Source organism: Amycolatopsis sp. NPDC051128, from assembly GCF_040682715.1.
In the GTDB taxonomy this organism is placed as follows: Bacteria; Actinomycetota; Actinomycetes; order Mycobacteriales; family Pseudonocardiaceae; genus Amycolatopsis.
Map to the genome: position 1 here is coordinate 113,316 of NZ_JBFBBN010000016.1, position 41,542 is coordinate 154,857.

Sequence of the window (41,542 nt, forward strand, 5' to 3'; positions counted from 1 at the left end):
GCCGGCTGCCCCGGCCGCGGCGGCGAGCGCGGCGAGTGTGAAGAATCCCACGGTCGTTTCCGACGCCCAGCTCGAGTCCATTCCGCGCGACAAACTCACCGGAATTCCGGACGGTCCCCAGCTGATTCCGTCGGATTCGCAGCGCATTTCCCCCAATTGGGCGGTCTGCGACCAGGTCCAGCTCGACCTGACGCAGCCGAACCCCGATCTGGGCAGGACCAACACCTACGTCTTCGGCGGCGTCGCGCCGAGCGGCCTCGGCGCCGAGCTGGGCGACAACGAGGCGTTGCTGGCGTCCGCCGACAACGGCAAGACCTACCTCATCTACCGGCTGCCGAGCTCGCGGAACCGGCCGAACGCCAACACCGTGCGCGCCGAGATCGACGACAGCGACGCCAACCACGCCGTCCGGACGGCCCTGCAGCTGCAGACGAAGCCGCGGAAGATCACCCAGGGCCTGCTGAACGCGATCCCCGAGGTCGCGCGCCTGACGCCGCCGCCGATCGCGAGCGGCTCGGCTCCGGCGGACTTCGACCGGCTGACCGCGGGCGACGTCTTCGCCACGCAGCCCGCCGGTGAGCAGCCGAACTACTGGGCGATCACGACGACCGGCATCCAGCGGGTTTCCAACGCGGTCGCCGACATCATCCGCGTCGCGAAGAACGGCAGCTCCAGCCAGATCAAGACGCTGGGGCTCGACAAGCTCGCCGGGGTGCGCGTCCTGCAGGCAGGCGATCCCGACTACATCCCGGTCGACGACTTCCCGCGGTCGGTCCCGACGGTCCTCGACGCGACGAAGAACTCGTCGGTCGCGTGCCTGGGCTGGTCGCTGGTCGGGGACGGCGCGGACCGTGACGCGCACACCTCGGTGTACGTCGACAACCTGCTGCCCGGGCAGAAGGGCACCGGGGACAAGTTCACCCCGATGACGGTGACCACGCTCGGCCCGAACAACGTGCCGGTCAACGGCTTCTACCTGAAGCCGGGGTTCGCCGCGGTCGTCCAGTCCGCCACCGGCAAGGCCAGCTTCGGCAAGGGCGCGATCCAGCTGATCTCCGACCGGGGCATCCGCTACAGCGTGCCGGACGCCGCGACCGCGGACGCGATCGGACTGAGCAACCGGCAGCCCGCGCCCGAGTCGATCATCGGGCTGCTGCCGACCGGGGCCTCGCTGAACACGCAGGACGTGCTGCGGCAGTTCGACTCCGTGCCGATCGACCCGAACGCCGGCACGTTCGCGGCGCCGAGCCGGCCGGCGGGGAACTGACCGGAACCGCCGGGCCGCCGTGGGCGTCACACGCCCGAAGAGTCCTTGGTGAGCGGAGGTGCCGTGGCCGGCTTGAGGATGGACGGCGCCGTCGTCGTCGAATACGCCAAGACGGCCGAGGAGGCCGCGGCCGAACTGGACTCGGCGGCGGCCGAAGTGGGCGGTGAGGGCGTTTCCGCCGAGTCCTACGGCGCGCTGGGGGCGCAGATCGGGCTCGGGGAGTCGTACGGCCGCGCGGCGGGCGCGTTGCGGCGTCAGCTGACCGACGGCGCGGAGGCGCTGCGCTCGGCCGGCGAGGCGCTGCGGCGGGTGACGGTGCGGCACGGCGGTCAGGACGACGAGGCCGCGGAGCTGATCAAGCGGGCTGGGAGGCTCGAGGGATGACCGCCGAAGCGGAAAGCTCCACCAAGTCCCGCACAGCCGGTCCCGGCGCGGAAGGCGACGAGATCGCCGCGGCGGCCGAGCCGTACCTGGCCTACCTGTCGGACGTCGCGCGGCAGCTCGGGTTGATCGACCCCGTCGAGACGTACTTCCGGCCGCTGGTCGGCCGCTGGGGCGACCTGGGCGCCGAAGCCGACCGGCTGCGGCAGGCGGCCGCCGCGGCGGCCGAGGTGTCCGCGCGGCTCGACGACGGGCTGGGCCGCTTGGACGCGGGCTGGGAGGGCCGCGACGCGGACGCGTTCGTCGCGTACGTGCGGGAGATCGGCGCCGCGGGCGGTGACCTCCAGGAGGCACTCACCGTCCTGGCCGGCGCGCTCGACGAGATGGTGACGACGCTGCGCGGCATCACCGTCGACCTCGTCGAAGTACTGGTGGACGCGGCGGACCTGATGTCCGAAACCCTGTCGCTGCCGAGCGGCGGCACCCGGCGGGCGCGCGCTCAGCTGCAGGAAACGCAGGAATCGGCGAAGGCCCTCTACGAGACCGCCCGCGACGTCATGGAGGCCTTCGACCGGCTTTGCGACGGCGTCGACGACCCGGACGGTGCCACGCGGACCATCGATATCAAGCACCGGTACCCGCAGGAGCGGTTCAAGCTCCACGACGCGGCCCTGAACGAAGAAGGAACGCCGGCCACGACGTCGGCCACAACGCCGTCCTCCGCTGACGAAGTGATGACGCCGTCCTCGGCCTCCGCCTCGGGCGACCCGGCGGAGCCGCGGCACACGGGCGCCGGCACCCCGGAGAACGGGCCGTCCGCCGAAGGGGCCGCCCAGCAGGCGCCCGCGCCGGAGAACTCCGCGAACCACGGCGTTTCCGGCGTCCCGATGATGCCGATGATGGGGTTCGGCGCCTTCGGCACGGGTGGCCAGGGACGGCGTCCGTCGAAGACGCGGCCGGTCACGAAGACGTCGGAACTGCTGGGGGAGCCGGGTCTGGTGGCTCCGCCGGTGATCGGCGAGGACGAGAACGCGCCGCAGCCGAAGAAGCCGCCCGCGAAGTGAGCCCCCGGCGGGACCCGGTCAGCGGCGGTTGGCGCCGGTCTCGGCCGGGCGGTTGCGGCGGATCGTGCGCACCACGAACAGCGTGATCAGCAGGGCCACCAGGCCGCCCACCGTGCCGGCCAGCGCCACGATCACCGGCGTCGAGCTGTGGTCGTTCGCCGGCGGGAGCTGGGCCAGTTGCGGGGCGGGCTTCGGCGCCGCGTTCCCCAGCTCCGACGGCAGGCTCTGCGTCAGCGCCGCCACCGGGTCGATGACGCCGTAGCCGACGAAGTTGTCGCGCCCGCCAGGAGCGGCCGGGTGCTGGGCCGTCTCCTTGATCCGGTTGATGATGCCCTTCGCGTCGAGGTTCCGGTACTTCGCCTTGACCAGCGCCGCCAGCCCCGCGACGTACGGCGCGGCGAAGCTCGTGCCCTGGATTTCGCTGGGCTTGTCACCGCTTTCGAACGTCAGGTTGGCCAAGCTTTTCGAACCTTCGGCGGGGTCGAGCGAAATGATCTTCGTGCCGGGTGCCGCGACGCCGACCCAGGGGCCGTGCACGCTGAACTGGGCCACGCCGCCGGTTTCGTCGATCGCCCCGACCGACAGCACGTCGTCGGCGAACCACGGGGGCGTCACGATCGTCTTCGGCTTCTTCGCGTCCGGCTGGTCGTTCTGCGGGCACGTGTCCGTCGCGTTGCCCGCGGCGGCGATGATCACGATGCCCGCCTGCGCCGCGAAGTGCACGGCGGCCTGGACCTGTTGCTCGCCTTCGGTGATGTTGCCGTCGGCGGTGCGGCAGTTGTCGACCGACATGTTGATGACGTCGGCTTCCCGCCGCTCGGCGATGCCACGGATGATCTCGGCCAGCGTCTTCAGCGTGCCCGCGGTGCCGGCCTTCTCCAGCTGGCGCCCGCCGTTGGACTGCCCGGGCGACGTCTGGTCGCCTTCGCTGCCCCCACCGCCGCCGCTCGGCGGCAGCGCCGTGTTCGACCCCGTCGGCGGGTTGGTGCTCGACGACGGCGTGCCCGAGTTGCCCGACGGCGACGAGGTCTTGGTGTCGGGCTGGTAGTTCTCGCTCAGCTGGCGGTAGGACACGATCGTCGCGTCCGGGGCGACGCCCACGAACCCGACCTCCGGCTTGTCCGGCTTGGCCGCGATGATCCCGGCGACCTCGGTCCCGTGGCCGTCGCAGTCTTCGAGCCCCGGCCGCTGGCCGTGCGTCGGCGTCGCGACGTAGTCGCCGCCGGACTGCACCCGGTTCTGGAACCACGGGTGCTGCGTGACGCCGGTGTCGATCACCGCGACCCGGACGCCACCGCCGGCGCTTCCCGTGGCGGCCTTGACGATCTCCTGCGCCTTCGAGATCTGCAGGTACTCCTGGCCCCACGGCCGGTTCTTGATCTCGATGTTCTCGCCGAGGCTGCGCTGCACGCACGCCTTCGACTGCTGGTACGTCTTGTCCGGCCCGCGCGAGTCCGGGATCAGCTTGCTCATGTCGACCGGCGGCGGGGTCGCGAAGTAGCCGTTCGCCGGCGCGGTCTGCGCCGACGCCGGCGCGCCGCCGGTCAGCGGCGACAGGACGCCGATGGTGCCGGCCAGCAGGGCGGTCGTGGTCCGCCGGGCGGCGCCGGGACGTCGTGCTACTGCCATCCGAGATTCACCCGCTCCGGTCACTTGAAGTTCAGGTGCCGCAGGGTGGTGTACAGGTCCATCACACCCAGGGCGAGCGGGAGCACGGAGGCGATGCAGATCGCCTCGATGATCTCCACGGTGCGCCGCAGCGGCGGCGAGAACCGCTGGTTCGGGAAGATCACGCCGACCACGAGCGCCCCGGCGGCGAGCAGGATCAGCACGCCGAACACGTAGAGCAGGCGGTTCTGGGCGCTCGCCGAGACCAGCCAGCCGATGGCGATCCCGGTCGCCGAGACCAGGCCCGTGGTGAGCAGGGCGATCGCCTGGCTGCCGTTCGCGTAGGCGCGGGCGCGCAGGAGCAGGACCAGCGTCGCGACGACGCCGAGGATGATCCCGAACGCGCCGGGCGAGGAGGCGGCGATGATCGCGGACACCGCGACCGTGCTGCCGCAGCCGACCATCAGGCCGGTCATGTAGTTGTGCGCGACCGCCGTGCGGTGCTCGATCGCCCGGTAGTCGGGGAAGCCGGAGTCTTCCTTGAGTTCTTCCGCGCTGCCCGGGACGTGCGGCAGCGGCAGCTTCGCGAGCCAGATCGTGGCGCGCGGCAGGATCGAGATGCAGGCCAGGGCGATCGCGACGGTGCCGGCCGCGATCCCGGCCGCGGGGTGGGCGACGAGCGTGCCGAACAGGAAGGCCAGCCCGCCGAAGGTGCCCGCGGTCGCGGCCGCGATGAACGTGGTGATGCCGGCGCCGATCACCATGATGCAGACCGAGGCGACGATGATCACGAGGACCGCGCCGAGCAGCAGGTTCGCCCGCAGGGACAGGCCGGGCACGATGTAGAAGCCGCTCACGAACGCCAGTGGCAGGCCGCCGGCCGCGGCGATCAGCACGCCGGTCGCCTCGGCCTGGTAGGCCTTCGCGAGCGTCGCGCCGACCGCGACGCACGCGATCGCGCCGATGCCGCCGGCGATGGCCGCGCCGAGCGCGCTGCCGCCGTAGAACGAGCCGCTCATGAACAGCGCGATGGCGGCGGCGACCAGCGCCAGCCCGCCCGCGACGTGCCCGAAGCGGTTCGCCGTCTCCTTGGTCCAGGGGCGGAAGCTGTCCGGGGAGGACTCCGCGATCGCGTCGACGACGTCGTCGTACAGCGGCGGCGGCGGGTTCTCGTTGCGCTTGCGCAACTGCAGCAGCTCGCCGTCGACGACGCCGAGCGAGGCCAGGGTGCGGCTCGGGTCGAGCGGGGCGTCGCCGAGCTTCGCCAGCGCCCAGCCGCCGTGGCGGGCGCCGCCGTCCGGTGCCGTCTCCTTGGCCATGTCCAGCAGCATCGGCAGAAGATCGGCCACGGCGACATCGGCGGGCAGCGCCACGTCGATCCGCGTGGAGGGCGCGACGACCGTCACCCTGCTGAAAACTGTCGTGCCCGTAGCCACCGCACTGCTCCCCGCTCTGATGAGACTGCTCCCCGGGGAACTTATACCGAACCTCGGTGCCGACATCATCGAACGTCCGAAATTCACCGGCCGCCGCAGGTCAGGTTCCCGAACCGCGGATTACTGTCGGTGCCGGGCCGTACACTCGCCGGGCTAGGGAGAACAGGCTCACGAGGCGGTTCCGGCGTCCGCCGGAATTCCCCCGCGGCGTTCGATAGGTTGTTCCGCGCACCTTGCGCACTAAACGGTGGCCGCCATCGTCGAGTTTGAAGAGGGGTCCTTCGATGAGCACGCTGCAGTTCAAGAAGTCGCCGCGGCTGGCGGCACCGCGCCCGCCGGGCGGCGAGGTGCACCTCGAGCCGCCGCCGGAGGTGCCCCGCGTCATCCCCGGCAACATCGTGATGAAGGCGCTTCCGGTCGTCATGATCGTCGCGTCGCTCGGGATGATGGTCTTCATGTTCCAGGCCAGCAACCGGAACCCGATGATGATGGCCATGGGCGGCATGATGGTCGTCGGCACGCTCGGGATGATGGCCGGTGGCGGCGGCAAGGGCGGCGGCGCCAAGCGCGCCGAGATGGACGAAGACCGCAAGGACTACCTCCGTTACCTCGGCCAGATGCGCGACCGCGCCCGCGAGGCGATGGTCGACCAGCGCGCCGCGCTCGAGTGGGTGCACCCCGACCCCCAGTCCCTGTGGTCGCTGGCCGCCAGCCGCCGCATGTGGGAGCGCCGCCAGAACGACCAGGACTTCCTGCACCTGCGCGTCGGGCGCAGCTCCCACCGCCTCGCGACGCGGCTGGTCCCGCCCCAGACCGGGCCCGTCGACGAGCTGGAGCCGATCGCCACCCTCGCGCTGCGCCGGTTCGTGCGCGCGCACTCGATCGTGCCGGACCTGCCGACCCAGATCACGCTGCGCGGGTTCGCCGCGGTGAGCATGCAGGGCGACCGCACGCTGACCCGCGGCCTCACCCGCGCGATGCTCGCGCAGCTCGTTTCCTTCCACAGCCCGGACGACGTGCTGATCGCGGTCGCCACCGCGGGGCGCGCGAAGGAGGAGTGGGAGTGGGCGAAGTGGCTGCCGCACGCCCAGCACCCGACGCTGTCGGACGGCATCGGCCAGCTGCGCATGATGGCCGGTTCGCTGGCCCAGATCGAAGACTGGCTCGACGAAGAGCTGCGTGACCGCCAGCGCTTCTCCCGCAACGCCACCCCGGCGCCGGACCAGCCGCACGTCGTGATCATCATCGACGACGCCGAGGTCACCCGGGAAGAGCAGATCGTCCTGGAGGAGGGCCTGGTCGGCGTCACGCTGATCGACCTGTCCGACTCCCTCGGCAACCTCGCCGCCCGCCGCGGCCTCCGCCTGGTCGTGGAGGCCGACCGGCTCGGCGCGCGCAGTGCCGGCGGCGTCGAGTGGTTCGGCCGTCCGGACACCCTCAGCCTGGTCGAGACCGAGTCGCTGGCCCGGCTCATCTCGCCGTACCGCGTCGGCGGTGGCGGCGGCCAGGACACCAGCGACGAAGAGCCGCTGCTGTCCAACCCTTCCCTGCTGGAGCTGCTCGGCATCCCGGGCGACCCGATGACCTTCGACGTCCAGCAGGCGTGGCGGCCGCGCCCGATCCGCGACCGCTACCGCGTGCCGTTCGGGGTCGGCGAGTACGGCCAGCCGGTCGAGCTGGACATCAAGGAAGCCGCCGCCGAGGGCATGGGCCCGCACGGTCTGTGCATCGGCGCGACCGGTTCCGGCAAGTCGGAGTTCCTCCGCACCCTGGTGCTGGGCATGCTGGCGACGCACTCGTCGAGCACGCTCAACTTCGTCCTCGTCGACTTCAAGGGTGGCGCGACGTTCCTCGGCCTGGACAAGGCGCCGCACGTCTCCGCGGTCATCACGAACCTCGCGGACGAGGTCACGCTGGTCGACCGCATGAAGGACGCGCTCGCCGGCGAGATGAACCGCCGGCAGGAAGCGCTGAAGAACGGCGGCAACTTCAAGAACGTCTGGGAGTACGAGAAGGCCCGCGAGAACGGCGCCGATCTCGACCCGCTGCCGGCGCTGTTCATCGTCTGTGACGAGTTTTCCGAGCTGCTGGCGGCGAAGCCGGACTTCATCGACCTGTTCGTCGCCATCGGCCGGCTGGGCCGGTCGCTGCAGATGCACATGCTGCTCGCGTCGCAGCGACTGGAAGAAGGCAAGCTGCGCGGGCTCGACTCGCACCTGTCGTACCGGATCGGCCTCAAGACGTTCTCGGCGGCGGAGTCGCGCGCCGCGATCGGCGTGCCGGACGCGTTCGAGCTGCCGTCGGTCCCCGGTGGCGGCTACCTGAAGTTCGACACCTCGACGCTGGTGCGGTTCAAGGCGTCCTACGTCTCGGGCCCGTACCGGCCGGCCGGCATCAAGGCGGCGGGCCCGGCGGCGACCGTGGTCCGCGCGGACAAGCGGCCGCAGCTGTTCGTCCCGGACTTCGTCGAACTGCCGAAGGAGCCGGAGCCGCAGCTGATCGAGGCGGCGCCGCAGCAGGAGCAGCGGCAGTCCGAAGAGGCGGTCGAGCCCAGCGAGCTGGACGTGATCGTCTCGCGGCTGATCGGCCAGGGCCCGCCCGCGCACGAGGTGTGGCTGCCGCCGCTGAAGGACCCCAACTCGCTCGACACCCTGCTGCCGAACCTGAACCCGACCGACGACCGCGGCCTGTCCCCGGTCGGCTTCTTCGGCAACGGGCGGCTGCAGGTGCCGCTGGGCATCATCGACCGGCCGTACGAGCAGCGGCGTGATCCGCTGTGGGCGGACTTCTCCGGCGCGGCCGGGCACGGCGTGATCGTCGGCGGCCCGCAGTCGGGCAAGTCGACGATGCTGCGGACGCTGATCATGTCGATGGCGCTGACGCACACCCCGGAGGAGGCGCAGTTCTACTGCCTCGACCTCGGTGGTGGCGCGCTGGCGGGGCTCGCGGACCTGCCGCACGTCGGCGGGGTCGCGGTCGCGCGGCGCGAGCCGGACAAGGCCCGCCGGATCGTGGCCGAGCTGACCACCCTGCTCACCGAGCGGGAAGGCCGGTTCGGCGCGATGGGCATCGACTCGATGACCGAATTCCGGAACCGGAAGCGCCGCGGTGAGATCCGGCCGGACCAGGACCCGTTCGGCGACGCGTTCCTGATCGTCGACAACTGGCGCGCCCTGCGTGACGACTTCGAAGAGCTGGAAACCACGATCACCCGGCTCGCCACCCAGGGTCTGTCCTACGGCGTGCACGTCGTCATCGCCGCCAACCGATGGGCGGACATCCGCCCGGCCATCAAGGACATGATCGGCACCCGGTTCGAGCTGCGCCTCGGTGACCCGACCGAGTCGGACATCGACCGCCGTGTCGCGGTCAACATCCCGGCCGGGCGGCCGGGCCGCGGCCTGACCCGCGAGAAGCTGCACATGCTCGGCGGCCTGCCCCGGATCGACGGCTCCAGCGACCCGGAGACGATCGCCTCCGGCGTCGCCGACGCGGTGGCGAAGATCAAGGGCGCGTGGCGCGGCCGGATCGCGCCGCAGGTCCGCCTGCTGCCGGAGATGATCACCTACGAGGACGTGCTCAAGCTCGACCAGGCCCGCGACTCCAAGCTGGTCCCGATCGGGGTCAACGAGGAGGACCTGCAGCCGATCTACCTGGACTTCAACGCGGAGCCGCACTTCTACGCCTTCGCCGACGGCGAGTCGGGCAAGACGAACCTGCTGCGGCAGATCGCCCGGGGCATCTCCGAGCGCTACACCGCCAAGGAAGCGCTCATCCTGCTGGTCGATTACCGGCGCACGATGCTCGGCTTCATCCAGGGCGACTCGCTGCTGGGCTACGCCGTGTCGGCGGCGCAACTGGAGAGCATGATCAGCGACGTCTTCAACTCGATGACGCGGCGCCTGCCGGGCCCGGACGTCACGCAGGAGCAGCTGAAGACCCGCTCGTGGTGGAAGGGGCCGGAGCTGTTCATCCTGGTCGACGACTACGACCTGGTGGCCACCTCGACGAACAACCCGCTGCGGAAGATCTCCGACTTCCTGGCCCAGGCCAAGGACGTCGGCCTGCACCTGGTGGTCGTGCGGCGCACCGGTGGCGCGAGCAAGGCGATGTACGACCCGATCATCGGCAAGCTCAAGGAGATCGCGGCGCCGGGCATGGTCATGAACGGCTCCCGCGACGAGGGCGCGCTGGTCGGCAACATCAAGGCGAGCGCGATGCCGCCGGGCCGGGGCAACCTGCTCACCCGGAAGAACGGCAAGCAGCTCATCCAGGTGTCGTGGATCCAGCCGGACTAGTTGTGCCGCAGGTTCCCGATCCGGCCACAGTCACGGCCGAATGGTTTCGTGGCAACGGTTACGTCCCTCGGCGGGGCGGTCTGCCCTGGGCCGGATCGGGAACAGGCAGTGGGGTGCGAGCGGGCGGAGGGTAGGTTCCTCCCCGAGGGCGCGCCCCGTTCGCCGGGCGCGGGGGAACGCGACGAAAACTGCGGGAGCTGCTGGTGACGGTCCGGGTTGCGGTGGACTTCGGGACGTCGAGCACCTGTGTCGTCGCCTCGGTGAACGGCCGCGATCCACAGGTCGTGGTGATCGACGGCCAGCCCCTGATGTCCTCGGCGGTGTACGCGGCGGCGGACGGCACGCTGTTCGTCGGCCAGGAGGCCGAGCGGCAGGCGGCGGTCGACCCGTCCCGGTACGAGCCGAACCCGAAGCGGCGGATCGACGAGGGCGAGCTGCTGCTCGGCGAGAACGTCCTGCGGGTGACCGACGTCGTGCACGCCGTGCTCGGCCGCGCGGTCGCCGAGGCCCGCCGCCTGGCGGGTGAGGCCGAAATCGACCTGCTGGTGCTGACCCACCCGGCGGACTGGGGCGCGATCCGCACCCGGCTGCTGCGGCAGGCCGCCGGCGGGCTGGCGCGCGAGGTCGCCCTGGTGCCGGAGCCGGTCGCGGCGGCGGTGTACCACGCGGCGACGTTCGCCCCGGCGGACGTGGCAGGCGATCGCACCGTCGAGTTCAGCGGACGCCCCGGCGAAGCGCTGGCGGTGCTGGACCTCGGTGGCGGCACGGTCGACGTCAGCGTGGTGCGGCGGCTGCCGCCGGACACCGCGCGGGACCGCGCCGGCCGCCCGCAGCGCGGCGGGTTCCAGGTGCTCGCCACCCGGGGCGACCCGGGGTTCGGCGGCGCGGACATCGACCAGGCGCTGCTGGAACACGTCGGCTCCCTGGTGTCCGCGGTGGACCCGGACGCGTGGCGCCAGCTCGTCGAAGGGCGCGAGCTGGTCGACCGGCGCCGGCGCCGGGTGCTGCGTCAGGACGTCCGCGGCGCGAAGGAAACGCTGTCGCGGCACGCCTACACCGACGTGCCGATGCCGCCGCCGTTCGCCGACGCACACGTCACGCGCGAGGACCTGGAACGGCTGATCGCGGCGCCGCTGGGCCGCGCGGTGGAACTGACGGTCGCGGCGATCGGCGACGCCGGCCTGCGGCCGAAGCAGCTCACGGCGATCTTCCTGGTCGGCGGGTCGAGCCGGATCCCGATGATCTCGCGGCTGGTGCACGAGCGCACCGGCGTCGTGCCGACGAGCCTCGACCAGCCCGAGACGGTCGTCGCGCGCGGCGCGTTGCGCGCGGTGCTGGTGGACCCGGACCGCACCGGCGCGCTCCCCGGCGAAGCGATGGCGCGGCTGGGCGCGGTGCCGGGCGCCCTCAACCCGGCGGCGCGGCGCACCGAGGTCGTCCGCCCTGGCGACGTCGCCCCGCGCCCGGCTCCGCCGCGCGGCCAGCCCGCCCCGAGCGGGTTCCCGCCGCACGCGAACCGCACGGCGCCACCGCCTTCTCCGCCTCACGGCCAGCCGGCGGGCCGTCCGTGGACTCCGCCCGCCGGGCAGCCCGTCCCGCCCCGGCCCGGCGGGACGAACGCGCCTGCCGAGGCAGCCGGGAAGAGCCGGAGGAAGCTCTGGGGAGTTGTCGCCGGCGCCGTGGTCGTCGTGGCCGCGCTCGTCATCGGCGGGGTGCTCCTGTTCGGCAACCCCGGTGGCCAAGCCGAGAGCGGCCGTACGCTCTCGCAGTACGACTTCAAGTTCGTCGCGCCGGAAGACTGGGTCCAGACCGACGACCGGGTCGCCGAGCGGCAGGTCGTCATCCACCCGCAGGAGTCCCGCGACGGCAACGACCTCCTGGTCGCGCAGGAGTACGTCATGGACTACGACGCGACGGCGGACCCGCAGAAGCTCGCGGACGAGCTCCGGAAGAAGGCGGAGAACGACGCAGAGCAGCAGTACAGTGCGTACAACCCGAGCGCCTCGTACGCCGGCCGGACGGTGATCTTCTACCACCAGGTCAAGCCGGACCGCCCCGATATCCAGGTCGATTGGTACGTCGTGGCGAAGGGCCGGATCCGGGTCCACGTCGGCTGCCAGTACGCGAAGGCCGAGTTGCGGGATCGGGTCGCCGCCGCGTGCGTCCAGGCCGTGCGCACGGTCGACATCGTCAACTGAGAGGGGGCACCCGGTGCCGTCCGAAGAGTTCGAAAGCGCCGCGGCGTCCTTCAAGCGGGTCGGGCAGGACGCGGTGACGCACGCGCGGCGCGTCGCCGGCAACGCGGTGGCGCGCAGCCGTCGCCACCACAGCGAAAACGCCGAGCTCCTGAAGCGCGGCGGGCGCGGCGCGAAGCCCGGTGATCCGACGCCCGGCACGCTGCGCGCGGCCGCCGAACGGTTCCGCCGTGCCCGCGGCCTGTCGGTCCCCGTGGTTCCCGATCCCGCCGATTCGGTTCCTTCGCGTTCGCAATCTCCCGCGCGCACCCCCCGATCGGATGACGAAGAGGAGGACTTTTCCCAGATGCGAATCATGAAGCGCGATCAGTGAAGCCGCGACGGCGTTCGCTGTGCGTGTGCTAAGACCGCTGGTGGGGAACATTTTTCCGGGTGACGCGCCGTCGGGTCGTGGCGTTTGCCGAATACCTGCGGCAACCGGTTCCCGATGCCGGCGTTCACGCAAGCAACTACTTGCGGGCAAACCACCACATGAGGGAACCGGACGTGGCAGTGTCTGCGTCGTAGGGCCGTACAAACGAACAAGCTTGGTACGGCCACCCACACTTAAGAAGGGGGTTCCAGCATGGCTGGATTCCAGGGAACACCGCAGCAGTTCACTGACGCCGAGAGCCGCGTGACCGAGGTCCGCACCGGCATGGACCAGAACCTCGCGACGCTGCGCGACCGCATCGAGGCCACCCGCGCCGGCTGGCAGGGTCAGGCGCAGAAGGCGTTCGACAACGTCATGATGCGCTTCGACGACGACGCCCGCCAGATGAACCAGGCCCTGCAGCGCATCGCCGACCTGCTCCGCGAGGCCGGTTCGAAGTACGAGCGTTCCGAGCAGGAGCAGCAGGAGACGATCGCGGCCCTCAACAAGGGCTTCGAAGCGCTCGGCTGAGCTTCACCCCTGAACTTTTCTTTCCTCCAACCAAAACTTCTCTGCACAGAAGGAGCACATCATGCCTGATGGCGCCGGCATTGTCGTCAATTACGCCACCATCCACGAGGCCGCCGCGGACTGCACCAGCACCGGTGGCGAGCTGCAGCAGGCTTTCGACCGCCTGAAGGACGACCTCAAGCCGCTGGTCACCACCTGGACCGGTTCCGCGAAGGAGCAGTACGACCAGGCCCAGCGCACCTGGGACCAGAAGTTCGAGGACCTCAAGCAGGTTCTGGCGCAGATCGCCGCCGCCCTGCCGTCGATCGCCGATGGCTACCAGTCCACGGACAAGGCTGTCGAGGGACTGTTCTGAGCCGGTGATCCCGGAAACCACGGCGGGCCCGCACTTCGGTGCGGGGCCCGCCGTTTCTTTTCGTAGCGACAGAGCCTTTGTGCGGCAAGGGAAACTCAGTGCGGTGCGCCGACCTCGTACTCCGGCCGGTCGTTGAGCACCCGCACGGTGACTTTCTTCTCCTGGCCGGAGATCCGCACGGTGCAGTCGAAGGTCGTCCCGTTCTCGGCGGCTTCGTCCGCCGGGCACTGCGCGTTCTTCACGTCCGGCTCGCCGTAGTGCTCGTTGAGGACCTTCACCACACCGTCCTCAAGGGACGGCCGGTCCAGGACGTCGCCGCGGAACGCGCCGAGCAGCCACGCGGCGCCACCGCCGAGCGCGAGCACCAGGACCGCGGCTCCGGCGATCAGCAACGGCTTCTTCGACTTCGGCTTCTTCCCCGGTTCCGCCGCGAACGCGCCGAGGCCGCCGTACTGCGCCGGCTGGAACCCGCCGCCGAACTGCTGCCCGGCCGGCTGCGCGGGCCACCCGCCGCCGGGGGTGCCCGGCTGCTGGTGCGGGACCGGCTGGGACGGCGGCGGCTGCTGCTGCCACGGGGCGGCGGGGGTCTGCTGCCCCTGCCACGGCCCGGAGAACGACCCCGATGTGCCGGGCTGCCCCGGCGCCCACTGGCCCGTGTACGAGCCCGAGACGGCGCCCGGGTCCGCGTTCGGCTGCCACTGCCCGCCGTGCGGGCCGGTCGCCTGCTGTTCCGGCTGCCACGCGCCGGACTGCTGCGGAGCGCCCTGCGGGTCCGCCGGAGGCTGCCACCACTGCGGCTGCTGCGGGTCGGGCTGTTGCGGCGGTTGGGTCGGTTGCGTCATCGGAGCTCACCTCGGGTCGTGGCCACGCCTCAGCTGCCCTGCGCTTCGCCGAGACGGCGGTAGAAGTCGTCCATCGCCGCCCGGTCGGGCACCACGGTGATCTGCGCCGCGTCGGGCAGTTTCGGCATGTCCTGCAGGCTCGCCTTGCCGGTGAACCGAAACTCGTACTTGAGCTCGAGCTGGTGGCCGTCGCCGGCGAACTTCGCCTCCATGACGAACGAGACCAGGCTGCCGTCCGGGTTCAGCGTGATCGTGGCGGGGACCGCGGCCTTCTTGAGCTCCGGGCCGACCTGGTCGACGATGCTCTGCGGCAGGATCTCGACCTTGTTCTTGACGAAGATCTCGAACGGCACGTCGACCGTGAGCGCGGTCTTGCCGTCGCCGAGGCTCTTCGCCCCGCGGACGGCGTGCTTGTCGGCCTGGTAGGCGTCCACGGTCGAGTCCGCCATCCGGCACGGGGTCAGCACCCCGCCCCAGGCGCACGGCAGGATCAGGCCGGACTCGGTCTTCGGCATCGACACCCACGCCGTCGGCGAGACGCCCTTCTGCACGTAGACCGGGCCGAGGTAGGTGTACTCGACCGCGCCGTCGGCCGGGGTGTAGGTGTCGATGATCTCGTCGGGGTTCTTCAGCGACCGGTGCCGCACCACGCGGTTCTCCGGGCTGCCGGTCCGGGCCGACGTGACGACGCTGTGGATCCACTTGTCGTCGAACTTGAAGTAGGCGTCCAGCGAGTTGGTGACGTCGCGGGTGTCGGTGATCGACTTCCCGAGCTTGCCGATGACCTGCTCGAACTTGGCGCCGACGTACTCGGCCGCGTCGTCGCCCTTCGGCAGCGCGGTGCCCGCCTTCGCCTGGCCGCAGGCGCCGGTCAGGGCCAGGACGGCGGCCAGCACGAAGATCGCCGTCGGTCGTTTCGTCATCGCCGTCCCCCGATCGACTGTGCCCTCGGCGGTGGCCGGAGCGCGCGCCCGGATCGTCTCATCCTCGCGTGTCGTGGCGACGCGTGCAGGCACTTCGGCGGGAAAACCGGGTAGAGTCCGGCTGCGCCCGGGCCGCCCGGAGCCTAGTATGGGCGTCTCCACCCACCCCCGATGCACGGGTGCGGTGGGCGTGCGGGTATCTTCATATGTCGTTGTGCGTTGCGGCGCATCAGCGCGCTAGGCCCGCACAGAACCCACACGCAATGTTGACGACGAGGTAGACCCTTGCCCACGTACAGCCCCAAGCCCGGCGACGTCACTCGTGCCTGGCACGTGATCGACGCCGAGGATGTCGTGCTCGGCCGGCTCGCGACCGAGGTCGCCACGCTGCTGCGCGGCAAGCACAAGCCGACCTACGCCCCGCACGTGGACACCGGTGACTTCGTCATCATCGTCAACGCCGAGAAGGTCGCGCTCACCGGAAACAAGCGCGAGCAGAAGTTCGCGTACCGACACAGCGGTTACCCGGGCGGTCTGCGGAAGCGCTCGTTCGGCGAACTGCTCGACACCAAGCCCGAGCACCTTGTCGAGAAGGTCGTCAAGGGCATGCTGCCGAAGAACAAGCTCGGCCGCGCTCAGGCGAAGAAGCTGAAGGTGTACGCCGGCCCGCAGCACCCGCACGCCGCGCAGCAGCCGCAGGCGCGCGAGATCACCAAGATCGCGCAGGTCGCGCAGTGAGTGAGGAACAGTCTGTGACCAGCACCGAGACCGAGACCCCCGAGGTCGTCGAAGCGGCTGAGGCGCCGGCGGCCGAGGCTCCCGTCGCCGAAGCCCCCGTTGCCGAGGCGCCCGCCGCCGAGGTGACCGAGACCGGCGCCGTCGCCACCAGCGAGTCCCCCGCCGCGCCGCGCCCCTCGCGCGCCGCCGGCGGCAACGCCCAGACGGTCGGCCGCCGCAAGGAAGCCGTCGTCCGCGTGCGGGTCGTCCCGGGCACCGGCCAGTTCAAGCTCAACGGCCGCACCCTCGAGGAGTACTTCCCGAACAAGGTGCACCAGCAGCTCATCAAGGACCCGCTGGTCCTGGTCGAGAAGCCGGACTCGTTCGACATCTTCGCCAACCTGCACGGTGGCGGCGTCTCGGGTCAGGCCGGCGCGCTGCGCCTGGCGATCGCCCGTGCGCTCATCGAGGTCGACGCCGACGACCGCCCGGCCCTCAAGAAGGCCGGCTTCCTGACCCGTGACGCGCGCGCCACGGAGCGGAAGAAGTACGGCCTCAAGAAGGCCCGTAAGGCCCCGCAGTACAGCAAGCGCTGATCGCGCCCCTGGCGCAACCGACCGGAGCGCCCATCCGTCCATCGGATGGGCGCTCCGGCCTTTTCTGGGCACGGTGCGAATAGGGGTGTGTCGTTTCCGGCACCCCGAGCGACATCCGGGGGTGGGAGACGGCGGCTCGGGTGGGTCGCTAGGTTGTCGTGGTGGTTCACAAGGAGGTCGACTGATGGCACGCCTGTTCGGTACCGACGGGGTTCGTGGCCTGGCCAACGCCGAGCTGACGCCCGAGCTCGCGCTGTCGCTGGCGGCCAGCGCCGCCCGCGTGCTCGCCGCGCACGACCGCTCGCACCGGCCGGTCGCGGTCGTCGGCCGGGACCCGCGCGCCAGCGGTGAGATGCTCGAAGCCGCGGTCGTGGCGGGCCTGACGTCCGCCGGGGCCGACGTGCTCCGCGTCGGCGTCCTGCCCACGCCGGCCGTCGCGTACCTGGTCGGCTCGCTCGAGGCCGACCTCGGGGTGATGATCTCGGCCTCGCACAACCCGATGCCCGACAACGGCATCAAGCTCTTCGCCGCGGGCGGGCACAAGCTCCCCGACGGCATCGAGGACGAGATCGAAGCCGGCCTCGCCGCCGCCGCGCTCCGCCCGACCGGCGCCGGCGTCGGCCGCGTCACCGACGTCGACGACGCGCTCGACCGCTACGCCACCCACCTGCTCGCCGCCACGCCGCACCCGCTCGCCGGTCTCAAGGTCGTCGTCGACTGCGCCAACGGCGCATCCTCCGCCGCCGCGCCGGAGATCTACCGCCGCGCCGGAGCCGAGGTCGTCGCGCTGTACGCCGACCCGGACGGCGTCAACATCAACGAGCACTGCGGCTCGAACCACCCCGAGAAGCTGCGCGAGGCGGTCGTCGCGCACGGCGCCGACCTCGGCATCGCGCACGACGGCGACGCCGACCGCTGCGTGGCCGTCGACTCCGCCGGCGAGCTGGTCGACGGTGACCAGATCATGGCGGTCCTGGCGCTCGCGCTGGCCGAGTCCGGCGAGCTGACGAAGGACACGCTGGTCGCGACCGTGATGAGCAACCTCGGCCTGCACCTGGCCATGAAGGCCCACAGCATCAACGTCGTCACGACCTCGGTCGGCGACCGGTACGTCCTCGAGGAGCTCCGCGCCGGCGGATTCGCCCTCGGCGGCGAGCAGTCCGGCCACGTCGTCCTGCCGGCCCACGCCACCACGGGCGACGGCCTGCTCACCGCGCTGCGCCTGATGAGCCGCATGGCCGAGACCGGCAAGTCACTGGCCGACCTGGCGGCGGTGATGAACCGGCTGCCGCAGGTGCTGGTGAACGTCCGGGTCGCGGACAAGGCGGCGGTCGCCGGCTCGGCCGAGGTCCGCGACGCCGTCGGCGCGGTCGAAGCCGAGCTGGGCGAGGAAGGCCGGGTGCTGCTGCGGCCGTCCGGCACCGAGCAGCTGGTCCGCGTGATGGTCGAGGCCCCGGCGCAGTCCACCGCCCAAGCGGCGGCGGACCGCCTGGCCGGCGTCGTCTCCGCCGTCTCCTGACCCCCTTGTGAGTGAGAAACAGGGTTTCTCACTCACGACAAGGTGACCACAGCGCGACTGAGCCCGTGGAACACCGGGTGCCGTTTCCACCGGACGTCGGTCACCCGGCAGCCGCCCGCGAGGCGCTTCGCCAGCGCCGTGAGCGCGATTTCGCCCTCGGCCAGCGCCACCCCCGAGCCGGGGCACGCGTGCCGTCCCAGGCCGAACGGGAGGCCGTCGGCCAGCGAGATCGCCAGCGGGCCGGCCGGACCGTGCCGGAGCACGTACCGGGCCGGGCAGATCGACGTCACCAGTTCGCGCACGCTCCACGTCGCCGGCGAAGCAGCCAGCTCCAGCCCGGCGCAGGCCAGGAAGTTCAGCGAGTTCTCGTACGCCGCGTGCGCCAGCACCACCGAGTTCAGCACCAGCTCGTCATCGTCGAGACGTCCGTCCGCGTGGGCCGTCCGCAGCGCCGTCAGGCCACCCGGGCCCGCCGGGGCCCGGCTGAGCTGCACCGCCAGCCGGAACGCGGACGCCTGCCCCGCCCGGTCGGTGCCGCCGAAGACGTCGAGGTTCGCCGTCGTCACCTCCAGGTGGTCCAGGAAGACGTCGTCGAGGTCCACCCCCAGCGCCGCCGCCGTCACCGAGCCCGCGACCGGCCGGGCGAAGTCGCGCACCAGGTCGAACGACGAAGGCAGCCCGCCCACCACGGCCTCGATGCCGGCGCGCACCGACACCGGGAGCGGCTCCAGCCCGGCGATGACCTCCCGCAGCACCCCGCGCACCCGCGTGTGGCCGTCGCCGTCGCGCAGCAGGACGCTGGGTGAGCCGCCACCGGGATCCGACGTCAGGCCGGGGGAACGCAGGGCCCGCCCGCACGCGTCGCGGCCGGAGACCACGCCGATCCCGCGCCGCTCGAACTCGTCCATCGTCCCCACACGGTAGGGCAGGATGAGGCAGTGCCGCCCGCAGAAGTCCCGGATGAGGTCCTGACCACGCCGTTCACGGACTTCCTGCTCCGCAACGCGAGTGAAGACCGCCCCGCGTTCACCTGCCGCACCTTTCCGGGGCCCGCCGACCACACGCTGACGTGGCCCCAGGTGCTCGCGCGCGTCCGCGGCGTCGCCCGCGAGCTGCGACGCTTCACGCGGCCGGGTGATCGGGTGGCGATCGTCGCCCGCCAGGACCTCGACTACGTCGTCGCTTTCCTCGGCACGCTCTACGCGGGGCTCGTCGCGATGCCGCTGTCCGTCCCGACCGGCCGCACGCACCGCGCCCGGATCGAGTCGGCCTTCGCGGACGCCGCGCCGGCGGTGTGCCTGACCTCGAAGGACCTCGTGGACAAGGTCCCGCCGGCCGTCGTGCTCGCCGTCGAGGACATCGGGCCCGACGACACCGAGCCGCCCGCCGAGGTGGCGATGACCGACCCGGCGTACCTGCAGTACACGTCGGGCTCGACGCGTCGCCCGGCCGGCGCCGTGATCTCGCACCGCGCGCTGGTGGCCAGCTGCTGGCAAACCACGCGGTGCTACCGCGCCGACGCGTCGACCCCGCTGGCCGGCTGGGTGCCGTTCTTCCACGACATGGGCCTGGTCCTGCTGATCGGCACGCCCGTCTTCCTCGGCTCGCGGTCGGTCTTCTTCACGCCGATGGAGTTCGTGCGCGACCCACTGCGCTGGATCCGGCTGCTCGCCGACCACCCCGGCGCGATCACCGCGGCGCCCAACTTCGCCTTCGACCTGGCCGCCGAGGCGGCAGGAGGCCTCGAAGCCGTCGACCTCTCGCACGTGAACTCGGTGCTGAACGGCAGCGAGCCGGTCCGCGCGGCCACCGTCGAGGCCTTCGAACGGGCCTTCGCTCCATTCGGGTTGCCGCGGGCCGCGCACAAGCCGTGTTACGGGCTGGCCGAGGCGACGGTGTTCGTCACGAGCGCGGGCGACGAGGGCCCGACGGTCACGGCGTTCGACGGCGGCGAGCCGCGGGTGTCGGTGGGGCGGCCGTACGGCCAGCGGATCCGCATTGTCGACAAAGAGATCTGGGTGTCCGGTCCCAACGTCGCCGACGGCTACTGGGGCCGGGACGAGGTGATCGCCCCGGACGGCTGGCTGCGCACCGGCGACCTCGGGTTCGTCCACGACGGCGAACTGTACGTCACCGGGCGGCTCAAGGACCTGATCATCGTCGACGGCCGCAACCACTACCCGCAGGACATCGAGGCCACCGTGGAGGCCGCGCACCCGAGCATCCGGCGCGTCGCAGCCTTCGCCGTACGGGACGACCGCGGCGAGGGCGTCGCGGTCGTCGCCGGCTGCACGGCGCCGGACGACGGCTCGGTCGAGACGGCCGTGCGGCGGGCCGTCTCGGCGGGGCACGACCTGCCGCTGCGCGCCCTGTGGCTGGTGCGGCCGGGCGCGGTGCCGCGCACCTCCAGCGGCAAGGTGTCCCGCGCCGCGGCCCGCGACCGCTGGTGGGGTGAGAATGGGCGCCATGACTGACCCGGCCGCCGCCTACGTCGACGAGATCCGGCGGATCGTCTGCTTCGCGCTGGAACTCCCGCCGGAGCGGCTCGCCGACTCCACGCCGTTCGACGACATCGGCATGACGTCCCGTCAGCGGATCCAGCTGCTTTCGCGGGCCGAAGTCACCTACGGCGTCTCCGTCGACCTGGACGAACTCGATCGGCTGGTGGACGTCCGCGGCGTCGCCGAAGTCATCGCCGAAGCGGTCGCGGCGCAACGCCCCGCGGGGTGAGCGCACTTCGGCGAAGCCCAGGTCGGCCGTCCGGCCGAACGCTAGACTCTGCGTGCGTCTGCGACGGCACCGAACGGCGTCCGGGCGCGTCACAGTCTTGAAACCCGAGCCTGGGACTGTGGGATCGAAGGGGGCAGCGACCATGCCAAACGGCTATGAAGCGAGTTCGGAGGCGATGACGCGGGCGCAGATCCGCCTCAACGACGCCGCCGACGATCCGGCGGCCGAAGCCAAGAAGATCGCGCCGACCGAGATCGCCCAAGCGGACTTCGGGCGCGTGCACGGGGAGAGCTTCGGCAAGTACAAGACGGGGATCGACGAGATCGGCGCTGGCATGACCGGGCTGTCCAACGCCCTCATGAACCTCGGCAGCGGGATCGGCGCCGCCGGCTCCAAGTACACCGCGCAGGAATCGAACGCCGGTGCGCAGGCGAACGCCGCGGGGAGCAAGTAATGGCTGACTGGCCGGAAATCAAGAAGATCCTCGATGACCCGAACGTCTCCATGGAGACGAAGACGAAGCTCATGGAGGAGTACGACCGCAATACCTTCAACTTCGACGACGAAGAAGAAGCGTATGCGGCGAAGTACATCGAGAACTACTCCGACGGCCTCAACGACGGTTACGACCCGCTCGATTCCAACGACACCGACGACATCGTCGCCCAAGCGAAGCAGGAATCGGCGGCCAAGGGCAAGGAACACCAGGCCGAGACCGACCGCAAGAACACGGCGAAGAAGAACCTCGACGGAATCACGACGCCGACGCTGGGTGCCGGCGCGAAGACCTCCGACGAGCTGCTCGACCAGGGCAACGTCACGGTCGACTTCCTCGTGAAGTGGACCGACGAGATCTGGAACAAGATCAAGGGCGGCTCCGGGCACATCGACTCCCAGAAGGACCTCAAGGACAAGTTCCACGAGAACCGCGGGATCCAGTTCCAGAAGTTCCTCACCGAGGCCGACGACCTGACCAAGGCGCACAAGGTCGTCGAGGACGCGCTCACCAAGAGCGACACCGAGCTCCAGACCCTCTTCGGGGAGTGGAAGGGCAAGGGCGCCAACGCGGCGGAGATCAAGTACGACGAGACGGTCAAGCCGCACGCCAAGGAGCTGTCGCAGCAGATCGACGGCGCGGCGAAGCTGATCCCGCAGACCGTGACGCACGTCTACGACGCCGTCAAGAAGAAGGTCGACGAGGTCCTGCAGCTGCACCGCACCACGATCGCCCAGGCCGACATCAACATGGCCAGGGACGTCCTCAAGATCGCCAACGGCGAGACGGAGGAGTTCGACGACTTCATGAAGGTCGCCGGCTGGATCGACGCGGTCAACGCGAAGAACGGCAACCAGTCGAACCTCGCCGAGCGACTGCAGAACGACGACTGCGGCTTCAACGACGAGAACAAGGAATACGGCCGGAACGTCTGCCGCTACTGGCGCGACGGCGCGTTCACGACCGAATACCAGGGCCTGATCACCGCGTTCAACGGTTCCTGCAAGACCGCCAAGGACACGATCGACCAGCAGTTCGGCGCCCTCGCGCGGTTCATGGACGGCTACCGCAACCAGCTGACCGAGGCCAAGAACGAGGGCGGCGGCGACAAGACCGGCAACGGCAACGGGAACGGGAACGGGAACGGGAACGGCAACGGGAACGGTTCCGGCAGCACCGGTGGCGGGTCGACCGGCGGCGGCAGCACGGGTGGCGGGGGCGGCACGACGCCGTCGGCGACCGAGCCGCCCAAGGCCGAGGACCCGGCGAAGCCCGAGGAGGGCAAGAACCCGATCACCGGCAAGCCGCTGGAAATCGACCCGGCGACCGGCGAGCCGTACCCGATCGACCCGAAGACCGGCGAAGCCATCAAGGACGCGGACGACACCGACACGGTGTCGGTCAAGAAGGGCGACAACACGATCGAGATGTCCGAGCCCGACAAGCAGGGCAAGCAGGACATCTCCGTGGACGACGGCCAGGGCCACAAGAAGGACTACCACCTCGACTGGGGTGACGACGACAAGGCCAAGGCCGCGGACGGCAAGGACGGCGCCGCGGCGGACAAGGCCGGGTTCGGCCCGCAGGGCGGCCAGCCGGTGGTCAAGGAGGGGCAGCCCGCCGCCGACGGCAGCTACAAGCCGGGGCCGGACGGGAAGATCCACATCCAGGACGGCAACCTCAAGATCACGGCCGAGCGGCCGGAGGGCCCGGACGGCCCGACGATCGTGACGGTCGACGACGGCAAGGGCGAGCCGACCACCTACACCCTGGACGAGAAGGACGACCCCAAGGCGGGCGACCTCAAGGCGAGCGCGGCCACCGACCTGAAGGCGGACGCCGCGGCGGGCTCCCCGGCCGGCAGTGGCACCGGCTCGTCCGGCGCGGCCGATGGCGCCGGCGGCGCGATCCAGCACGACCCGAACGCCGAGTCGCCGCTGACGAAGGACCCGGCGCCCGCCAACCCGGACCCGGGCATGACGCCGCCTGCGGCGGCTTCCGTCGGCGGGGGCGGGTTCAGCACGCCGGGCGGCCTCGACCTCGAAGGTGACTTCGGGGGCGCCGCGGCGACGCCAGCCGTGGCGACGGCCGACGCCGGGGTCGGCGTCGGCGTCGGGGGTGGCGGCGACGCGACGGCGACGGCCGGGGTGAGCGACTTCGGCTCCGCGGTCGGCGGCGGCGGGGCGGCGGACTTCGCCGGCGCCGTGTCGCTGGACGCGGGCGCGGAGACGGGCAGCGACGCGTCGCTGCCGGCGTCCGACGGCGGCGGGCTCGGCGCGACCCCGGTCGACGCCGGCGTGCACCAGGCCGCCGCCGCGGGCGGCTCGTCGGGCATGAGCGGCATGGGGGGCATGGGCATGATGGGCGGCGGCATGGGCGGCTCGCCGGGTGGTGGCGGCGGTGACCAGCAGCGCGGGCCCAGCCAGTACCGCATCGAGGGCGGCGTCTTCGAAACGAGCGGCGCGAAGGGGCGGATCAGCGGCTCGCTGGACGACGAGGGTGACCGTTCGATCCGGTACGACCGGTGACGAGGGCTGAGGAGGGGCGATGAGCAGCGCCGAAGACCGGTATCGCGCGGCGATCTCGACGATGGACGCCGCGGCGCGGGAGCAGGACGAGCAGCGGGGACTGCGCGAACGCCGGGTCGCGGAGGCCGAGACCCAGGCCCGCGAAGGACTGCGGCAGGAACTGGGTGCCGCGCAGAAGTACGCCGAGCACATGGACGAGCTCAACAAGCGCAAGCAGAGCGCGGGCGGCTGGGCCACGGAGAAGACCCTGGCCGACAAGGGCCGCGAGTCGCTGATGCAGTTCGGGGCCGAGGACGAGGAAGCGGACACCGGCTACACGAACTACCCGACGCCGAGCTACGGGACCCCGGCACCGGCGGCGGTGGCGCCGCCTCGCCCGGAACCGGTGCCCGAACCGCCGGCTCCGGCGCCCGAGCCGCCGCGCCGGGGACGGCACGCGCGTCCGCTCGAGGACGAGGACGACTTCTCCAGCACGAGCTGGCTGGTCTGAGTTGGAGGAAGGCCCGGCTTCGGCCGGGCCTTTCCGCGTCAGTGGGCGGGTTCTTCCTCGCGCTCGATGGGGGCGCGCTTGACGTCCGCGTCGAGCAGGGGCCGGTACTTGTCGGTGCCGGTCAGGTGGGTGAGGAAGAACGCCGTGAACAGCGCGCGCGTCAGCTGCTGGGTGCCGCGGTGCGGCTTGCCGTGCATGATCAGCTGGGACCAGTGCCTGCCCTCGGTGACGCCCAGGTGGGTCGCCTTGCCGAGGGTGCGCAGCTGGACGTCGTCGCCACCCCAGGCGTCGGCGATCGCTTCGGCGTGCGCGACGGCCGGGGCGACCAGGTCTTCTTCGGCGGCCAGGTGCAGGCCGGGGACGGTGATGGCTTTGGCGGACTCGGTGGCCGGCGGGAGCGTCTGCGCGGCGGTGATGGTCGCGACCGCGCGGATCCGGGGCTTTTCGGCCTGCGCGTCCTGCGCCGCGGCGAGGACGGCGGAGCCGCCGCCGGTCGAGTGCCCGGCGAGGCCGAGCTTGGCCGGGTCGACGCTGATGCCGTCCGGGCCGAGCCGGACCGTCGTGACGACGTCGAGGGTGGTCATCAGGTCGGCGGCGAGCAACCGGTGCGAGGGCAGGGGGCCGCGCTGGGTCGCCGGCGCCGCGGCGACGATGCCCCAGCTGGCGAGGTGGTGCAGCAGCTGCCGGTACCGGTCGGGCGGCTGCAGCCAGCCGTGCCCGAAGGCGACGGCCGGCAGGCCGAGGCCGGCGCGCGGCGTGAACACCACGCCGGGCAGCCCGACCAGGGCGAGGTTGCCCCGAAGGACCTCGTGCGGACCCGGGTGCGTCAACTCCGCGAGCAGCTGCTTGGGCTTGCTGGCCATGGCCGGAACCCTACTGTGTGCGCTCCTCCCGGGCTCGCCGCCGCCCCGGCGCGGCCCCATACGCCCCAATGTGGCGTTCGGTGCGTCTGACGCACCCAATGTGGCGTTCGGTGCGTTGGACGCAACCAACGCCACATTGGGGCGCATGGCCGTACGGCGAGGCGGCTGTCCGGGTTTCCAGTATTGGTCCGGACCACAGAACCGGACGTCTGTGCAGGTCAACGCCGGTTCGCGTGCCCTGTCAACCGGCTGAATGTCCGTCGTTAGGCTGGTGCGCGTGTGTGGAATCGTGGGATACGTCGGGCACCGCCCGGCTCTGGACGTCGTTCTCGGCGGGCTCCGGCGCATGGAGTACCGCGGTTACGACTCGGCAGGTGTCGCGGTTCTCGACGGCGCCGGCACGCTGACCGTCGAGCGCAAGGCCGGCCGGCTGGCCAACCTGGAAGCCGAGCTCGACCGGGTCGGCCGGGACGCCTTCGGCGGCACCGCCGGCATGGGGCACACCCGCTGGGCCACCCACGGCGCGCCGATCGACCGCAACTCGCACCCGCACCGGGACGCCACCCAGCGGGTCGCCGTCGTGCACAACGGCATTATCGAAAACTTCGCCACCCTCCGGGCCGAGCTCGAGGCCGACGGCGTCGAGATGGCCAGCGACACCGACAGCGAGACCGCCGCGCACCTCATCGCCCGGGCGTACACCGAGGGCGACACCAAGGGTGACTTCGTGGCGAGCGTCGCCGGCGTCTGCCGCCGTCTCGAAGGCGCGTTCACCCTGGTCGTGACGCACGCCGACCACCCGGACACCATCGTGGCCGCACGCCGGTCGTCGCCGCTGGTCGTCGGTGTCGGCGACGGTGAGCACTTCGTCGCCTCCGACGTCGCCGCGTTCATCGAGCACACCCGCGAGGCCGTCGAGCTCGGCCAGGACCAGCTCGTCGTCATCACCCGCGGGGCCTACGAGGTCACCGACTTCCACGGCGACGCCGCCCAGGCGAAGCCGTTCACCGTGGACTGGGACCTGTCGGCCGCCGAGAAGGGCGGCCACGAGTACTTCATGCTCAAGGAGATCGAGGAGCAGCCCGAGGCGCTGGCCAACACGCTGCGCGGGCACTTCGAGTCCGGCCGGATCATCCTCGACGAGCAGCGCATCTCCGACCAGGACCTCCGTGACGTCGACAAGGTCTTCGTCGTCGCCTGCGGGTCGGCCTACCACTCCGGCCTGGTCGCGAAGTACGCCATCGAGCACTGGACGCGCCTGCCGGTCGAGGTCGAGCTGGCGTCCGAGTTCCGCTACCGCGACCCGGTCCTCGACCGCGACACGCTGGTCGTCGCGGTGTCGCAGTCCGGCGAGACGGCGGACACGCTCGAAGCCGTCCGGCACGCCCGCGAGCAGAAGGCGCGCGTCCTGGCCGTCTGCAACACCAACGGCGCGCAGATCCCGCGCGAGTCGGACGCGGTGCTCTACACGCACGCCGGGCCGGAGATCGGCGTCGCGTCGACCAAGGCGTTCCTCGCCCAGATCGCGGCCAACTACCTGGTCGGCCTGGCGCTGGCGCAGGCCCGCGGCACGAAGTACCCGGACGAGGTCGCGCGTGAGTTCGCCGAGCTCGAGGCCATGCCCGCGGCCGTGCGGAAAGTGCTGTCCACTGTGGACCAGGTGCGGGACCTCGGCCGCCGGATCGCCGACTCGAAGGCGATCCTGTTCCTCGGCCGCCACGTCGGCTTCCCGGTCGCCCTCGAAGGCGCGCTGAAGCTGAAGGAACTCGCGTACATGCACGCCGAGGGCTTCGCCGCCGGCGAGCTCAAGCACGGCCCGATCGCGCTGATCGAAGAGGGCCTGCCGGTCGTCGTCGTGATGCCGTCGCCCAAGGGCCGCGCGGTGCTGCACTCGAAGCTGGTGTCGAACATCAGCGAGATCCAGGCGCGCGGCGCCCGCACGATCGTGATCGCCGAAGAGGGCGACGAGACGGTCCGGCCGTTCGCCGACGAGCTCATCGAGGTCCCCGCGGTGCCGACGCTGCTGCAGCCGCTGGTGTCCACGGTGCCGCTGCAGGTGCTGGCCGCGGAGATCGCCCGCGCCCGCGGGTACGACGTCGACAAGCCGCGTAACCTGGCGAAGTCGGTGACCGTCGAGTAGCCGGGAGGCCTTCGCCGTGCAGGGAATCTGGACCACGGAACGGATTCGCGAGGCGGAGGGGCGGCTGTTCGCCGTCACGCCCGACGGCGAGCTGATGCGACGGGCGTCGTTCGGGCTCTCGGTTCAGCTCGCGGACTTCCTCGAAGACCACACCGGCGGTGTTTCCGGCCGCCGGGTCGTGCTGCTCGTCGGCTCCGGCGACAACGGCGGTGACGCCCTCTGGGCCGGGGCGTTCCTGCGTCGGCGCGGTGTCGCCGTCACGGCGATCTTGCTCAAACCCGAGAAAGCGCACCCCGCCGGGCTCAAGGCGCTGAAGCGGGCCGGGGGTCGCGCCGTGTCCGCCGAGGACGGTCCACAGTGGATCGCCCGGGCCGACGTCGTGGTCGACGGGATCGTCGGCATCTCCGCCAGCGGCTCGCTGCGGCCGGACGCCGCGCGGCTCGTCGAGCTCGTCGAGGCGCCGATCGTCGCGGTCGACCTGCCCAGCGGCGTCGACCCGGACACGGGCGCGGTCGACGGGCCCGCGGTCAAGGCGGCTCGGACGGTGACGTTCGGCGGCCTCAAGCCGGTGCACGCGCTGGCGCCGTCGTGGTGCGGCGAGGTCGTGCTGGTCGACATCGGGCTGGGGCCCGAGCTGGGGGAGCCCTCGCTCACGCGGCTCGACATCGTGGACGTCGCCGCGGCTTGGCCGGTGCCCGGGCCGGAGGACGACAAGTACAGCCAGGGCGTCGTCGGCATCGCGGCGGGTTCGGCGACGTACCCGGGCGCGGCGGTGCTCGCGGCGGGTTCGGCGGTGCGCGCGACGGCGGGCATGGTGCGGTACGCCGGGCACGCGGCCGACGTCGTCCGGGCGCAGTGGCCGGAGATCATCGCGACCGGCACGGTCGCGGACGCCGGGCGCGTCCAGGCGTGGGCGGTCGGGCCGGGCATCGGCACCGGCTCCGACGGCCGTGACGTGCTGCGGCACGTGCTCGGCCAGGGCGTGCCGGTGTGCGCGGACGCCGACGCGACGACGATAATCGCGAAGTCGCCGGAGGTCCTCGACGCGCGCGACCCGGAGACGCCCCTGGTGCTGACCCCGCACGCGGGCGAGTACGAGCGGCTGATGGGCCGGGCACCCGGCGCGGACCGCGTGGCCGCGGCCCGCGAAGCGGCGAAGAGGTACAACGCGGTGGTGCTGCTGAAGGGGCACGTCACGGTGGTCGCGGCACCGGACGGCCGGGTCGCGGTCAACACGCCGCGCGGCGCCTGGCTGGCCACGGCGGGCTCCGGCGACGTCCTGTCGGGCCTGGTCGGCTCCCTGCTGGCGGCGGGCCTGGACCCCTGGCTGGCCGCGGCGGCCGCCGCCCACGTCCACTCGCTCGCGGGCGCGATCGCGGCCCAGAACGCCCCAACCTCGGCATCCGGTCTGGTCCACGCGATCCCCGAAGCGATCCGCTCCATCCGCTCCCTCATGACCTAAGCGCCACTTTCCCTATGAAAGTGATCCGGAGCCCGCCCCTCCGGATCACTTTCATAGGGAAAGTGGCGGGCTGGCGGCGTGAGAAGAGATATCGAGTTTGCTGTTAACTTCCCGGATTAGATCTGGTAAGAATGCCGTGTGAGCGGCGGCACAGCGGCACCCGGAGACCGGAAGACCCGGCCGTCCGACGCCGTCGTCGAGCAGCGGCGGCAGGACATCCTCGACCACGTCATCGAGCACGGCGAAGCCCGCATCGACGACCTGACCGCGCGGTTCAAAGTCAGCCTCATGACCATGCACCGCGACCTGGACGACCTCGCCGAGCGGCGGCTGCTCCGGAAGCTCCGCGGCAAGGTCGAGGCCTATCCCGCGCTCACCATCGAGACCGCCGCCCGCTTCCGCGACACCCTCCACCACGGCGAGAAGGATGCTCTCGGCGCCGCCGCCGCGCGGCACGTGCAGCCCGGGCAGACCGTCTTCGTCGACGACTCGACCACCCTCCTGCCGCTGGTGAAGCGGCTCGCCGAGGTCGACGCCCTCACCGTCGTCACCAACTCGCTGCACGCCGCCCGGCTGCTCGGGCCGAAGGTGGACGTCGTCCTCGCCGGCGGCCGCTACAGCCACGAGTACGACTCCTGCGCCGGGCCCGAGGTGCTGAACCTGCTGGACAGCATCCGCGCCGACGTCTCGTTCGTCTCGGTCACCGCCGTCGCCGTCGGGCGGCTCTACCACCCCGACCGCGACTACGCCGAACTCAAGAAGGCCGCGCTGAAGGTCGCGAACCACACCGTCCTGGTCGTCGACCACTCGAAGTTCGGCCGGACCGCGACCTACGCGCACGGCGACGTCGGCGACTACGACCTGCTGATCACCGGCGAAACCACGCCCACCGAGGAGATCGAGGCCGCGCTGAACGCGGGCACCGCGATCGAGATCGTCGAACACGTCGCAGAGGGGCAGCCCTATGACAGCTGAACTGGTCGCCGGCATCGACTCGTCCACCCAGTCGACCAAGGTCGTCGTGTGCGACGCCGAAACCGGTGAGATCGTCCGCACCGGCCGCGCGCCGCACCCCGACGGCACCGAGGTCGACCCCGGTGCCTGGTGGGCGGCCTTCCAGGAGGCGTCGAGCGGCCTGCTCGACGACGTCAAGGCCGTCGGCGTCGGCGGCCAGCAGCATGGCATGGTGACGCTGGACGAAACCGGCGACGTCGTCCGCCCCGCGCTGCTCTGGAACGACACCCGCTCCGCGCAGTCGGCGCTCGACCTGATCGACGAGCTCGGCGGGCCGTCGGTCTGGGCGAAGTCGGTCGGCTCGGTGCCCGTCGCCAGCTTCACCGTGACGAAGCTGCGCTGGCTCGCCGACCACGAGCCGGCGCTCGCCGACCGCGTCGCGCGCGTGCTGCTCCCGCACGACTGGCTGACCTGGAAGCTCACCGGCGGCAACCCGGTCACCGACCGCGGCGACGCGTCCGGCACCGGCTACTTCTCGCCGTCCGACAACGCCTACCGCCTCGACGTCCTGGCCCACGCCTTCGGCGGCCGGACGCCGGAGCTGCCGACCGTGCTCGGCCCGGCCGAAGCCGCCGGCCACACCCCGGACGGCGTGCTCGTCTCCGCCGGCACCGGGGACAACATGGCCGCCGCGCTGGCGCTCGAACTCCAGCCCGGCGACGTCGTCGTTTCGCTCGGCACCAGCGGCACCGTGTTCGGGGTCGCCGAAACCGGCGCGGCCGACGCCACCGGCGAGGTCGCCGGGTTCGCCGACGCGACCGGCCGGTTCCTCCCGCTGGCCTGCACCCTCAACGCCGCCCGCGTCCTCACCGCGACGGCGGCGATGCTCGGCGCGACGCTGTCGGAGTTCGACCGGCTCGCCCTCTCCGCCGAGCCCGGCGCCGGCGGCCTGACGTTCCTGCCCTACCTCGACGGCGAGCGCACGCCGAACCTGCCCGGTGCCACCGGCTCGCTGGCCGGCCTGACCAGGGCGAACATGACGCCGGAGAACCTCGCGCGCACCGCCGTCGAAGGCATGCTGTGCGGCTTGGCCGCCGGCCTCGACGCGGTGCGCGCGCACGGCCTCGACGTCCACCGCGTGCTGCTGATCGGCGGTGGCGCGCAGTCGGCCGCCGTCCGCAAGATCGCGCCGCTGGTCTTCGGCGTGCCCGTGCAGCTGCCCGAGGTCGCCGAGTACGTCGCGATCGGCGCGGCGCGGCAGGCGGCGTGGGCGCTGACTTCCAGCGCGGAACCCCCGTCCTGGCAAGAAAATCACAAAGCCTGGCTCGAGCTGGACGAGCCGACCGAGGCGCAGCGCGCCGAGGGCCACCGGATCCAGCAGCGCCACCTCGAAGCCCGCGAAGCGGCTTATGGGGTCCGGCGAGAGAACCGAGAGGACTGACCCGATGGCATCCATCACCTACGACAAGGCGACCCGCCGCTACGCCGGTAGCGAGCGCCCGGCGGTCGACGCGCTGGACCTGGAGATCGCCGACGGCGAATTCCTGGTGCTGGTCGGCCCGTCCGGCTGCGGCAAGTCGACCAGCCTGCGCATGCTCGCCGGCCTCGAGGACATCGACGAAGGCGCCGTCTGGATCGGCGACCGCGACGTCACCCAGCTGCCGCCGCGCTCGCGGGACATCGCCATGGTGTTCCAGAACTACGCGCTCTACCCGCACATGACGGTCGGGCAGAACATGGGCTTCGCGCTGAAGATCGCCGGCCGCCCCGCGTCCGAGATCAAGCAGAAGGTGCTCGACGCGGCGAAGCTGCTGGACATCGAGCAGTACCTGGACCGCAAGCCGAAGGCGCTCTCCGGTGGTCAGCGCCAGCGCGTCGCGATGGGCCGCGCCATCGTGCGGGAGCCGCAGGTCTTCCTGATGGACGAGCCGCTGTCGAACCTCGACGCGAAGCTGCGTGTGTCGACGCGTACGCAGATCGCCGCGCTTCAGCGCCGCCTCGGCGTCACGACCGTGTACGTCACGCACGACCAGGTCGAGGCCATGACGATGGGTGACCGCGTCGCCGTGCTGTCGGACGGCCTGCTGCAGCAGTGCGACACCCCGCGCGCCCTCTACGACAAGCCCGCGAACGCTTTCGTCGCCGGCTTCATCGGCTCGCCCGCGATGAACCTCGTCACCGCGAAGCTCACCGCCGACGGCGCCGAGCTGGGTGGCGGCAGCGTGGCCCTGACCCGCGAGGTCATCCAGGCCGCCGACGGCGACACGGTGACTCTTGGCTTCCGGCCCGAGTCGCTCGAAGTGGTCGGCGAGGCCGACAGCAGCGCGGTGCCGGTCAAGGTGGACCTGGTGGAGGAGCTCGGCTCGGACGCGTTCGTCTACGGCAAGCTCGCCGAGACCGACGCCGAGGGCACCAAGTCCAACGTCGTCGTCCGGGTCGACCCGCGCACGCCGCCCGCCATGGGCGACACCCTCCACCTGCGGATCCGTTCCGACGAACTGCACGTGTTCTCCGCCACGTCCGGGGCGCGCCTGTCCTGACCTCGGGTCATGGGAAACTGGAGAGCGTCATGACGCCCTCCAGTTTCTCTCGCGCGCGGGTCGACATCGACCTCGACGCGATCCGCCACAACCTCACCCTGCTGGGCGCCCGCGCGCCCGGCGCCGAGGTGATGGCCGTGGTGAAGGCCGACGCCTACGGCCACGGCGCGCTGCCGGTGGCGCGCGCCGCGGTCGAGGCCGGGGCGAGCTGGCTCGGCACGTGCTCGCTCGGCGAGGCGCTGGACCTGCGCCGCGCCGGGATCACGACCCGGCTGCTCAGCTGGCTGGACACGCCGGACGTCGACTTCGCGCCGGGCGTCGAAGCCGGCGTCGACCTCGGGGTCAGCTCGTTGGGTGAGCTAGCTCGCATCGCCGCCGCGACGTCCGCGGGTACCCGGGCTCGTGTGCATCTCAAAATCGACACCGGGCTGTCGCGCAACGGCTGCCCGCCCGCCGGGTGGGCCGAGCTGGTGGCCGCGGCGGCCGCCGAACCGCGGGTCGAAGTCGTCGCGATCTGGTCCCACCTCGCGTGCGCAGACGAGCCGGAGCACCCCTCGATCGACGCGCAGGCGAAGCGCTTCGCCGAGGCGTACGACGTCGCCCGCGCCGCCGGGCTCGACCCGATGCGGCACCTCGCGAATTCGGCCGCCCTGCTGACGCGGCCGGACCTGCACTTCGACCTCGTGCGTCCCGGCATCGCGATGTACGGGCTCAACCCCGTCCCGCAGGCCGAAGACCTGCGCCCGGCCATGACGTTCCGGTCGGCGGTCGCGCTCGTCAAGCGCGTCGACGCGGGCGAATCGGTGTCCTACGGGCACACCTGGACCGCTTCGCGTGACACGAACCTCGCGCTGGTGCCTGCCGGGTACGCCGACGGCGTGCCGAGGTCGCTGTCCGGCCGGATGGACGTCTGGCTCGGCGGGCAGCGGCGTCCGGTCGCCGGGCGGGTCTGCATGGACCAGCTGGTCGTCGACTGCGGGGACCACGAACCGGCCGTCGGGGACGAGGTCGTCCTCTTCGGCGACGGCGCACGAGGCGAGCCGACGGCCCGGGAATGGGCCGACAAGGTGGGCACCATCGACTACGAGATCGTCACCTCGATGTACCGGCCGCGGGTGCGGCGCCGGTATCTGGGGGAGCGCTCTTGACACCTTCACGTCGACTGCTGGCCATCGCCGGCGGGCTCGGGGCCGTGGCCACCGGGACCGCCGCCGTCATCGCCGTCGCCGCGCAGCAGCGGCGGTACAGTGAGGATCCGTACGTGGACGAGCCGCTGGGGGAGCTGAAGCCGGACCGTGTCTCCACGGTCGCGGCCGAGGACGGCACGCCGCTTTCGGTCGAGGAGATCGACCCGCGGGACGGCGGCGAACCCGAACTGACTGTCGTGGGGGTACACGGCTTCGCGCTTTCGCGGCGGTGCTGGCATTTCCAGCGCCGCGACCTCGCGTCGCTTCGGCTGCCCCGCGTGCGTCAGGTGTACTACGACCACCGCGGCCACGGGCTTTCCGGCGCGGCGTCGGCGGCGGCGTCGACCATCGAGCAGCTGGCGCGGGACCTCGACTGCGTGCTGCGGTCCGTGGTGCCGGAGGGACCCGTCGTGCTGATGGGGCACTCGATGGGCGGCATGGTGATCATGGAACTGGCCGCCGAGTTCCCCGAGATCTTCGAAGACCGCGTGTCTGGGGTGGCCTTCATCGCGACGGCGGCGGGCGAAGTGGGCGCACGCGGGTTGCCGCGTTCGCTGCTCTCCAAGTACAACCCGCTGACGCGCGCCGCCGGCGGTCTCGCCGGCTGGCAGCCGGGGCTGGTGGAGTTCGTGCGCGCGGCGGGCGGGCAGCTGACGCGGCAGGCGGTGCGGCGGCTGGCGTTCGGCAGCCGCGACGTCGCGCCCCGGCTCGTCGACTTCATGCTCGAGATGCTCGAAGTGACGCCGGTGCGCGGGCTGGTGAACTTCGTCGACACGCTCGGCAGCCACAACCGCTACGCCGCGCTGGCGGGGTTGAAGCACGCGGAAGTGCTGGTCATCGGCGGCGATTCGGATCGGTTCACGCCGTTCGCCCACGCCGAGCGGATCGCCGCCGAGCTGCCCGACACGGAGCTGGTGCGCGTCCGCGGCGCCGGGCACATGGTGCAGCTCGAACAGCCCGAGCTGGTGAACAGCCATCTGATCGATCTCCTGCAACGCTGTTCCGGTGTGGACGGCGTGACTTCGGCTCGGCGAAACTGGTGGTGGCAGCGTTGATGATGGTGTTTCCCACGCCCGAAGAGACGATGGCTTTCGGGCGCGCGCTCGGTCGCGTGCTGCGCGCCGGTGACCTGGTGCTCCTGGCCGGGCCGCTCGGCGCGGGCAAGACGACGCTGACGCGCGGCATCGCGGACGGTCTCGGCGTCGGCGGGCGGGTCAGCTCGCCGACGTTCGTGCTGGCCCGCGTCCACCCGGCGGGTTCGTCCGGAGTCCCGCTGGTGCACGTCGACGCGTACCGCCTCGGCGGTGACCTGTCCCAGCTGGACGACCTCGACCTCGACACGGACCTGGAGCGCTCGGCGATCGTGGTCGAGTGGGGCGAGGGCTCGGCGGAGCGGCTGTCGTCGGACTACCTGGTGGTCCGGCTGGACCGCCGCGAAGACGACGTCCGCGAGGTGGTTTTGGAGCCGCACGGCGCTTGGGCCGACCGGGTTCCGGAGCTGGTGCGGGCGTAGGTCCGCACCGGGTCTCCCGTCGGTCGACCGGGCTTCACAGCCGCTCGTTCAACCGCGAGACCAGAGGTTCGTAGTCATAGCCCGGGAACCACTCGGGGAAGACGTCCTCGGATCACGGCGGCAGAACTGCCGGAGGGCAGCGACCGCCATGTGTCCACAGTGGTCGCTGCCCTCCGAGCAGCCGCTCTCAGCCGCCGTTGTACTGCTGGTAGGCCGGTGCCCGGAATGCCTTGGCGCCGACGCCCGCGATCTTGTCGACCGCGCACAGGAACTTCGGCCCCATCTTCGCGGTGGCCTGCCGGACCGGGTGCGTGGCCCCGAAGTCCTCCGGGTTCGCCTGGCCGTGCGCGAACATCGAGTAGATCAACACCGGCTTGCCCGCGGCGTCGAACATGATTCCCGCCTCGTTGCGGCCGTCGTTCAGCCAGCCCGCCTTCGTGGCGATCCTCGCCCGATCGACGGACGACATCTCACGGCGGATACCGTCGGTGAACGCCACCTGCGACCGCAGGATGGACAGCAGGTAGTCCGTCGACGCCGGGCTCAGCAATGTGCCCGCGATCAGCGCCTTCAGCAGGTCGTGAGTCTCGCGCGGAGTGGTCTTGCCGAGGAAGTAGCGGTTCGGGTTGGCCACCGGCGTGACCTGGGTCTTGGGGAAGCCCTTGGTCACCAGGATCTGGTTGATCTCGGCCGCCGGAACCACGAGCCCCACCAGCCGGACACACGTGTCATCCGAAACGGTGAGGAACAGCGACAGGACGTGACCCAGCGTGAACGCGCTCGGGTACGCCTTGTCCAGGATGATGATGCCGTCGCCACCCGGCACGACGATGCTCGCCGGCACCTGGACCTGCTGGTCCAGCGTGAGCAGGCCGCGGTCGACCTTGTCCATCAAGGTGACCGCGACGGCCACCTTGTTGACGCTGTACGCCTCGACGATCTCGTCGGACGCCACGTCGACGGCCACCTGGTCGGCCACGCTGATGTAGGAGTTCCAGATGCCGCCTGCCTCAGCGGCCGCGTTGTCGTAGACGCGCTTCACTTTCTGCCTGGCCCGGTCCGGTGTGGCCGGGCTGGCCTCGATGTCTGCTTCCTGCGCGAACGCGGGAGAGCCGGCCAGAATGCTTCCAGCGGCGACGGCGGTCCCCAAACCGAACGCCGCTCGCCTGTTGAGTCGATACCCCATCGCAAGATCCAACCACGAATGGATGAAGATCACATAGCTCGGCGGCTTCGATCCGCGGCGCCCGCGTTCACTCGCCAGGGATGCCGTGTCTCTCCAAAGTGGTCGGTCCTGATCGGACGTCGATCATTCGGCCGGGCTGACCACCGCGCGGGCGACGCCCAGGTCCACCAGATCCTGGGGTCGCAGCCGTAGCTGGTTCGCCAGTGCCGGGACCTCCGAAGCCGGGCGCTTCAGGATCGCCGCGGCGGCCTCCGGTGACGTCACCGAGAAGTACGCGTCCGGCGCCACCCAGGTCGACTCCGCGGCGGCGAACGCGAGTGCGCCGCCCGACCCGCCCTCGCCGATCACCAGCGTCGTCACCGGCACCGACGCCGTCGCGACCGCCTCGAACAGGTCCGCGATCGCGCCGCCCGCGCCCGCCTGTTCCGCCGCCGCGTCGTTCGCCGCGCCCGGCGTGTCGACCAGCGTCAGCACCGGGATCCCCAGCCGTGAGGCCAGCTTGACCAGCCGCGTGGCCGTCCGGAAGCCCGACGGCGACGTCGGAGTGCCGCACTGTGCCGCGTACGCGATCGTCCGCCCGTCGCGCCAGCCGAAGCCGCACGCCACCCCGGAATCGACGCCGCCGCAGCGATCCCCGCTGATGGCTTCCCGCCAGTCGAAGTACGCGTCGAGGTACTCGCCGGCGCGGGCCCGCTCGGGCGCCCGCGCCGCTTGGACCGCTTCCCAGCCCGTCTCGGGCAGCGAGGCCGGCCGCAACGCCTTCGGCGGCGGAGCCGCCGCGGACGAGTGCGAAGTCAGCAGCCGGAGCCACCGTTCCAGCGTCGGGCCGAGTCCGGCCGACGGCACGACGGCGTCGACCTGACCCCACTCGAACTTCGCCTCCCCGGTGTAGGCCTCCGGCGAACCTGGCGGCCGCACCCGCGAGCCCGCGAACCCGACCTGCGCCTCCGGCAGCGCGAGGATGACGTCGGCGCCCGCGCCGAGCGTGGCCCAGCCGCCACCGGTCGTCGGGTCGCGCAGCACCGAGATCCGCGGGACGCTCGCCGCGCGCGTCAGCGCCGACGCCCGCGCCACCCGCTGCAACTGCATCAGCGCGCGCATGCCCTGCTGCATGCGGCTGCCGCCGGTCGAGATCAGCGAAACCACCGGCAGCCGCGTGTCGCGGGCGTGCGCGAACGCCGCCTCGATCCGGTCGCCGGTGCGCTGCCCGAGCGAACCGCCGAGGAACCCGAACTCGAACGCGATCAGCACGGCTCCGACGTCGCCGATCTTCGCCGTCCCGCAGACGACCGACTCCTTCTCGCCCGTGCGCGCCGAAGCGGCTTCGCGGGCTTCGCGGTATCCAGGCCAGTCGATCGGGCCGTCGGCCGGCTCGTCGCGCAGCGGGGTGGCGAACTCCTCGAACCCGGTCGTGATCGCGTCGACGACCTCGCGCGCCGGCTGCCTAACCACCGAGCGCCCGCTTCATGACCTTGCCCATGTCGTTGCGCGGCAACGCGTCCAGGTACCGGACGACCCGCGGGCGCTTGTGCGGCGAGAGCAGCCGGGCGACGTGGTCGGCGAGCTCTTCGGCCGACGGCGGCCGGTCGCCGCTGGGCACGATCCACGCGACGATCCGCTCGCCGAGGTCGTCGTCCGGCTCGCCGGTGACGGCCGCCTCCGCGACCCCGGGGTGTTCGAGCAGCGCGTTTTCGATCTCGCCCGCGCCGATCTTGTAGCCGCCGCTCTTGATCAGGTCGGTCGCCCGGCGGCCGACGATCTTGACGTACCCGTCGGCGTCGCGCGTCGCCATGTCGCCGGTGCGGAACCAGCCGTCGTCGAACGCGGCCGCGGTCGCGTCCGGCCGGTTGAGGTACTCGGTGAACAGGTTGGGGCCCCGCACCTGGATCTCGCCGACGGCCTCGACGTCGTCGAGCACCTCCCCGGCGTCGCCGACCAGCCTGAGCTCCACCCCGCGCAACGGGACGCCGACGGTGCCGGGCTTGTGCTCGCCGTCCGCGCGGACGCTCGTGTTCATCAGCGTCTCGGTCATGCCGTAGCGCTCGACCACCTGCCGGCCGGTCGCCTCGGTGATCCGCTGGTGGTCGCGCACCGGCAGCGCCGCCGACCCGGAGACGAGCAGGCGCGCGCCTCGCAGCGCGTCCGCCAGCGCGGGATCGGCGCCGACCTCGCCGGCGATCCGGTGGTACATCGTCGGCACGCCGAACAGCATGGTCGCGCCGTCCGACAGGGCGCGCGCGACGCCGTCGGTCGAGAACCGGCCGAGGTGACGCACCGAGCCGCCGCGGCGCAGCGGGCCCAGGATGCCGAGGATGAGGCCGTGCACGTGGAACAGCGGGAGCGCGTGCGCCAATGTGTCCGCTTCAGTCCAGGCCCAGGCGTCTTCGAGCGCGTCGAGCGTGGTGGCGATCGCGCGGCGGGGGAGGACGACGCCCTTCGGCGGGCCGGTGGTGCCCGAGGTGTAGACGACCAGCGCGGGCGTCTCGGGGTCCGGCTCTTTCGCGAGCGGCGCGGCCTCGCCGGTGAGCGGGATGTCGCGCCGCGGCAGGCCGGCCAGCCCCGGCGGCAGCTCCGCGCCTGGTTCGGCGAGGACCAGCCGGGGCTCGCTGTCGGCGAGGATGTGCGCCAGTTCGCGTTCGCCGATCTTGGGGTTGATCGGCACGGCCGGGACGCCGGCGAGGAGCGCCGCGACGACCGCGACGCTGGTGTGGAGGGTCGGGGTCGCCCAGACGGCGACGCGGCCGCGGGGGAGCTCGGCGGCCAGGCCGCCCGCGACGGCGGCGAGCTCGTCGTAGGTCAGGGCCTGATCGCCGAATCGGAGGGCTTCCTTGCCCGAAGCTGACGTGAGGGCGGGGAACAACGGGTCGGGCACCGCGGGGACCTCCCAGTATCAAACTCGCTTCGCACGTTACCGTGCTGATCCGTCCCCTGCAGCGAGCAGTTCCGGGCCTGGTCGTAGGCTGGGCCACCGTGTTGGTACTGGCGATCGATACCTCGACCCCGGCGGTGACCGCGGGCGTCGTCACGGTGGACGGCGACGGCGTCGAGACGCGCGGTGCGCGGGTCACGATCGACCCCCGCGCCCACGGCGAGCTGATCACCCCGCACGCGCTGGCCGCCGCCGAAGACGCCGGTGTCACGCTCAAGGACCTCGACGCGATCGTCGTCGGTGTCGGCCCCGGCCCCTTCACCGGCCTGCGCGCCGGAATGGCCACCGCCGCCGCGCTCGGGCACGCCCTCGGCATCCCGGTGTACCCCGTCTGCAGCCTCGACGCGATCGCGGCCGACGTCGAGCCGGGCGGCAACGCCTTCCTCGTCCTGACCGACGCGCGCCGCCGCGAGGTCTACTGGGCGGCGTACGACGCCGACGGCGAACGCACTGGCGGCCCGGACGTCCAGCGTCCCGCCGACCTCGGGACCGGCGTCAAGGTGGCGGCCGGCGACGGCGCGCTGTTGTACGCCGCGGTGCTCGACCTCCAGCCGATCGAGCCGCGCTTCCCGTCGCCCGCCGGACTCGTGAAGGTCGCGAAGGCCGCGCTGCTCGCGAAGGAACCGCCCGCGCCACTGACGCCGTTGTACTTGCGCCGTCCCGACGCCGTCGAGCCCGCCGCGCCGAAACGGGTGACCGCGCCGTGAGACTCGAGCCGCTGCGCCGGATGGACATCGCCCGCTGCGTCGAGATCGAGAAGATCCTTTTCCCCGGCGACGACCCGTGGAGCGCCCGCGCCTTCCACTCCGAACTGGACGCCGGCAACTTCTACCTCGCCGCCCGCCCGGACGAGGGTGACGAGCTCCTCGGCTACGCCGGGCTGGCCGTCGTCGGCCGCCGCCGCGGCGAGTACGAGGCGACCGTGCACACCATCGGCGTCGCGCCGGAACACCAGGGCCAGGGCATCGGCAAGGCGCTGCTGCAGGCGTTGCTCGTCCGCGCTGACGAGTTCGAGGCGCCGGTCTTCCTCGAGGTCCGCACGGACAACACCGCCGCGCTCGGCCTGTACGAGCGCCACGGCTTCGAACGGCTCGGCATCCGGAAGCGCTACTACCAGCCCTCCGGCGCCGACGCGTACACGATGGTCCGCCCGGCGCGGACGCGAGACGGGGTGGCGGGCTGATGGCACGCATCATCATGGGCATCGAGAGCTCGTGCGACGAGACCGGCGTCGGCCTGGTCCGGCTGCACGACGACGGCACGGTCGAACTGCTCGCCGACGAGGTCGCCTCCAGCGTCGAGCAGCACGCGCGCTTCGGCGGCGTCGTGCCCGAGGTCGCCAGCCGCGCCCACCTCGAGGCGATGGTCCCGACGACTTCGCGCGCCTTCGAGAAAGCCGGGCTGTCCCTGTCCGATGTGGACGCCATCGCGGTGACGGCGGGGCCGGGCCTGGCGGGCGCGCTGCTCGTCGGCGTCTCCGCGGCGAAGGCGTACGCGACGGCGCTGGGCGTGCCGTTGTACGGGGTCAACCACCTCGCCGGGCACATCGCGGTGGACACGTTGCAGCACGGGCCGCTGCCGGCGCCGTGCCTGGCGCTGCTGGTTTCCGGTGGGCACACGCAGCTGCTGCGCGTCGACGACATCGCGTCGAGCATCACCGAGCTGGGGTCCACTGTGGACGACGCGGCGGGCGAGGCCTACGACAAGGTCGCCCGCGTGCTGGGCCTGCCGTACCCGGGCGGCCCGCCGATCGACAAGGCGGCGAAGAACGGCGACCCGGCGGCGATCGCGTTCCCGCGCGGCATGACCGGCCCGCGCGACGCGAAGTTCGACTTCTCCTTCTCCGGCCTGAAGACGTCGGTGGCGCGGTGGGTCGAAGGCGCGTCACGCCGTGGTGAGGAAATCCCGGTCGACGACGTCGCGGCGTCGTTCCAGGAAGCCGTCGCCGACGTGCTGACCGCGAAGGCGATCCGCGCGGCGAAGGAGCAGGAGATCGGCACCATCGTGATTTCCGGTGGGGTGGCGGCGAACTCGCGGCTGTCGTCGTTGGCGGCCGAGCGCTGCGCGGCGGCGGGGATCGAGCTGCGGGTGCCGCGTCCGCGGCTGTGCACGGACAACGGCGCGATGATCGCGGCGCTGGGCGCGCACGTGGTGGCGGCGAAGCGCCCGACGGCGCCGCTGGACTTCAGCGCGAACCCGGCCCTCCCGGTTTCGGTGGTCTCGCTCTAGCCGTCCGCTCAAGTCCGTGAATGTCGCATTGAGGGACTTCAAGTCCCTCAATGCGAGGCGGATTCACGCGGTGGTTGCAACACCTGTTGTTTGTTGATCCAACAGTAGCGCGGTGAGGGCCTCGGCTGGTGTCCGCCAGCCGAGGGTCTCC

The 41,542-nt window shown here is 71.7% G+C and carries 36 protein-coding genes (1 of these 36 running past the window's edge); 27 read left to right on the plus strand and 9 right to left on the minus strand.

What is annotated here, in order from left to right:
- The 3 genes from eccB to AB0M82_RS19055 form a co-directional block, all read left to right on the plus strand.
- On the plus strand, window positions 1-1,267 hold the 3' portion of the coding sequence (gene eccB / locus AB0M82_RS19045) for a type VII secretion protein EccB (protein WP_364723180.1). Its footprint begins 368 nt before the window's first position; the window shows 1,267 of its 1,635 coding nt (coding positions 369-1,635); its start codon lies off the left edge, out of view; its stop codon occupies window positions 1,265-1,267.
- A gap of 63 nt (window positions 1,268-1,330) precedes the next feature.
- Complete coding sequence (locus AB0M82_RS19050; RefSeq protein WP_364723183.1) at window positions 1,331-1,651, plus strand: hypothetical protein; 321 nt, start codon at window positions 1,331-1,333, stop codon at window positions 1,649-1,651.
- Window positions 1,648-2,712, plus strand: coding sequence for a WXG100 family type VII secretion target (locus AB0M82_RS19055; protein WP_364723186.1), 1,065 nt, complete (start codon window positions 1,648-1,650; stop codon window positions 2,710-2,712). The genes AB0M82_RS19050 and AB0M82_RS19055 overlap by 4 nt, the downstream gene beginning before the upstream one ends.
- Window positions 2,713-2,730: 18 nt before the next feature.
- Here the strand turns inward: AB0M82_RS19055 and AB0M82_RS19060 are convergent, their stop codons facing one another.
- Both AB0M82_RS19060 and eccD read right to left on the minus strand, forming a co-directional pair.
- Window positions 2,731-4,341 carry a S8 family serine peptidase gene (locus AB0M82_RS19060; protein ID WP_364723188.1) on the minus strand — a complete coding sequence of 537 codons (1,611 nt, stop codon included), beginning with the start codon at window positions 4,339-4,341 and terminating at the stop codon, window positions 2,731-2,733.
- A gap of 20 nt (window positions 4,342-4,361) precedes the next feature.
- A complete protein-coding gene (eccD, locus tag AB0M82_RS19065; RefSeq protein ID WP_364723190.1) occupies window positions 4,362-5,726 on the minus strand; it encodes a type VII secretion integral membrane protein EccD in 1,365 nt (454 codons plus the stop codon).
- Between the two features lie 314 nt (window positions 5,727-6,040).
- Between eccD and eccCa the strand changes: the two genes are divergently transcribed.
- From eccCa to AB0M82_RS19090, 5 genes are all read left to right on the plus strand, one after another.
- Window positions 6,041-10,054 (plus strand): type VII secretion protein EccCa, encoded by a 4,014-nt coding sequence (gene eccCa / locus AB0M82_RS19070; RefSeq protein WP_364723192.1) that lies wholly within the window; start codon window positions 6,041-6,043, stop codon window positions 10,052-10,054.
- 203 nt (window positions 10,055-10,257) lie between these two features.
- Window positions 10,258-12,252 carry a type VII secretion-associated protein gene (locus AB0M82_RS19075; RefSeq protein ID WP_364723194.1) on the plus strand — a complete coding sequence of 665 codons (1,995 nt, stop codon included), beginning with the start codon at window positions 10,258-10,260 and terminating at the stop codon, window positions 12,250-12,252.
- A gap of 13 nt (window positions 12,253-12,265) precedes the next feature.
- Window positions 12,266-12,622, plus strand: a complete 357-nt coding sequence (locus AB0M82_RS19080; protein ID WP_364723196.1) for a hypothetical protein — start codon at window positions 12,266-12,268, stop codon at window positions 12,620-12,622.
- 252 nt (window positions 12,623-12,874) lie between these two features.
- Window positions 12,875-13,192 carry a WXG100 family type VII secretion target gene (locus AB0M82_RS19085; RefSeq protein ID WP_364723199.1) on the plus strand — a complete coding sequence of 106 codons (318 nt, stop codon included), beginning with the start codon at window positions 12,875-12,877 and terminating at the stop codon, window positions 13,190-13,192.
- A 61-nt stretch (window positions 13,193-13,253) separates the two neighbouring features.
- Window positions 13,254-13,547, plus strand: coding sequence for a WXG100 family type VII secretion target (locus AB0M82_RS19090; RefSeq protein WP_364723202.1), 294 nt, complete (start codon window positions 13,254-13,256; stop codon window positions 13,545-13,547).
- Between the two features lie 95 nt (window positions 13,548-13,642).
- Here the strand turns inward: AB0M82_RS19090 and AB0M82_RS19095 are convergent, their stop codons facing one another.
- Both AB0M82_RS19095 and AB0M82_RS19100 read right to left on the minus strand, forming a co-directional pair.
- Complete coding sequence (locus AB0M82_RS19095; protein ID WP_364723205.1) at window positions 13,643-14,389, minus strand: DUF4333 domain-containing protein; 747 nt, start codon at window positions 14,387-14,389, stop codon at window positions 13,643-13,645.
- A gap of 29 nt (window positions 14,390-14,418) precedes the next feature.
- A complete protein-coding gene (locus AB0M82_RS19100; protein ID WP_364723208.1) occupies window positions 14,419-15,312 on the minus strand; it encodes a hypothetical protein in 894 nt (297 codons plus the stop codon).
- A gap of 285 nt (window positions 15,313-15,597) precedes the next feature.
- Between AB0M82_RS19100 and rplM the strand changes: the two genes are divergently transcribed.
- From rplM to glmM, 3 genes are all read left to right on the plus strand, one after another.
- Complete coding sequence (gene rplM, locus AB0M82_RS19105) at window positions 15,598-16,050, plus strand: 50S ribosomal protein L13 (RefSeq protein WP_004560141.1); 453 nt, start codon at window positions 15,598-15,600, stop codon at window positions 16,048-16,050.
- A 14-nt stretch (window positions 16,051-16,064) separates the two neighbouring features.
- The gene (gene rpsI, locus AB0M82_RS19110) at window positions 16,065-16,625 is read left to right on the plus strand and encodes a 30S ribosomal protein S9 (protein ID WP_364723211.1); all 561 of its coding nucleotides are present in this window, start codon (window positions 16,065-16,067) and stop codon (window positions 16,623-16,625) included.
- 184 nt (window positions 16,626-16,809) lie between these two features.
- Window positions 16,810-18,144, plus strand: coding sequence for a phosphoglucosamine mutase (gene glmM, locus AB0M82_RS19115; RefSeq protein WP_364723213.1), 1,335 nt, complete (start codon window positions 16,810-16,812; stop codon window positions 18,142-18,144).
- Window positions 18,145-18,176: 32 nt separating this feature from the next.
- Here the strand turns inward: glmM and AB0M82_RS19120 are convergent, their stop codons facing one another.
- Window positions 18,177-19,052, minus strand: a complete 876-nt coding sequence (locus AB0M82_RS19120) for a cytochrome P450 (protein WP_364723215.1) — start codon at window positions 19,050-19,052, stop codon at window positions 18,177-18,179.
- 30 nt (window positions 19,053-19,082) lie between these two features.
- Here AB0M82_RS19120 and AB0M82_RS19125 point away from each other — a divergent pair, with 30 nt between their 5' ends.
- The 5 genes from AB0M82_RS19125 to AB0M82_RS19145 all read left to right on the plus strand — a co-directional run bounded on the left by AB0M82_RS19125 (window position 19,083) and on the right by AB0M82_RS19145 (window position 24,388).
- Window positions 19,083-20,618 carry a fatty acyl-AMP ligase gene (locus tag AB0M82_RS19125; RefSeq protein ID WP_364723218.1) on the plus strand — a complete coding sequence of 512 codons (1,536 nt, stop codon included), beginning with the start codon at window positions 19,083-19,085 and terminating at the stop codon, window positions 20,616-20,618.
- Window positions 20,611-20,874 (plus strand): acyl carrier protein, encoded by a 264-nt coding sequence (locus AB0M82_RS19130; RefSeq protein ID WP_364723221.1) that lies wholly within the window; start codon window positions 20,611-20,613, stop codon window positions 20,872-20,874. Before AB0M82_RS19125 ends, AB0M82_RS19130 begins: the two co-directional genes overlap by 8 nt.
- 118 nt (window positions 20,875-20,992) lie before the next feature.
- On the plus strand, window positions 20,993-21,328 hold the full coding sequence (locus AB0M82_RS19135) for a hypothetical protein (protein WP_364723223.1): 336 nt from the start codon (window positions 20,993-20,995) through the stop codon (window positions 21,326-21,328).
- Window positions 21,328-23,898: a WXG100 family type VII secretion target gene (locus AB0M82_RS19140; RefSeq protein ID WP_364723225.1), complete on the plus strand. Its 2,571-nt coding sequence runs from the start codon at window positions 21,328-21,330 to the stop codon at window positions 23,896-23,898. The genes AB0M82_RS19135 and AB0M82_RS19140 overlap by 1 nt, the downstream gene beginning before the upstream one ends.
- Window positions 23,899-23,917: 19 nt before the next feature.
- Window positions 23,918-24,388, plus strand: coding sequence for a hypothetical protein (locus tag AB0M82_RS19145; protein WP_364723226.1), 471 nt, complete (start codon window positions 23,918-23,920; stop codon window positions 24,386-24,388).
- Window positions 24,389-24,426: 38 nt separating this feature from the next.
- Here the strand turns inward: AB0M82_RS19145 and AB0M82_RS19150 are convergent, their stop codons facing one another.
- On the minus strand, window positions 24,427-25,251 hold the full coding sequence (locus AB0M82_RS19150; protein WP_364723228.1) for an alpha/beta hydrolase: 825 nt from the start codon (window positions 25,249-25,251) through the stop codon (window positions 24,427-24,429).
- A 277-nt stretch (window positions 25,252-25,528) separates the two neighbouring features.
- On the opposite strand from AB0M82_RS19150, the gene glmS reads away from it, so the two are divergent.
- From glmS to tsaE, 8 genes are all read left to right on the plus strand, one after another.
- Entirely contained in the window at window positions 25,529-27,391 is a 1,863-nt protein-coding gene (gene glmS / locus AB0M82_RS19155) for a glutamine--fructose-6-phosphate transaminase (isomerizing) (protein WP_364723230.1), read from the plus strand.
- 16 nt (window positions 27,392-27,407) lie between these two features.
- Window positions 27,408-28,853 (plus strand): NAD(P)H-hydrate dehydratase, encoded by a 1,446-nt coding sequence (locus AB0M82_RS19160; protein WP_364723232.1) that lies wholly within the window; start codon window positions 27,408-27,410, stop codon window positions 28,851-28,853.
- A 138-nt stretch (window positions 28,854-28,991) separates the two neighbouring features.
- A complete protein-coding gene (locus tag AB0M82_RS19165) occupies window positions 28,992-29,828 on the plus strand; it encodes a DeoR/GlpR family DNA-binding transcription regulator (RefSeq protein ID WP_364723234.1) in 837 nt (278 codons plus the stop codon).
- Complete coding sequence (xylB, locus tag AB0M82_RS19170; protein ID WP_364723237.1) at window positions 29,818-31,248, plus strand: xylulokinase; 1,431 nt, start codon at window positions 29,818-29,820, stop codon at window positions 31,246-31,248. Before AB0M82_RS19165 ends, xylB begins: the two co-directional genes overlap by 11 nt.
- 4 nt (window positions 31,249-31,252) lie before the next feature.
- On the plus strand, window positions 31,253-32,347 hold the full coding sequence (ugpC, locus tag AB0M82_RS19175; RefSeq protein WP_364723240.1) for a sn-glycerol-3-phosphate ABC transporter ATP-binding protein UgpC: 1,095 nt from the start codon (window positions 31,253-31,255) through the stop codon (window positions 32,345-32,347).
- A gap of 29 nt (window positions 32,348-32,376) precedes the next feature.
- Entirely contained in the window at window positions 32,377-33,495 is a 1,119-nt protein-coding gene (gene alr / locus AB0M82_RS19180; protein WP_364723243.1) for an alanine racemase, read from the plus strand.
- Window positions 33,492-34,589, plus strand: a complete 1,098-nt coding sequence (locus tag AB0M82_RS19185; protein WP_364723246.1) for an alpha/beta hydrolase — start codon at window positions 33,492-33,494, stop codon at window positions 34,587-34,589. The genes alr and AB0M82_RS19185 overlap by 4 nt, the downstream gene beginning before the upstream one ends.
- Complete coding sequence (gene tsaE / locus AB0M82_RS19190) at window positions 34,586-35,047, plus strand: tRNA (adenosine(37)-N6)-threonylcarbamoyltransferase complex ATPase subunit type 1 TsaE (protein ID WP_364723278.1); 462 nt, start codon at window positions 34,586-34,588, stop codon at window positions 35,045-35,047. Before AB0M82_RS19185 ends, tsaE begins: the two co-directional genes overlap by 4 nt.
- A gap of 187 nt (window positions 35,048-35,234) precedes the next feature.
- Here the strand turns inward: tsaE and AB0M82_RS19195 are convergent, their stop codons facing one another.
- From AB0M82_RS19195 to AB0M82_RS19205, 3 genes are all read right to left on the minus strand, one after another.
- Window positions 35,235-36,233 (minus strand): serine hydrolase, encoded by a 999-nt coding sequence (locus AB0M82_RS19195; RefSeq protein WP_364723249.1) that lies wholly within the window; start codon window positions 36,231-36,233, stop codon window positions 35,235-35,237.
- A gap of 123 nt (window positions 36,234-36,356) precedes the next feature.
- On the minus strand, window positions 36,357-37,685 hold the full coding sequence (locus AB0M82_RS19200; protein WP_364723251.1) for a carboxyl transferase domain-containing protein: 1,329 nt from the start codon (window positions 37,683-37,685) through the stop codon (window positions 36,357-36,359).
- A complete protein-coding gene (locus tag AB0M82_RS19205) occupies window positions 37,678-39,105 on the minus strand; it encodes an acyl-CoA synthetase (RefSeq protein ID WP_364723253.1) in 1,428 nt (475 codons plus the stop codon). The genes AB0M82_RS19200 and AB0M82_RS19205 overlap by 8 nt, the downstream gene beginning before the upstream one ends.
- 98 nt (window positions 39,106-39,203) lie before the next feature.
- Between AB0M82_RS19205 and tsaB the strand changes: the two genes are divergently transcribed.
- The 3 genes from tsaB to tsaD are packed head-to-tail and all read left to right on the plus strand — an operon-like array spanning window position 39,204 to window position 41,391.
- A complete protein-coding gene (gene tsaB, locus AB0M82_RS19210; protein WP_364723255.1) occupies window positions 39,204-39,869 on the plus strand; it encodes a tRNA (adenosine(37)-N6)-threonylcarbamoyltransferase complex dimerization subunit type 1 TsaB in 666 nt (221 codons plus the stop codon).
- Window positions 39,866-40,345: a ribosomal protein S18-alanine N-acetyltransferase gene (rimI, locus tag AB0M82_RS19215; protein WP_364723257.1), complete on the plus strand. Its 480-nt coding sequence runs from the start codon at window positions 39,866-39,868 to the stop codon at window positions 40,343-40,345. Before tsaB ends, rimI begins: the two co-directional genes overlap by 4 nt.
- Window positions 40,345-41,391, plus strand: a complete 1,047-nt coding sequence (tsaD, locus tag AB0M82_RS19220; protein WP_364723260.1) for a tRNA (adenosine(37)-N6)-threonylcarbamoyltransferase complex transferase subunit TsaD — start codon at window positions 40,345-40,347, stop codon at window positions 41,389-41,391. The genes rimI and tsaD overlap by 1 nt, the downstream gene beginning before the upstream one ends.
- Window positions 41,392-41,542 lie beyond the last annotated feature (151 nt).

What these genes read in the sequence shown, in the direction of transcription:
- AB0M82_RS19055 (WP_364723186.1), top strand. Translation starts at nt 1,648, where the DNA reads ATGACCGCCGAAGCGGAAAGCTCCACCAAGTCCCGCACAGCCGGTCCC.
- AB0M82_RS19060 (WP_364723188.1), bottom strand. Translation starts at nt 4,341, where the DNA reads ATGGCAGTAGCACGACGTCCCGGCGCCGCCCGGCGGACCACGACCGCC.
- eccCa (WP_364723192.1), top strand. Translation starts at nt 6,041, where the DNA reads ATGAGCACGCTGCAGTTCAAGAAGTCGCCGCGGCTGGCGGCACCGCGC.
- AB0M82_RS19085 (WP_364723199.1), top strand. Translation starts at nt 12,875, where the DNA reads ATGGCTGGATTCCAGGGAACACCGCAGCAGTTCACTGACGCCGAGAGC.
- AB0M82_RS19090 (WP_364723202.1), top strand. Translation starts at nt 13,254, where the DNA reads ATGCCTGATGGCGCCGGCATTGTCGTCAATTACGCCACCATCCACGAG.
- AB0M82_RS19095 (WP_364723205.1), bottom strand. Translation starts at nt 14,389, where the DNA reads ATGACGCAACCGACCCAACCGCCGCAACAGCCCGACCCGCAGCAGCCG.
- AB0M82_RS19100 (WP_364723208.1), bottom strand. Translation starts at nt 15,312, where the DNA reads ATGACGAAACGACCGACGGCGATCTTCGTGCTGGCCGCCGTCCTGGCC.
- glmM (WP_364723213.1), top strand. Translation starts at nt 16,810, where the DNA reads ATGGCACGCCTGTTCGGTACCGACGGGGTTCGTGGCCTGGCCAACGCC.
- AB0M82_RS19120 (WP_364723215.1), bottom strand. Translation starts at nt 19,052, where the DNA reads ATGGACGAGTTCGAGCGGCGCGGGATCGGCGTGGTCTCCGGCCGCGAC.
- AB0M82_RS19130 (WP_364723221.1), top strand. Translation starts at nt 20,611, where the DNA reads ATGACTGACCCGGCCGCCGCCTACGTCGACGAGATCCGGCGGATCGTC.
- AB0M82_RS19140 (WP_364723225.1), top strand. Translation starts at nt 21,328, where the DNA reads ATGGCTGACTGGCCGGAAATCAAGAAGATCCTCGATGACCCGAACGTC.
- AB0M82_RS19145 (WP_364723226.1), top strand. Translation starts at nt 23,918, where the DNA reads ATGAGCAGCGCCGAAGACCGGTATCGCGCGGCGATCTCGACGATGGAC.
- AB0M82_RS19150 (WP_364723228.1), bottom strand. Translation starts at nt 25,251, where the DNA reads ATGGCCAGCAAGCCCAAGCAGCTGCTCGCGGAGTTGACGCACCCGGGT.
- xylB (WP_364723237.1), top strand. Translation starts at nt 29,818, where the DNA reads ATGACAGCTGAACTGGTCGCCGGCATCGACTCGTCCACCCAGTCGACC.
- ugpC (WP_364723240.1), top strand. Translation starts at nt 31,253, where the DNA reads ATGGCATCCATCACCTACGACAAGGCGACCCGCCGCTACGCCGGTAGC.
- alr (WP_364723243.1), top strand. Translation starts at nt 32,377, where the DNA reads ATGACGCCCTCCAGTTTCTCTCGCGCGCGGGTCGACATCGACCTCGAC.
- AB0M82_RS19195 (WP_364723249.1), bottom strand. Translation starts at nt 36,233, where the DNA reads ATGGGGTATCGACTCAACAGGCGAGCGGCGTTCGGTTTGGGGACCGCC.
- tsaD (WP_364723260.1), top strand. Translation starts at nt 40,345, where the DNA reads ATGGCACGCATCATCATGGGCATCGAGAGCTCGTGCGACGAGACCGGC.